Consider the following 57,671-nt stretch of genomic DNA (forward strand, 5'->3'; position numbering starts at 1 on the left):
GAGGGCAAAAAACCACCACCTGTGGGGAACCGCAAGGGCCCCTCTTTCGCTTTTTGTTGTTCCCGACAGGCTCGGCCGGTGTGGGTTGGGCGCCCCCCCCCCCCCCCCCCCCCCCGCCCCCCGCTCGCGTGCGAGGGGTCCCGCGTCAGCCGAAGACGCCCAGCGCGCCGAGCGCGCAGCCGCCGCCCGCCAGGAAGAAGACCGGGGTGAGCACCTTCAGCTCCACCCAGCTCCCGGCCCGGAAGCGCATGAACTTCGGCGGTCCCATCGGGTACCAGCGGCGGCGGCCGATCGGGATCGGCCACAGGATCGGGCAGCCGGAGACGGTCAGCGCGTCACCGACGCAGTGCACGAGCGAGCCGAGCACGATGGGCAGCCCGATCCACAGGTAGTGCTGGCCGGGGTCGGTGAACAGCCAGTCCTTGCCGTTGCCCGGATTGTCGAGCACGTCGGCGAGCACCCAGGCGCTGGTGGCGCCGAGCAGCCACACCAGCACGTCACTGGACATCCGGGCCTGCCGCCACAGCAGTCCCTCGACGGCGAGCACCATGTGTATGAACAAGATGACCAGCACCACCCAGCGCCCGCCGTAGACCGCGCCGGCCGAGAAGCCGCCGCCGACCAGGACCGCCCAGAGCCAGGTGTGGGTGAGGGTGCGGTGGCCGCCCGCCCGTCGCGGGTCGCCCTGCATCCGGGTCGCCTTGTAGACGGCGTGCGCCAGGTGCTCGATGATCTTGCACAGCACGCGGGAGATCGGGCCGAACGCGCGCGAGATCGTCGCCGCCTGATGGTCCAGGTCGGGGGCGAGCGCGGCACCAGCACAGATCAGCGCACCGACGACGAGCGTCGGCCAGGGCATGGCATGATCCACACCCGCCGCGACCGCTCCGACGGCCAGCCAGGCCGCCGCTCCCGAGAGTGAGTGCGCAGGTCCCATCATGGTGGTGCTCAGCCCCCTACAAGGCCGCCCGCAGGCGGAGTTGACGCATCGTTGACGGCACACCATATCGTTGATGATCACCGCGGCCCGCTCCGGTTCAGCCGCGCGCCGCCGGTACAGGCAAGATGGTGGGGTGACCCTTATCGATCAGATGCCTCCCGCCCCGGACCCCGATGCCCTCTTCGAAGCGTTTTCGACGTGGGCCGAGGGTCAGGGGATCACTCTCTATCCGGCGCAGGAGGAGGCGCTCATCGAGGTGGTCTCTGGTGCGAACGTGATCCTTTCCACCCCCACCGGATCGGGAAAGAGCCTGGTCGCGGCCGGTGCGCACTTTGCCGCGCTGGCCCAGGACGAGGTCACCTTCTACACCGCGCCGATCAAGGCGCTGGTGTCGGAGAAGTTCTTCGACCTGTGCAAGCTGTTCGGCACCGAGAACGTCGGGATGCTGACCGGTGACGCCTCGGTCAACCCGGACGCGCCGGTGATCTGCTGTACCGCCGAGGTCCTCGCCTCCATCGCGCTGCGCGACGGCAAGAGCGCCGACGTCGGCCAGGTCGTGATGGACGAGTTCCACTTCTACGCGGAGCCGGACCGGGGCTGGGCCTGGCAGATCCCGATCCTCGAACTGCCCCAGGCGCAGTTCCTGCTCATGTCGGCGACGCTGGGTGACGTCTCCCGCTTCGAGGAGGACCTGACCCGCCGGACCGGCCGCCCCACGGCGGTCGTGCGCTCGGCGACCCGGCCGGTGCCGCTGTCGTACGAGTATGTGACGACGCCTTTGACGGAGACGCTGACCGAACTGCTGGAGACCCGGCAGTCCCCGGTCTACATCGTGCACTTCACGCAGGCGGCGGCCGTCGAGCGGGCCCAGGCGCTGATGAGCATCAACATGTGCACCAAGGCCGAGAAGGACGCCATCTCCGATCTGATCGGGCACTTCCGCTTCACCACCACCTTCGGCCGCAACCTCGCGCGCTTCGCCAAGCACGGCATCGGCGTCCACCACGCGGGGATGCTGCCCAAGTACCGGCGGCTGGTGGAGAAGCTCGCCCAGGCGGGTCTGCTGAAGGTCATCTGTGGCACCGACACCCTCGGGGTCGGCGTCAACGTGCCGATTCGCACCGTGCTGTTCACCGCGCTCACCAAGTACGACGGCACGCGGGTGCGGACGCTGCGGGCGCGGGAGTTCCACCAGATCGCGGGGCGCGCCGGGCGGGCCGGTTTCGACACCGCCGGGTTCGTGGTGGCGCAGGCTCCCGAGCACGTCATCGAGAACAAGAAGGCGCTCGCCAAGGCCGGGGACGACCCGAAGAAGATCCGCAAGGTGGTCCGCAAGAAGCCGCCCGAGGGCTTCGTCAACTGGTCGGATCTCACCTTCGAGAAGCTGATCGCCGCCGAGCCGGAGCCGCTGACCTCCCGCTTCCGCGTCACCCACACCATGCTGCTGTCGGTGATCGCCCGGCCCGGCAACGCCTTCGACGCGATGCGGCACCTGCTGGAGGACAACCACGAGGACCGGCGCCACCAGTTGCGGCACATCCGCCGGGCCATCGCCATCTACCGCTCGCTGGTCGACGGCGGTGTGGTCGAACGCCTCCCCGAGCCGGACGCCGAGGGCCGCATCATCCGGCTGACCGTCGAACTCCAGCAGGACTTCGCCCTCAACCAGCCGCTGTCCACCTTCGCCCTGGCCTCCTTCGAACTGCTCGACAAGGACTCCCCCTCCTACGCCCTGGACATGGTCTCGGTGGTGGAGTCCACCCTCGACGACCCGCGGCAGATCCTGGCGGCCCAGCAGAACAAGGCCCGTGGCGAGGCCGTCGCCGAGATGAAGATGGACGGTGTCGAGTACGAGGAGCGGATGGAGCGTCTTCAGGACGTCTCCTATCCCAAGCCCCTCGAAGAGCTGCTGTCGCACGCCTACGGCATCTACCGCCAGAGCCACCCGTGGGTCGGCGACCACCCGCTGTCGCCCAAGTCCATCGTCCGTGACATGTACGAACGCGCCATGACCTTCGGCGAGTTCACCTCCTACTACGAGCTGGCCCGCACCGAGGGCATCGTGCTGCGCTACCTGGCCGGCGCGTACAAGGCGCTGGAGCACACGGTGCCCGACGACCTGAAGTCGGAGGACTTCCAGGATCTGACGGCGTGGCTGGGCGAGTTGGTGCGCCAGGTCGACTCCAGCCTGCTGGACGAGTGGGAGCAGCTCGCCAATCCGGAGGTGGAGACGGCCGAGCAGGCGGCGGAGCGGGCCGACCAGGTCAAGCCGGTCACCGCCAACTCCCGCGCCTTCCGGGTGCTGGTGCGCAACGCGATGTTCCGCCGGGTCGAGCTGGCGGCGCTGGAGAAGTACCACCAGCTCGGCGAGTTGGACGCCGAGGCCGGGTGGGACGCCGACACCTGGGCGGAGGCGATGGACGCGTACTGGGACGAGTACGACGACCTCGGCACCGGTCCCGACGCGCGCGGCCCGAAGCTGTTGCAGATCGAGGAGCAGCCGGAGCACGGCTTGTGGCGGGTCCGGCAGACCTTCGCCGACCCCAACGGCGACCACGGCTGGGGGATCTCCGCCGAGGTCGACCTCGCGGCCTCCGACGAAGAGGGCCGCGCGGTGATCCGGCTGACCGACGTCGGCGAGCTGTGATCCGGTGCACGACGAAGGGGACGCGATGACGAACCCGGCCGAGAGGCTGGTGGATCTGCTCGACCTGGAGCGGATCGAGCAGGACATCTTCCGCGGGCAGAGTCCGCAGGAGCGGTTGCAGCGGGTTTTCGGCGGCCAGGTGGCCGGACAGGCGCTGGTCGCCGCGGGCCGCACCACCGACGGCGGGCGGCCGGTGCACTCGTTGCACGCGTACTTCCTGCGGCCGGGCCGGCCCGGCGTGCCCATCGTGTACCAGGTCGAACGGGTCCGTGACGGCCGTTCCTTCACCACCCGGCGGGTGGTGGCGATCCAACAGGGCCGGACGATCTTCAACCTGACCGCCTCCTTCCATCAGCCGGAACCGGGATTCGAGCACCAACTGCCGATGCCCGAGGTGCCCGAGCCCGACGACCTGCCGGGACTCGGCGATGAGCTGCGTGCGCATCTGGACGTGCTCCCCGAGGCGCTGGAGCGGATGACCCGCCGCCAGCCCTTCGAGATCCGCTATGTGGAGCGGCTGCGCTGGACGCCCGAGGAGATCGAGGGCGCCGAGCCGCGCAGCGCGGTGTGGATGCGCGCGGTCGGGCAGCTCGGCGACGACCCGCTCGTGCACACCTGCGCTCTCACCTACGCCAGCGACATGATGCTGCTGGACGCCGTACGTGTGCCGATCGAACCGCTGTGGGGACCGCGGGGGTTCGACATGGCGTCCCTCGACCACGCCATGTGGTTCCACCGGCCGTTCCGCGCCGACGAGTGGTTCCTGTACCAGCAGGAGTCACCTGTCGCGACGGGTGCCCGCGGTCTGGCGCGGGGGCAGATCTTCGACCGGCGGGGACGTCTGCTGGTCTCGGTGATGCAGGAAGGGCTGTTCCGCAAGATCGGCGGCTGACCCGCGTCCGCGCAGCAGCCCCAGCAGCCCGCGTCGCGGGCGCCTGCCCTCCCCCACCGGCCTGCACGGCGGCCGGGCGGCGCCCCGCTTCCGGTGCGGCGCCGCGTGCCGGGCCCGCTCGGGCGCGGGCCTCCCTCCCGTGTGCGGCCCGCCTGGCTCACTCGGCTCCGGCTCTGCCTCTGGCTCTGGCTCTGGCTCCGGAAGTCGTTCAGGCTGCCGCGGCGCCCGCTCCACAGGCGGGAGCGCGAGCGGCGGACGGTCGGCTGGGGCGAACGCCGGGTGCGGTGCGGGCTGGTCGGTCCGGGCGCGGCCCAGCGCGTCCGCGAGGGCGACCAGGGCCAGCGCGATCTCGTCCGGATGGTCGGCGGTCGTGAGGCTTCTCGTCAGCTCGGGTGAGGCGAGCGGTCCCGGGCGGCCCGGTGGCAGCGCCGCACGGATTCCGCGCAGCCGGGCCCGGTCGAAGGGGTCGGGCACGGCGTCGTCGGTCACCTCGGGACCGAGCAGCGCGGCCCAGACGGCGGCCTCGTCCCAGGCGTCATGGCAGTCCCGTACGAGCTGGGCGACCCGGCGGGACCGCCAGCCGAGGGCCCGCTGATCCTGCCCGGCGTCCAGCGCGTCACGCAGTCCCGCGGGCAGCCGCCCCTTCAGCATCGCGGGGCTCGCGGCGGCGAACTCCCTCAGCTCATGGCCGAGATACACCCACACCAGCGCCCGGTACCGGTTGACGTACCAGCGCACCGGGCGGATCAGCCCGAGCCTCGCCAGCCGTACGAGGCGGTCCCGGCTGATCCCGATCATCGCCGCGCCCTCGGTGCTGGTCACCAGTCGGAGCCGGTCGAGCAGCGCCTGTGGATGGCCTTCCGCGTCCCGCAGCCGGGTCACCTCGTCCACGGGCACCCGCCACTGGCCGCTGCCGCGCGAGACCGTGCGGATCTCGCCGAGTTGGAGCGCCAGCTCGAAGAGCGTGAAGTCCAGGCCCAGCTCCTCCCGCGCCCGGTTCAGCGTCAGCGTCTCCGGCGCCGCCCGCCCGCCTCCCGGCCCGCCGCCGGGCGTCCACGCCACCTGCCGCGTCTCGACGGTCGCCGTACCCGCGCTCGTCGCCGCTGCCGTCCCGGCCCTCGCTCCGGCCCTTGTCCCGGCCGCTCCGGCTCTCGCCCCGGAAGCCGCCGAGGCACCCGTCCCCGGCATCGAGGCGGGCACCGTCCCCGTCGTCGCCTTCGCGTTCTTCTTCGGCGTTGTCGTCGCTGTCGTCGTTGTCGTCGTTGTCTTGGCCGTCTTCGTCGTCTTCACTGTCGTCACTCCCCCGCGAACTTCGATCACTGACAGTGACGAATCTATCGCGTACGGACGACAGCCCGTTCGAAGCCTGTGGATAACTTCGGGACGCCCCGGCTCAGGAAGGTGCCGCGCCCGGTTGCCGGGGAGCCACCCCGAGGTGTTCGCCGACGCGGTGGACGAGCAGCGTCATCTCGTAGGCGACCTGGCCGACATCGGCCTCCATGCCGCTGAGCACGGACAGGCAACTGCCGTCGCCCGCCGCGGTGACGAAGAGGAAGCCGTCGTCGAATTCGACCATCGTCTGGCGCACGCCGCCGACGGCGAACTGCCGCCCCGCGCCCTTGGCCAGGCTGTGGAAGCCCGAGGACACGGCGGCCAGGTGTTCCGCGGTCGGCCGGTCGAGATCGCCGCTGGCGCCCGTGACCAACCCGTCGTTGGAGAGCACGAGCGCGTGCTTCACGTGCGGCACCCGCTTCGTCAGGTCGTCGAGCAGCCACGCGAGCGGTTTGCCCACCGTCATTGCCTACCTCCCGTCTCCGCTGCGGTACGAGCCTGTCCTGCCGGGCCCGCTTCGGCAACCCCCTCTCGGGACGGACGGCGCCCGACCGGAGCCGTGAAAGGAGGCGACCGGCGGAAATCAGCCGCCGCGTGGCGCGTACATGATGACACCCACTCCGACCAGGCAGATGACCGCTCCGACGATGTCGAATCGGTCGGGACGGTAGCCGTCGAGAGCCATCGCCCACAGGAGAGATCCGGCCACGAAGACCCCGCCGTAGGCCGCCAGGATCCGGCCGAAGTCGGCGTTGGGCTGGAGTGTGGCGACGAAGCCGTAGAGGCCGAGCGCGACGATTCCGGCTCCCGCCCAGCCGACGCCGCGGTGTTCGCGCACCGCCTGCCAGATCAACCAGGCACCGCCGATCTCCAGGACGGCGGCGAGCAAGAAGAGCCCGATGGAGCGGAACGTGATCATGCGACCATGATGCATGGCCAGTTTCGAGAGCGGGCGCCGCCAGGTCAGGGAGTTCTTCGCCGCGAAGGCCGTGGGGTGGGAGAAGCGGTTCCCCGACGACACCCCCGTCTACGCGGCGGCGGTCGGCGAGTTGGGGCTGCGGCCGGGCGGCCGGGCACTGGACGCGGGCTGCGGTACGGCGCGGGCGCTGCCGCTGCTGAGGGCCGTCGTCGGTGCGGCGGGCACGGTGGTCGGTGTCGATCTGACCCCGGAGATGCTGCGGGAGGCCGTCGCCCTCGGCCGGGACCGGGACGGAGCGCTGATCGAGGCGGCCGGCGAGGAGCTTCCGTTGCGGGACGCGGCCTTCGACGCCGTCTTCGCCGCCGGACTCGTGCACCATCTGCCGGACCCGGCGGCCGGACTGCGCGAATTGGCCCGGGTGACCAGGTCCGGCGGCCGGTTGGCGCTCTTCCATCCGATCGGCCGCGCCGCCCTCGCCGCCCGCCGCGGGCACGAACTGCGCGCCGACGACGTACGCGCCGAGCCGCAACTGCGTCCTCTGCTGGCCGCGACCGGCTGGGAGCTGGCATCGCTGGACGACTCCGCGGAGCGGTACCTGGCGGTGGCCGTCCGACACGCCTGACCCTGCTCGGGGCGGCCCCGCACACATCGGCCCCACGCACATCGGCGGCGTCCAGGACCGCGGCCAGCGCGTCGGCGTGCTCCGCCAGCGAGTAGCCGAAGTCCGCGGGGCGGTCGCTGACGCCGAAGCCGGGCAGGTCGACGAAGAGCGGACGGCGGTTCACGAGCGCGGGATGCGCAGATATGTGCGCGGTGTACGCGCCCGACGCCGCTCCCAGTCCGTGCGCATGGAGGCGGGCCGGCCCGTCGCCCGCCGCCTCCGTCCACCGCACGTACGCACCATGTGGTCCGCAGTCCGTCTGTCGCACCGCTGGCTCACCATCGCCCGCGCCACCAGCCGCGCCGAACTGGCCTGGCTGCGAACGACGTTGACCGCGCACGACGCGAAGAGCTGACCGCGCGGCCGGAACGGGCCGCCTCCGGGCGATCACCAGGTGCGGACCGTCGGGAAACCGGCCGTCCGGCGCCGTACCGCCCGAGCGGATTTCCGGCCATCGCGACCTCTCGACGCGGAGGTTACTCGCTGGTTAAGGTGCGCGGACGAGAGACGGCGGGCGAGGCGAGAGGGAACGACGGATGACCGCGGCCGAGAGCCCGGAGGACGACGACGCGCTGTTCGTGCTGACGGCCGCGATGCTGACGCCGGGGCAGTTCCCGGGCGTCCTGGGGGACGACTATCCGGCCGCTTGCGCCGAGTTGGGGCTCGAGCCGCTGGCCGACGGCTACGGCCTGGTCTTCGGGCAGGACGGCGGCGGGGCGCGCTGGACCGTGGCGACGACGGACACCGCCACGGTGGCCTGCGCGCTGGCGGCCTGGGACTGCGGACTCGAGTACGACCTGGCGCCCGACGAGAACAGCCTGGCCGCCTCGCTGCCGGGCTGGCCGCTGCCGGTCGCCGTCGCCGTACCCGGCATCCCCGCCCCGCACGACCCGCCGGACGAGGAGGGCGGGCGTGTCCCGCTCTCCCCGCCCGACACCTCCGTCTGGGGTCCGCCGCAACGGCGCCTCGGGGCCGACGAGATCGCGGTCCGCTGGTTCGAGTGGCGCGACCAACTCGACGTACCGGCGGAAGCGGCTCAGGAGGCGGCCGAGGACGCGGCGGCGGACGCCAGCACGGCTACGGATACGAACGCATGCACGGTCACCGACGCAGGAACAGCCGTCGGCACCGGGACGGAAGCCGAGCCTCACAACCCGGCCGGCCCCCCGCCCGCCGCGCCGGCCATCTCGCACACCGGCATCCGCCACGTCCTCGAAAGCGCGGAGGAGTACGTACGCAATCCGCCGCCACCCGGCCGCGTACGGGCCGCATATGGTGCGGTGCGGGCGGACGGACCCGGCTGGAGCCTGGTGGGCAGGACCGACGACATCGCCTTCGTGCTGTTGGACGACGCGCCCGGCGAGGTGCTGCCGGTCGGCCGCGGCGCCGCCCTGCCGCCGTTGCTGGAAGCCCTCAGCAAGCTGGCCGCGGCCCCGTCCTGACCGCGAAGCCGCGCGAAGAGCCGCGAACGCCCATCAGGACACGCGGGAACCCGCAAGGACGCGCAAGCTCTGCAAAGCCCTGCAAGGCACCCCTGGGGCCCGGAAGCGCAAACCGCCGCATATTGCTGCCGAAAACCGCTGTCAGCCCGCTCTGACGTCCGCCACCACCGCGTCCACCGCCTTGCGCGCGGCGACCAGCACCGGGTCCCACACGGGTGAGAACGGCGGCGCGTAGCCGAGGTCCAGCGCGACCATGTCCTCGACCGTCATCCGCGCGGTGAGCGCGACGGCCCCGACGTCGACCCGCTTGGCGGCGCCTTCGCGGCCGACGATCTGGAGGCCGAGCAGCCGCCCGGTGCCGCGTTCCGCGAGCATCTTGACGGTCATCGGGTCGGCGTCCGGGTAGTAGCCGGCCCTGCTGGTGGACTCGATGACGGCGGTCACGTAGTGGAGTCCGGCGCGGCGCGCCTGGGACTCCTTGAGGCCGGTGCGGGCGATCTCGACGTCGCAGACCTTGCTGACGGCGGTGCCGACGACCCCGGGGAAGGTGGCGTAGCCGCCGCCGATGTTGGTGCCGATGATGCGGCCGTGCTTGTTGGCGTGGGTGCCGAGGGCGATGTGCTGGAGGTCGCCGGAGACGAGGTTGAGGACTTCCACGCAGTCGCCGCCCGCCCAGACCCGCTCCTGGCCGCGTACGCGCATGGCCAGGTCGGTCAGCAGGCCGCCGTGCGCGCCCAGCGGCAGGCCCGCGTCTCGGGCGAGCGCGGTGCCGGGGCGTACGCCGATGCCCAGGATCACGATGTCGGCGGGGTATTCGGCGTCGTCGGTGGCGACCGCGCGGGCCCGGCCGTCGGCGCCGGTGAGCACCGCGCGGACGGCCGCGCCGGAGACGACGCGGACGCCGAGTCCCTCCATCGCGTCGCGCACCAGGCGTCCCATGTCGGGGTCGAGGGTGCTCATCGGCTGCTCGGCGCGGTCGACGAGGGTCACGTCGAGGCCGTGCTTCAGCAGGGCCTCGGCCATCTCGACGCCGATGTAGCCGCCGCCGACCACCACGGCGCGGCGTACGCCGACCCCGTCGAGGCTGGCCAGGACGCGCTCGCCGTCGTCCAGGGTCTGCACGCCGTGCACGCCGGGCGCGTCGATGCCGGGGACGGGCGGCCGTACGGGTTCCGCGCCGGTGGCGACGACGAGGTGGTCGTAGCCGGTCCACTCCTCGCGGCCGTCGGCGTCCCGCGCCCGCACCCGGCCGGCGGCGAGGTCGATGTCGACCACCTCGGTGCCCATCCGCAGGTCGATGTCGCGCTCGCGGTGCTCCTCGGCGGTACGCGCGACCAGCGCGTCGGGGCCCGCGGTGTCGCCGCCGATCCAGTACGGGATGCCGCAGGCGGAGTACGAGGTGTGCCGTCCGCGTTCGAACGCGACGATCTCCAGGTCGTCCGCCGCTCTGCGGCGGCGGGCCTGGGACGCGGCCGACATCCCGGCGGCGTCACCGCCGATGACCACCAGACGCTCCGTCATCTTCCGTGGGTCCCCTTCCGCTTACGGTCCGCCGGAGTCCGAGGCCGGGGTCCGGGTCCGATCCGTACGGTTCTACGACCGGTCGGCCGGGTACGTCACCCGCCCGTCTCGGGAACCCTACGCGGCGGCGCGGCGGGACCCGGGAACGCAACCCCGTCAGACCTCTTTACGTCCATGACATGTCCCAGTAATCTCACGACCGTTCTCGCAGCAACTTGTTGCAGCAACTTGCGCAATTTATCCGGCCGTTTGTTCCGTGGCGCGCGGACGTACGGCTTCCTCCACCGGCCGCCCTCGCGGCCCCGTCCGAGGAGCACGACGTGACCGTCGCTTCGCGCCACAGATATCGACCAGGTCCGCTGACAGCCGTGGTGGCTGTCGTCTTGGGACTCCTGGCGACCCTGCTCCCCTCCCTGTCCACCGGTTCCGCGCACGCCGCCTCGGCGGCGGGCTCGAACACCGCAACCGTCTACTACTCCACCGCGACGACCAACTGGTCGTCGTACAACCTGCACTGGGCGCCCGACGGCGGGACCTGGACGACCGTGCCCGGCGTCGCCATGCAGAGCGCCTGCACCGGCTGGGTGAAGAAGACCGTCGACCTCGGCGCGGCCACCGGCTGGCAGGCGACCTTCAACAACGGCCAGGGCACCTGGGACAACAACGGCGGCAAGAACTACGCCCTGGGCACCGGCACCATCACCGTCAACAACGGCGCCATCGCCCACAGCGACCCGTGCGCGAGCGGCGGGGACCCGGGCGGCGGCGAGACGGGCAGCCCGTCCGGCACCTCGGCCACCGTCTTCTACTCCACCGCGACCGTCGGCTGGACCACCGTCAATCTGCACTACGCGCCCACCGGCGGCGCGTGGACGACCGTGCCGGGCATCGGCATGGAGGCGGCCTGCACCGGCTGGGTGAAGAAGACCGTCGACCTCGGCACGGCCGCGGGGCTCGCCGCCACCTTCAACAACGGCAACGGCACCTGGGACAACAACAACGGCGCCAACTACGCGCTGTCCAAGGGCGTCAGCACCGTCAAGGACACCAAGGTCACGGCCAACGCGGCCGATCCCTGCGCGGCCGTCGTCCCCGACACGACGCCGCCGACCGTCCCCGGCACGGTGAAGGCGACCGCGACCGACACCTCGATCGTGGTGACCTGGAATCCGTCGACCGACGACACCGGGGTCACGGGCTACCGGGTCACCAGGACCGGCGGCACCAAGGGCACGATCGTCACCAGTGTCGGCTCGACCGTCTTCTCCGAGTCCGGCCTGGAGGCGGACACCGCCTACACGTACACCGTCCAGGCGCTGGACGCGGCGGGCAACATCTCCGCCGCCTCCGCTCCGGCTCGGGCGACCACCGGCCACGCGCCGCCGCCCGCGACTCCGGGCACACCGATCGGCACGGACCCGCGCAAGGACCCGATCTACTTCGTGCTCACCGCGCGCTTCTACGACGGCGACACGAGCAACGACCGCGGCGGCAACCAGCACGTGGCGTCGGGGAACGCGGCCAACAACGACCCGATGTTCCGAGGTGACTTCAAGGGCCTGGTGCAGAAGCTCGACTACATCAAGGCGCTCGGTTTCTCGGCGATCTGGATCACGCCCGTGGTGCTCAACCGCAGCGACTACGACTACCACGGTTACCACGGCTGGGACTTCTACCGGGTCGACCCGCGCCTGGAATCGGCCGGGGCGTCGTATCAGGATCTGATCAACGCGGCTCACGCCAAGGGGATCAAGATCTACCAGGACGTGGTCTACAACCACAGTTCCCGGTGGGGCGCCAAGGGGCTGTTCGTGCCGACGGTCTACGGCGTCAGGGACTCGCAGTGGTCGTGGTACTACGACGAGAAGGAGCAGGGCTTCGAGTACGACGGTCTGACGATCGATCCCAAGACCGGCAAGTCGTACTACAACGGCGATCTGTGGTCCACGGCCGAGCCGTCCGGCAATACGTGCCTGAACTGGGGCAAGCCAACGGGGCAGAAGAGCCCCGAGGGCTACACGATCTACAACTGCCAGTGGCCGAACCCCACGTCGAAGATGTTCCCCGCGTCGCTCTACCACCAGTGCTGGATCGGCAACTGGGAGGGCGAGGACTCGCGTTCCTGCTGGCTCGCCGACGACCTCGCGGACTTCAACACCGAGAACGCGCAGGTGCAGAACTATCTGATCGGCGCGTACAACAAGTACATCGACATGGGGGTGGACGGCTTCCGCGTGGACACCGCCGTGCACATTCCGCGCGTCACCTGGAACCGGCGTTTCCTGCCCGCGATCCAGCAGCGCGAGGTCCAGGACTGGGGTCCCGACAAGGCGCGGAACTTCTTCGTCTTCGGTGAGGTCGGCGCTTTCGTCAACGACAAGTGGAACCGCGGATCGGTCAACCACTCGGCGCAGTTCTACACGTGGAAGGAGCGAAAGGAGTACAGCGCGGACGACGCCACCGCGTCGATCGAGCAGTACAACTACGAGGAGCAGCTCGGCACCGGAAACCAGCCGACGTCCGCGAACGCCTTCCTGGAAGGGAACGCTTATCACACCCCGGACCACAGCAAATTCTCCGGGATGAACATCATCGACATGCGCATGCACATGAATTTCGGTGACGCGCACAACGCCTTCAACAACGGCAAGGACTCGGACGACTCGACGAACGACGCCACGTACAACGTCGTCTATGTCGACAGCCACGACTACGGTCCCAACAAGTCGTCGGTGCGCTACACCGGCGGACAGGACGCGTGGGCCGAGAACATGGCGCTGATGTGGACCTTCCGCGGCATTCCGACGCTCTACTACGGGTCGGAGATCCAGTTCCAGGCCGGGAAGACGATCGACTGCGGGCCGAGTTGCCCGCTGGCGACGACGGGGCGCGCGTACTACGGCGACCATGTGGCGGGCACGGTGACGGCCTCGGAGTTCGGGAAGGTCGACAGTGCCTCGGGGGCGGTGGCCACCACCTTGGCGCAGCCTCTGGTCAAACACCTCCAACGGCTGAATCTGATCCGGCGCGCCATTCCGGCGTTGCAGATGGGCCAGTACAGCACCGAGGGGGTGAACGGCGGCGGCATGTCGTTCAAGCGCCGTTACACCGACACCGCGTCGGGCGTCGACAGCTTCGCGCTGGTGACGGTGACGGACGCGGCGTCCTTCAGCGGCGTCCCCAACGGCCGTTACGTGGACGCCGTCTCGGGTGACGTGCGGACCGTGACGGACGGGACGCTGGCCGTCGCGGCGCCCGGCAAGGGCGACATGCGGGTGTACGTGCTCGACCTGGGCGGCAAGAACGCGGCGCCCGGCAAGATCGGTACGGACGGCCCGTACCTGAAGTAGCCCGACCGGCCCGGACGGCGGCGGAGGGTCCCTCCGCCGCCGTCCGGGTTCACGGGATCAGCCCCCGGCCCCCCGGCCGGGCTCACGGGACTAGCCCTCCGCCGCCAGCCGGGCCCTCGCCTCCATCAAGGCGAAGCCCAGCAGATTCAGCCCGCGCCAGGTGGCCGGGTCCGCGGCGCGCTCGTCGTCGGCGGCCAGTCCGATGCCCCAGACCCGGTCCATCGGGCTGGCCTCGACCAGGACGCGGCCCCCAGTGCCGAGCAGGTAGGCCAGCAGGTCGGGGTGCTGCCGAAATTTGTGGACATTGCCTTCGATGACCAGGCCGAAGCGCTCCGCTTCCCACACGGCCTGGTCGAAGCCGCGGACGGTGCGGCCGACGCTCTTGGCGGTCTTCGGGTGGCCCGCCGCGACAGCCCGCCGCTCGGCGTCGGGGTCGTCGAAGAGCCGGGCCTTGCCCGCCATCATCCAGTGCTCGGCGGTCGCGTAGGTGACGCCGTCGACGGTGAAGGGCGCGGGCCACCACTGGCTGAGGCAGCCGGCACCGACGCTTCCGTCGCGCTGCGGGCGGTGGCCCCAGAAGTACAGATACTTCAGCCGGTCCCCGGTGTGGTCGAGCAGGTCCTGGGTGGACCGGATGTCCGTCGCCATCGTCTGATCAGGCCCTCTCGTGCCGCGGCGACACGGGAACGGGACGTGTTCGCCCGGCTTCGGTGCCCTGGTCGCAGCGGCACACTATCGGGGGTCGTACCAGGTCAGCGACCTATTTGCCGACGGCTCACGCGCCGCAGCCGACGCCGCTGCGAGGAGTCGAGGGAGAAGTAGGCGATCGCGGGCACGCCCACGATGACCAGGACGACAGCCCAGAAGGGGATCCAGATCCACAGGAACAGACCCAACGCCACGCCACCGATGACGATCTTCGCGCGATTCGACATTTCCCCGCCTCCGTTCACGGCGGCAAGCGCCGCGCCCTCACCGCTTCTACCCAGGAGAACGCGCCGCGGACAACCGTGGTTCCCCCCGCGTCCCGAGGGCCGTATCCCTGTAACCGTAACGCCGGGACGCGGGGGGAACCAGGCCGGGCGTCAGCCCAGCCGGGCGGCCGGGGCCACGGAGGGCGCCGGAGCGGCGGTCAGCGCGGCCTTGCCGCGGGGCGCCGCGCCCGCACGGGTCGACAGCGCGCCGGAACCGCCGACCAGCGGCAGCCTCAGCACGGAGTGCGACAGGTCGACCGTGACCTTGGGGGTCGTGTCGGGCGGCAGGATGAGGCCGCCGTCGGTGCCCGCGACGATCAGCGCGAGCCGGTGCCCCGCCGGTACGACGTGGTCGGTGGCCGCGAGCTGGACGGTCATCGTGTACGGCTTGCCCGGGGTGAGCGGCACGCCGTGGGAGAGCGACGCGTAGTGCCCGAGGTCGGCCCAGCCGCGGCTGAAGACCGTGTGGTCGACGGCCGTGGTGTCGGCGGCGGTGTCGAGGTAGCAGGCGCTGTCGCCCGCGGTGCTCTCCCCGTAGCAGGAGCGGGTGGCCAGGGTGGTGATGCCCTCGCCGTTGCCGAGGAAGTCACGGATGGTGGCCGGCCCGAGGTCGACCAGGACCGCCGACAGGTGCGCGCTGGTGGTGGACGAGGTGGCGGTCACGGTGAAGGTGCCGCCGCCGGACAGCCGCAGGTCCTTGGCGAGCGTCCCGGTGGTGAAGACGGTCTTGGCCGCGGTCGCGGTGTCGGCCGCCGCCGCCCAGTCCTCCTCCCACAGATTCGGGTCGTCGGTGAACGACTCGGTGCTGCCGGGCCCGGCGTGCCGGGTGCCGAGCGTGCCCAGGCCGTCGGTGGCCGTCTGGCTCAGGCTGAGCGAGGTGGTGCGGGTCGTGGCGGGCGGCCACACGCGGTCGGTGGTCCAGTGGTCGACGGTGCGCTCGATGTCGGCCATCGGCTGCCGCTGGATGCCGTTGTCGACGCCCAGCAGATAGTGGTCGAACCAGCGCCGGAGGGTGGGGACCCAGTCGGTGCGCCGGTAGTCGAAGGGGTCGACGTGGCCGGTCTGCGACAGCCACACCTTGCGCTCGACGCCGTGCGCGGCGAGCGCCTGCCACCACTGGCCGAAGTGCTTGGTGCGGACGTTGAGGTCCTGCATGCCCTGCACGGCGAAGACGCTGGCCCGTACCTTGCCCGCGTCCTTCACGTAGTCCCGCGCGGTCCAGAACGGCGTCCAGTCCCCGCTGCGCGGCGAGCCGTCGATGATCTTCTGCTGGGCGGCGGCGCAGTTGGCGTGCGCGCTGTCGCTCTCGACGTAGTCCGACAGCCACTCGGGGCCGTCCTGGAGCGCCGCGCCCTGGTGGAAGTAGTAGTCGTACCAGGAGGAGATGGAGCTGATCGGCACGATGGTCTTCAGGCCGCGCACCCCGGTGGCGGCGACGCCGTTGGCGATGGTGCCGTCCCAGCTCTTGCCGATCATGCCGACATTGCCATTGGTCCAGCCCGCCGAGACCGCGTGGCCGCCGGAGCGGGCGCTGTAGCCGCGGGCGCGGCCGTTGAGCCAGTCGACGACGGCCTTCGCGGACCGCACGTCGGAGGGGCCGCCGACGTCCACGCAGCCGTCTGAGCGGTCGGTGCCCGCGAGGTCGACCAGGACGGTCGCGTAGCCGCGGGGCACGAAGTAGTTGTCGTAGAACAGCGGGGCCTGGACGATGTTCCCGTTGGCGTCATAGGTCTTGAGCTGGCTCTCGTTGCCGCGTCCGCAGCAGGAGTAGTACGGGCTCGCGTCCATGATCACGGGGACCTTGCGCCCGGCGGCGGCGGGCTCCGAGGGGCGGACGATGTCCACCGCGACCCGGTCGGTGCGGCCGTCGCCGTCACCGTCGAGACCGGTGTCCACCCAGACGGCCTCGCGGATCGCGTTGGCGTAGGAGTAGTCGGGTTGGCTGAGACCGTGCCGTACGGTTCCGCCTCCTGCGCCGCCGGGGGTACCGGCGTACGCGGAGGACGGAGCGGTGAGTACGGCGGCCAGGGCGGCGAGTACCGCCACCACCACGGATATCCACTGGAAGCGGGCAGCCCGCGTGAGGGAGAGCACGCCAGAGGCTAGCGCCTGACCAGGCCACGTCAACAGGGGGCGTACGCAAGGTCCTGGGACGGCTGAGGCGGCAGGGGGGTGTGCGGAGGTGCTGGCCCCGCCGCCTCAACGGTCGTACGTCGTCGGCTACTTGTTGCCGGTCAGGCCCGCCCTGCGCAGGGCGTCGGCCATCGCGCCGCCGGGCGCGGGCTGTTGACCGCCGCCGCGGCGTGCGCCGCCCTGGCCCTGGCCGCCGCCCTGTCGGTTCTGGCCCTGGCCGCCGCCCTGCCGGGGCGGTCCGCTGCGGCGCTCGCCGCCGCCACCGGCCCCGCCGCCGCGCTGTTGGCGCCCGGCGCCCGGCTCGTCGTCCAGGCGCAGCGTCAGCGAGATCCGCTTGCGCGGCAGGTCGACGTCCAGCACCTTCACGCGGACGATGTCACCGGGCTTGACGACCTCGCGCGGGTCGGACACGAAGGTGTCGGAGAGCGCGGAGACATGGACCAGGCCGTCCTGGTGGACGCCGACGTCCACGAAGGCGCCGAAGGCGGCGACATTGGTGACGACGCCTTCGAGGATCATCCCCGGCCTGAGGTCCTTCATCTCCTCGACGCCGTCCTTGAAGGTGGCGGTCTTGAAGGCCGGACGCGGGTCGCGGCCCGGCTTCTCCAGCTCGGCGAGGATGTCGGTGACGGTCGGCAGACCGAAGGAGTCGTCGACGAAGTCCTGCGGGCGCAGCGTCCGCAGCACCGGGCCGTTGCCGATCAGCGACTTGATGTCGGTCTTCGCGGTGCCGCTGATCCGCCGCACCACCGGATACGACTCGGGGTGCACGCTGGAGGCGTCCAGCGGGTCGTCGCCGTCCACGATCCGCAGGAAGCCCGCGCACTGCTCGTACGCCTTCGGGCCGAGCCGCGCGACCCCCTTGAGGTCCTTGCGGGTACGGAAGGGGCCGTTGGCGTCGCGGTGGGCGACGATGTTGCCCGCCAGGCCCTCGGTGATGCCCGAGACGCGGCGCAGCAGCGGTACGGACGCGGTGTTGACGTCCACGCCGACGCCGTTGACGCAGTCCTCGACGACCGCGTCCAGGGAGCGGGAGAGCTTCAGCTCCGACAGGTCGTGCTGGTACTGGCCGACGCCGATCGAGCGCGGGTCGATCTTCACCAGTTCGGCGAGCGGGTCCTGGAGGCGGCGGGCGATGGAGACGGCGCCGCGCAGGGACACGTCGAGCTCGGGGAGTTCGGCGGAGGCGTAGGCCGAGGCGGAGTAGACCGAGGCGCCCGCCTCGGAGACGACGGCCTTGGTGAGCTTCAGATCGGGGTGCAGCTTGATCAGGTCGGCGGCGAGCTTGTCGGTCTCGCGGGAGGCCGTGCCGTTGCCGATCGCGATCAGGTCGACGCGGTGGGCCTTCGCGAGCCGGGCGAGGGTGGCCAGCGACTCGTCCCACTTGTTGCGCGGCACGTGCGGGTAGATCGTGTCGGTGGCGACCACCTTGCCGGTGTCGTCGACCACGGCGACCTTGACGCCCGTGCGCAGGCCGGGGTCCAGGCCCATGGTGGCGCGGGTGCCCGCGGGCGCGGCGAGCAGCAGGTCGCGGAGATTCGCGGCGAAGACCCGTACCGCCTCGTCCTCGGCCTCCTGGCGGAGCTGGACGCGCAGGTCGATCCCGAGGCGGACCAGGAAGCGGGTGCGCCAGGCCCAGCGCACGGTGTCGCCGAGCCATTTGTCGGCGGGGCGTCCGCGGTCGGCGATGTCGAAGTTCTGCGCGATCCGCCGCTCGAAGCTGGACGGTCCCTCGGTGGGCTCCTCCGGCTCCAGGGTGAGGTCGAGGATCTCCTCCTTCTCGCCGCGGAGCATGGCCAGCACGCGGTGCGAGGGGAGCTTGGTGAAGGGCTCGGCGAAGTCGAAGTAGTCGGAGAATTTGGCGCCCGGCTCCTCCTTGCCCTCGCGCACCTTCGCGACGAGCCTGCCGCGCGTCCACATCCGGGTGCGCAGCTCGCCGACCAGGTCGGCGTCCTCGGAGAAGCGCTCGGTGAGGATGGAGCGCGCGCCCTCGAGCGCCGCCGCCGGGTCCTCCACGCCCTTGTCGGAGGAGACGTATTTCGCGGCCTCGGCCTGCGGGTCGGTCTCCGGATCGGCCAGCAGCAGGTCGGCCAGCGGTTCCAGACCCGCCTCACGGGCGATCTGGGCCTTGGTGCGGCGCTTGGGCTTGAAGGGCAGGTAGATGTCCTCCAGGCGCGCCTTGGAGTCGGCGGCCATGATCTGCGCCTTCAGCGCGTCGTCCAGCTTGCCCTGGGACTCGATGGACTCCAGGACGGCCGCGCGCCGTTCGTCCAGCTCGCGCAGGTAGCGCAACCGCTCCTCGAGAGCGCGCAGTTGCGCGTCGTCCAGGGTGCCGGTGGCTTCCTTGCGGTACCGCGCGATGAACGGCACGGTCGCTCCGCCGTCGAGCAGTTCGACGGCGGAGCGCACCTGCCCTTCGCGTACGCCCAGTTCCTCGGCGATCCTGCGCTCGACCGATCCGTTACCGCTGATGATCTCGCTCCTCGTGTGCTCGGCTGTTCACTGCATGTTAGACGTCACCCGCCCGCGACCGGCCGCGGGCGGCGGGAACGATGCGCGGTTCCGGCTCGTTGTGCGGGTGCGGTGAGGCTGTTGACAGTGGCCCCCGCACCAGGCCCTGTCCCCGCCGAATCAGCTCACCGCAGCCGCTTTTCGAACCAGTGGTCCGCGTATGGGCTCGTGTTGTAGCGGGCGATCTCCCTGTAGCCGTGCTTGGCGTACAGCGCACGGGCCTCCACCAGGTCCTTGCGCGTGTCCAGGCGGATCGTGTCCGCGTGGAAGGTGCCGCGGGCGAGGGTTTCCGCGGCGCCGATGAGCAGGCCCGCGACGCCCTGGCCGCGGGCTTCGGGGCCGACATACATCCGGGTCAGCTCCATGGTGTGCGCGTCGAGGACGCGCAGGCCCACACAGCCGACCGGTACGCCGCGGGCAGGAGCGCCGGCGAGCCGGACGGCGAGGAATTCTCCGGTGGGTGGCACGAGATCGTCGCTGGGCTCCTCCGCGAGCACGGCGGAGACCTCGGCGTCGTCCGTCGGACGGCCGTAAAAGCGGCTGACCAGCTCGGTGTAGTAGCGGCGCAACAGCGTCGCCGCCTCGGGGCCGGTGATGGGTACAGGCGCGACCGCCCAGTCGGTCGCGTGCGTGTTGTTCGTCGTCACGCCGGACATCCTGGCAGCGCGTAGGTGGGGTTATCCCCAGGTTTTTCCGGGGTCTGCCACCCCGGGGAACCGGGTGATGGCGCCATGGTCGGGGATCAGTGGCAGTCCATAGCGTCGAGGTGTGGCCGGTCAGGCCAGACACCGGACGTCGAACCGGCCATCGCCGGACCCCGAGGAGCGCCCATGGCTACAGCGACCAGCACGATCATCGACGCGCCGGGACGGCGGTCCGACGGGACGGCGGGCCCGGACGCGGACTCCGCCGGTACGGGGACGGACTCCGGTACGGGGGCGGACTCCGGTACGGGGGCGGGACCAGGATCGGGATCGGGATCGGGATCGGGCAGTGATTTCGCTCCGCTGCTGCGCGAGGTGAAGGCGGCCGGGCTGCTGCGGCGGCGCGTGGACCACTACGCGAAGTCGATCGCGCTGAATCTCGTGGCCGTCGCCGCGGTGTGGTCGGCGGTGGTGCTGGTCGGCGGGACGGGTTCGTGGTGGGTGGTGGCGCTCGCGCTGCCCGCGGCGGTGCTGGGGGCGCGTACCGCGTTCATCGGGCACGACGCCGGGCACCACCAGATCGCCGAGAGCCGTCGTACGAACCGGCTGATCGGGCTCGTCCACGGCAATCTGCTGCTGGGCATGGGCGCGGGCTGGTGGACCGACAAGCACAATCGGCACCACGCCAATCCGAACCATGTGGGCAAGGATCCGGACGTCGAGGTCGGCGCGCTGGTGTGGACGCAGGCGCAGGCGGTCGAGCGGGAGGGCTTCGCGCGCTTCCTGACCCGTCATCAGGCGCGGCTGTTCTTCCCGATGCTGCTGCTGGAGGGGCTGGCCCTGAAGGTGGCGAGTCTCCAGGAGCTGAAGCGGCAGGAGCCGCGGCAACGGCTGGTCGAGGGCTCGCTGCTGGTGGCCCACCTGGCGGGTTACGCGGCGCTGCTGCTGTTCGCGATGCCGGTGTGGCAGGCGGTCGTGTTCGCCCTCGTGCACCACGCGCTGTTCGGGCTCCACCTGGGCTGTGCCTTCGCGCCCAACCACAAGGGCATGGAGATGCCCGAGGAGGGCTCGCGCTGGGGTCATCTGCGCCGTCAGGTGCTCACCTCCCGCAATGTGCGCGGCAATCCGCTCACCGACTGGTTCCTCGGCGGCCTCAACTACCAGGTCGAACACCACCTCTTCCCCAGCCTCCCCCGCCCGCACCTGCGCCTCGCCCAGCCGCTGGTGCGCGCCCACTGCCGCCGTCTGTCCATCCCCTACACCGAGACCGGCCTGATCGACTCCTACGTCCAGGCCCTGTCCCACATGCACTCCGTGGGCGCCCCCCTGCGCTCCCCCGCCGTCTGAACTTCCCACCGCCGCCCCCCTTCCGCACCCCCGGCGGCTCAGCCGTCACGGTCGTAGACCGTGACGGCCACCCCGCGTTCCACGAGCCGCGCGGTCACCAGCGGCTCGACCCGCGCCCACCGCCCGCCTGCCAGACCGCAGCCGATCCTCGGCATGTGCACGGAGGCGCCCAGCTCCAACGCCCGGTCGCCGAGCGCCGCGAGGGCGGCGTCGATCGCCTCGTACCGCACCGGCACACCCTTGCTGCCGGTGCGCATGCCGCGCTGGCCGATCAGGTTGGCCACCCACACATAGCTGCCGACCCGCACCAACTGGAGTGCGCCGAGGCCGAAGTCGTTGCGCGCCCGCTCGCGGTGCCAGCGCCGATAGGCGGCCTCGGGCTCCGGCCAGCGGCGCGACACGGCGACGACGAAGCCCTTGCCCCAGCCGCCCAGGTCGTTGCAGACATGCGCGATGACTTTGACGCCCTTGCCCTGTGGTGCGGTGGCGTCTCCCCGCACATACGTGATCTCCCCCATGCCGCCACGGTAAGCGCGACCACTGACAACGCGCCCGCGCTTAAAGCGACGACGGGTGGTGGGTGGTGTGGAGCCAGGCGGTGAACAGCGGGGTGAGGTCGTGGGGGGTGAGGCGTTGGCAGAAGGCGGTGAAGTCGGCGGTGGTGGCGTTGCCGTGGCGGCGGGCGGCGGGCCAGGTGCGGAGGAGGGTGGCGAAGGCGGTCGGGCCGAGGGCTTCGCGGAGTTGGTAGAGGACGAGGGCGCCGCCGCCGTACACGGGGGCGTCGGAGATGCGGTCGGGGCCGGGCGGCGCGCCGGGCGGGAAGGCGCTGTTGGCGGGGTCGGCCAGGGCCGCTGCGGCGCTCCGCTCGACGGTGCGCCCGCCCTCGTGCTCCTGCCACAGCCACTCGGCGTAGGTCGCGAAGCCCTCGTTGAGCCACATGTCCTGCCAGGCGGCGGGCGTGACGGAGTCGCCGAACCACTGGTGGGACAGTTCGTGGACGAGGGTGTCCAGCGGCACGGCGGGGTCGCCCGGCTCGCCGTCGCCGGGGAAGACCGGCTTCGTCTGGGCCTCCAGCGCGTACCCGACCCGCCCGCTCGGCAGGTGGTCGACGATCGCGCCGACGGACGAGAAGGGATAGGGCCCGAACAGCCCGCTCTCCCAGTCCACGATCTCCGGGATACGGCGCAGTGCCGCCGCCGTCGTCGGGTCGTCGGAGCGCGGGTCGACTGCCACGTAGACCGGCACCCCGCCACCGGTACGGGACCGCGTGATGTCGAAGTGCCCGATGGCGACGGTGGCCAGATACGTCGCCATCGGCTCCTTGGCGCGCCAGTGGAACGCGGTCTCGCCGCCGCGGTCGGCGCTGTCGACCAGTTCGCCGTTGGACACGGCGGTGAGACCGTGGGGGACGGTGACGGTGATGTCGTAGGCGGCCTTGTCCGAGGGGTGGTTGTTCGAAGGGAACCAGGCCATGGCACCGACCGGTTCACCCAGGGCGAGCGCGCCGTCGTCGGTACGGAACCAGCCCTCGTGCGAGCCGTCCGGGTCGGTGAGGGTCGGCGGGACGCCTTCGTACGTCACGGTCGTCTCGAAGCGCGCGCCGTCTCGCAGCGGCGTCGCGGGCGTGACCCTCAGCTCGCTGTCCGCGCGGTCCACGGCGGCGCTCCGCCCGTCGACGGTCACGCGGGTGACGGTGAGCCCCGACAGGTCGAGGTCGAAGCGCGCGAGCGGCTGGGTGGCGGTGGCGGTGACGACCGCCGTGCCGCGCAGCTTTCCTGAGCCGGGGTCGTACGCGAGGTCGAGGCCGTAGTGCGTGACGTCGTATCCGCCGTTGCCCGCCCGCGGGAAGAGCCGGTCGCCGACGCCGGGCGCCCCGACGTCGGCGGAGCCCGAGGCGTGGCCCGTACGGTCGGGGGCCGTGCGGTCGGCGGCCGTGCGGTCGGGGGCCGCCGTGCCGCCGCCGGAGCACGACAGGCAGCACGCCAAGGAGCACGCGAGCAGGATCGGCAGGGCCGCGCGCGGCGGCGGGAACAGGCGCACGCGGGCCAGCGTACGAGGCTCGGGGCCGGGCGGAGGCGTCCGCCGTACGGCGTGCGGGGACTTTCACAGCGCTGGTGCGACAGCGATACTGTCCAGGTGCCCCAGACCGCTCTCACCATCGACGAGCTGGCCGCCCGCGCCGGGGTGACGGTGCGCACCGTCCGCTTCTACAGCGCCCGCGGCCTGCTCCCGCCGCCCGACATCGGTCCGCGCCGGGTGGGCCGATACGGCGCCGCGCACCTGTCCCGGCTGGCGCTGATCGAGGAGTTGCGGCACCAGGGCCTCACCCTGGCGGCGATCGAGCGCTATCTCCAGCAGCTCCCCGCCGACATCAGCGCCCACGACCTGGCGATCCACCGCGCCCTGGTGGCGTCCTGGCTGCCGGAGGGCAGCCAGGAGATCGACCGGGAGCGGCTCGAACGCCGCGCGGGGCGCCCGCTGGACGACGCGGACCTGGACCGGCTCGCGGCCATGAACGTGCTGGAGCGCACCGACGACCCCGACGCCTTCCGGGTGGATCCGGGCATCCTGCACCTGGGGGTGCGGCTGCTGGACGTGCCCTTCCCCGTGGAGACGGTCCTGGCCGCGCGCGAGGTGATGCTGGAGCACGCGCGGGCCGCCGCCCACGAGCTGGGCCGGATCTTCCTGGACGAGGTGGGGGAGCCGGACCGCCCGGAGCGGATGCGGTCGCTGTCGGCCCAGATGCAGCCGCTGGTCGTACAGGCGCTGGTCACCGCCTTTCAGCGGTCGCTGAAGGAGGAGCTGCGGGCCTGGCCGGTGCCCTCGCCGAAGCCGGACCCCGAGCAGAACCCGCAGCGTTCCCCGTAGCGCCTGAGCGCCTGCACCTCAGCGCCCGTCCGTGAACGTCTCCCCGCTCTCGGCCTTCGCCACCAGCAGCGCGGGCGGTGCGAAACGCTCGCCATAGGTGTCGGCCAGTTCGCGCGCGCGGGCGGTGAAGCCCGCGACGCCGCCCTCGTAGCCGTTGATGTACTGAAGGACGCCGCCGGTCCAGGCGGGGAAGCCGATGCCGAGGATGGAGCCGATGTTGGCGTCGGCGACCGAGGTGAGGACGCCTTCTTCGAGCAGCCGGACCGTGTCCAGCGACTCCGCGAAGAGCATCCGCTCCTGCATGTCGCGCATCGGGATCTCGATGCCGGGTTTACCGAAATGCTCCGCAAGACCGGGCCACAGCCGGGTACGGCGGCCGTCCGCGTAGTCGTAGAAGCCCGCGCCGCCGCTGCGCCCGGTCCGCTCGAACTCGTCCACCATGCGGTCGATGACCCGCTCGGCCGGGTGCTCCTGCCACTGGCCGCCCTCCGCCTCGATCGCGGTACGCGTCTCGCGGCGGATCTTGCGCGGCAGGGTGAGCGTCAGCTCGTCGAGGAGCGACAGCACCTTGGCGGGGTAGCCCGCCTGGGCCGCGGCCTGTTCGACGGAGGCCGCCGCGACGCCCTCGCCGACCATGGCGACGCCCTCGTTGATGAAGTGGCCGATGACGCGGGAGGTGAAGAAGCCGCGCGAGTCGTTGACGACGATCGGCGTCTTGCGGATCTGCCGCACCAGGTCGAAGGCGCGGGCCAGCGCCTCGTCGCCGGTCCGCTCGCCCTTGATGATCTCCACCAGCGGCATCTTGTCGACCGGCGAGAAGAAGTGCAGGCCGATGAAGTCGTCCTGCCGCCGCACGCCTTCGGCGAGCGCCGAGATGGGCAGCGTGGAGGTGTTGGAGCAGAGCAGCGCGTCGGGCGCCACGATGTGCTCGATCTCCTGGAAGACCTTGTGCTTGAGCGTGGCGTCCTCGAAGACCGCCTCGATGACGGCGTCACAGCCCGCAAGGTCCGCCGGGTCGGCGGTCGGGGTGATCCGGGCGAGCAGCGCGTCCCGCTTGTGCGGGGTGGTGCGGCCCTTGGCCAGCGCCTTGTCGAGCAGCGTCACGGAGTACGCCTTGCCGCGCTCGGCGGCCTCCGCGGTGACGTCCTTGAGGACGACGTCGATTCCGGCGCGCGCGCAGGAGTACGCGATGCCCGCGCCCATCATGCCCGCGCCGAGGACGGCGACCTTGGTGACCGGCCGGGCCGGGAAGCCCTCGGGGCGGCTGGCGCCGGAGTTGACGGCCTGCATGTCGAAGAAGAACGCCTGGATCATGTTCTTCGAGGTCCGGCCGCAGGCCAGCTCGGTGAAGTAGCGGGCCTCGATGAGGGTGGCGGTGTCGATGTCGACCTGCGAGCCCTCGACGGCGGCGGACAGGATCGCCAGCGGCGCCGGGTAGGGCGCGCCCGCGAGCTGCTTGCGCAGATTGGCGGGGAAGGCCGGCAGATTCGCCGCGAAGGCGGGACTCTTCGGGGTGCCGCCGGGGATCTTGTAGCCGGGGGTGTCCCAGGGCTGCCGGGCGTCGGGATGGGCCAGGACGTACGCCCGTGCGCTCGCCAGCATGGCGTCCCGGTCGGTGGCGACCTCGTGGATGAGACCGGCCTCCAGAGCGCGCTGCGGCGCGTACTGCCGGCCCTGGAGCAGGACCTTCAGCAGCGCGTCGGCGATGCCGAGCAGCCGGACGGTGCGGACGACTCCGCCCCCGCCGGGCAGCAGGCCGAGCGTCACCTCGGGCAGGCCGATCTTGGTGCCGGGCGCGTCGAGTGCGATGCGGTGGTGGCAGGCCAGCGCGATCTCGTAACCGCCGCCGAGCGCCGCACCGTTGATGGCCGCGACGACCGGCTTGCCGAGGGTTTCCAGGCGGCGCAGGCGGCGCTTGATGCGCAGCGATCCGGCGAGGACGTCGGCCGCGTTCTCCGGGGTGGCGCGGATCAGGTCGCGCAGGTCGCCGCCCGCGAAGAAGGTCTTCTTCGCGGAGGTGACGATGATGCCGCGCACGCCGTCGAGTTCGGCTTCGAGGCGGTCGAGGGTGGCGTCGAGGGAATCGGCGAAGGCCGCGTTCATGGTGTTCGCGGACTGCGCGGGGTCGTCCAGGACCAGGGTGACGATGCCGTCGGTGTCCTGCTCCCAGCGGATGGTGGTGGACTCGCTCATGGTCTTCGGGCTCCGTTGGATCCGTGAGGGGGCACGTGAGGGGGCAGGGGTCAGAGACGTTCGACGACGGTGGCGACGCCCATGCCGCCGCCGACGCAGAGGGTGGCGAGCCCGTACCGCTGGTCGCGGCGCTCCAGTTCGTCGATGAGGGTGCCGAGGATCATCGCGCCGGTCGCGCCGAGCGGGTGGCCGAGCGCGATGGCGCCGCCGTTGACGTTGACCTTGTCGATGCTGACGCCCATGTCGGAGGCGAAGCGCAGCACGACGGCGGCGAATGCCTCGTTCATCTCGATCAGGTCGATGTCGTCGATGGTCAGCCCGGCCTTGGCGAGGGCCTTGCGGGAGGCGGGGGCGGGGCCGGTCAGCATGATGGTCGGCTCGGAGCCGGAGACGGCGGCCGAGACGATCCGGGCGCGGGGGGTGAGGCCGTAGCGCTCGCCGATCTCGCGGTTGCCGATGGCGACGAGCGCGGCGCCGTCCACGATGCCGGAGGAGTTGCCCGCGTGGTGGACGTGGTCGATGGCCTCGACCCAGTGGTACTTCTGGAGCGCGACGGCGTCGAAGCCGCCCAGGTCGCCGATGTCGGCGAAGGACGGCTTGAGCTTGGCGAGCGTCTCGGGGGTGGTGCCGGGGCGGATGAACTCGTCGTGGTCCAGGACGGTGAGGCCGTTGCGGTCGAGCACGGGCACGACGGAGCGGGCGAAGTAGCCCTGCTTCCACGCCTCCGCGGCGCGTTCCTGGGAGAGCGCGGCGAAGGAGTCCACGTCGTGCCTGGTCCAGCCGCCGAGGGTGGCGATCAGGTCGGCGCCGACGCCCTGCGGCACGAAGCCGGTCTCGTACGAGGTCATGGGGTCCATGGCCCAGGCGCCGCCGTCCGAGCCCATCGCGACGCGCGACATGGACTCGACGCCGCCCGCGAGGATCAGGTCCTCCCAGCCGGAACGCACCTTGGCCGCCGCCAGGTTGACCGCTTCGAGCCCGGAGGCGCAGAAGCGGTTCTCCTGGACGCCCGCGACGGTGTCGGGCAGGCCCGCGGCGATGGCCGCGATCCGCGCGATGTCCGAGCCCTGATCGCCGATCGGGCTGACGACGCCGAGCACGATGTCGTCGACGGCGGCCGGGTCCAGGGTCGGGAAGCGGCGCCGCAGTTCGTGGATGAGGCCGACGACGAGGTCGATCGGCTTGGTGCCGTGCAGGGATCCGTTCGCCTTTCCGCGCCCGCGCGGGGTGCGTACGGCGTCGTAGACGTAGGCCTCGGTGCTCAACGTCGTGCCTTTCTGGAGGGTGGGGCGGGGTGTCCTGGTCCGGCGCGGTGTCCGGGAGGTGCTGCCGTAGGGGTCTCAGTCCAGCAGTGCGGGGGCGTCCCAGTCGCGGGCGACCTCCGCGGTGTGCGCGCCGGGCGGCGCGGGCGGCCGGCGCAGGGTGCCCGGTGTCGCGGACAGCCGCGGCGCGGGCGCGGGCTGCACGGTCCCGGCCGCCTCGGTGAAGGTGCCGCGGGCGGCCAGGTGCGGGTGGTGCGGGGCCTCACCCAACGAGAGTACGGGCGCCACGCACGCGTCCGTCCCGTCGAAGACGCGTGTCCACTCGTCGCGGGTGCGGGTGCGGAAGCGGGCCGCGAGGGCGGCGCGCAGATCGTGCCAGCGGCCGGGTTCCGTGCGCAGGGCCGCGTCCCGCGGCGCAAGTTCCAGCAGCCGGACGAATTCGTCGTAGAAGCGCTGTTCCAGGGCGCCGACCGCCATGTACCGGCCGTCGGAGGTCTCGTAGACGCCGTAGAAGGGGGTGCCGCCGTCCAGGAGGTTGGCGCCGCGCCTGTCCTGCCAGCGGCCGGTGGCGAGGATGGCGTGGATCATCGTGGTGAGGTGCGCGACGCCGTCGACGATCGCGGCGTCCACGACCTGTCCCTCGCCGTGCGCGCGGGCGTGGTGGAGGGCGGCGAGGACGCCGGTGACCAGGTAGAGGGAGCCGCCCGCGTAGTCGCCGAGGAGGTTGGCAGGCGCGACCGGCAGTCCGTCGGCCGGTCCCGTCATGCCGAGCGCGCCGGTCACGGCGAGGTAGGCGATGTCGTGTCCCGCGGTGTCGGCGAGCGGGCCGCTCTGGCCCCAGCCGGTCATCCGGCCGTAGACGAGCCGCGGATTGCGGGCCAGGCACGCGTCGGGGCCGACGCCCAGCCGCTCGGCGACGCCCGGCCGGTAGCCCTCGATGAGGATGTCGGCGCGCGCGGCCAGGTCGAGCACGGTCGCGGGTCCCCGGTCCGCCTTGAGGTCGACCAGCACCGAGCGCTTGTTGCGGTTGGTGAGGTCGTGCTCGGGCGCGACGCCGAGACCCGCGCCGCCCGGCCGGTCCACCCGTACGACATCGGCGCCGAGGTCGGCGAGGAGCATCGCGGCGAACGGTCCCGGACCGATCCCGGCCAGTTCGACGACACGCACGCCCGCCAGCGGGCCGTCGGGCGCCGCGCCCCGGTTTGACAATTCTGATGTCACATCAATGATGCTAGGAACGTGTTCCAGTCTTGGCAAGAGCTGACTGAGCGCTCGCTCAGCCGGTTCACTCGCCTTCGGTTCCGTCTCCGGTCCCGCCTTCGGTCCCGCCGTCGGCGGTCGCCGTCGCGTGCGGCGTCACAGGTGGCAGTGGCCGCCGGAGCCGCGTCCGCTCTCCCGGGGCAGGTCGAGCGTGGGGTTGCGGTCGAAGAAGCCGGTCGGTCTCAGCGTGAAACCGCAGGTGTCCACCGGCATCACCGGCCAGTCCTCCAGGCGCGGCAGATGCGTCGGCCCGAAGGAGTGCCACAGCGTGAGGTCGGTGTCCTCCAGCGCCTCGCCCGGCCGCGACCACTGCCCGACACCGGCCCCGCCCCGGTGCTGGTTGGGGTAGTCGCCGTCCGGATAGTGCCGCTCGGGGCGGTAGCGGGTCACCCACAGGTGCTTGGTGGCGTACGTGACGCGCTCCGCGACCGGTGAGCCGGGCTGCGCGAGCAGCGTCGGTCCCGCGTCGGGCAGCAGGGTGTACGCGACCGGGCGGCCCATCCGGTTGAGCGAGCCGGGGTTGCTGATCCGCCAGCGCCGCCCGGCCGCCGGGTCGGCGACCCGGCCCGCGTCACCGCTGTCGGCCACCACGGTGGCGCGCGTGGTGAAGGCGTTGCCGTTCGGATTGTCCGGGCCCATCGGCAGCCGTACGACGTCCACTTCCTCGACCGTGTTGGCCGGGCCGTCCACCGCCACGTCGAGCCGGGCGCAGAACAGATGCTGGTGGTACGGCGCGAGCAGCCCCGGCGCGATCTCGGTGGCGTGCTGCGAGCTCTCCCCCGGCACGGCGGCCGACGTCTGCACGAGCCCGGTGGCCTTGGCCTCGAAGGCGATCGTGCCGTCCTGGTGGAGATACCAGTAGAAGCCGTAGTCGTAGTTGCCGAGGGTGGCGATGTACGAGATCACCAGGCGGCGCGAACGGCGGCTGTCCACCGCGAAGTTGTCGAAGATATTGGTGTGCTTCCACAGCAGCCCCGCGTCCTCCTCGTGGACGCAGATCGCGTTGCTCAGCGTCTCGGGGCGGCCGAGGTCGTCGGCCAGCACGGCGTCCACGTACGCGATCTCGCCGAGGCAGTCGCAGCCCAGGCGCAGCGCGTTGGCGTTGCGGCCGAGCAGGTACTCGCCCGCGTCCAGGTAGCAGACCCAGTTGCGGGCCGCGTCGGGCTCCGCGTACGGCACGGCCATCTCGGCGATCGAGGCGCGGTGCAGGACGAGCCGGTCGCGGTCGCCGTCGCGGTGGGTGATCCGGTGCAGCACCAGGCCCTCGCGGGCGTTGAAGTCCAGCCGCAGCCGCCAGTTCTGCCAGCTCAGCACCGGGCCTTCGAGCGTGAAGGACGGCCCCTCCGGCTGGCCGATCTCCAGCGGGCGCAGGTCGGTGCGGGCCGGTCCGTTGAACTCGGCCTCGTAGCGCCCGCATTGGGTGGGCGTGGGGACGGCGCCGGTGTCGATGAGGCGTACGACGCGCCGCTCGATCAGGTCGACCTCCGCGACCAGGCCGCCGACCGGGTGGGCGAACGGGTTGTCGCTCTCGTCGCAGCGCAGGAAGGTCAGCGAGCGCAGCATGCGGCGGCCGGTCTCGGAGGCGATGCCGAAGTTGCCCGCGGCCAGCGGCGCCGCGATCACCAGCGAGGTGTCGGTGACGCCGCGCTCGGCCATCGCCGCGCGCCAGGCGGGGTCGGCCTTGACGATCTCGTCGCAGGTCTCGTACTCCTCGAACAGCAGCGGCGGTTGGCCGTCGGCGGCCGGGTCCAGGTCGCGGTGGGCGAGCAGCAGGCGCGAGGTGACGTCGACCAGGGCCTCGGCGGCGCGGCCGGTGGCGGAGTCGAGCAGCGTGACACGTACCCGGCGGGTGAAGGCGTCGCCGTCGCGGTGGGCGAGCGCGGCGTGCCGGTCGGGCTCGTCGGGCAGGACGAGCGGGAAGCGGGTGGCGTCGGACACCAGGCCCTCCGCCTCCAGTACGGCGCGGGCCGTGTCGATCTCGTCGGCGGTCAGCGGGTCGAGCGGATGCGGAGTGGTGGTGGCGGCCGACGCGGACATGGGGCCTCCTGACGGCGGAACAGGAACGCTGCGGGGACGGGGAGTTCGGGACATGGGTCCGGAAAAAACGGGCGGCCCGCCGCACCCTGTGGGGTGTGGCGGGCCGTCGCGGTGAGACCTGGCGAGATGGTCAGGAGGACGCTTGCGCGGCGGCCTTCTCCAGTTGGAACGCCTCGTTGCCCTGGCCGATCCTGGCGTGCACCTCGGGCCGCTTGGCGCGCAGTATCAGACCGTAGACCAGTCCGATGGCGGCGGCCAGAGCGATGATGCCGGGCAGCAGCCAGCGCAGCCCGTGGCCGGGGTTGGCACCCAGCAGCACCGAGAAGTCCTTCACCGAGTAGACGGCGATGGTCAGCAGCCCGAGAGCGGCGACGGCCGAGGTGACCAGCCGCCATGCCTGCACACCGGCGGCGCCGCGCTTGACGAAGAAGGCGATGACGGCGATGGCCGCGGTGGCCATCAGCAGCACGATGCCGAGCGCGCCGACGTTGCCCGCCCAGGTGAACATGCGCAGCACGGGGGCCGTCGGGTCCGGGCCGAACTTCGGGTCGAACTTCCCGTTGTCGGTGGCGGCGAAGGCCACGACGACGGCCAGCGCGACGATCGACTGGAGGAAGGAGCCGACGGCGGGGGCGCCGCTGGACTTCGAGGTACGGCCGACCGCCGAGGGCAGCAGACCGTCGCGGCCCATCGCGAACGCGTAGCGGGCGACGACGTTGTGGAAGCTCAGCATCGAGGCGAAGATGCCGGTGATGAAGAAGATGTTCAGGGTGTCGGTGAACGCGGTGCCCAGCCGGGCCTGGTTCAGCGAGAAGATCAGGTTCGGACCCTGCTCCTGAGCGGCGCCCACGACGTGGTCGGGGCCGGTGCCGACGGTGATCGCCCAGGCGCTGAAGGCGAAGAAGAGAGTGGCGAAGCCGATCGCGGTGAACATCACCTTGGACACGACGCGTTGGGCGTCGCTGGTCTCCTCGGCGTAGACCGGGGCCTGTTCGAAGCCGACGAAGCCGGCGATGGTGAAGCACAGGGCGGTGCCCAGACCCGCGCCGCTGAGCGTGCTGGGGTCGAAGGCGTGCACCGAGACGCCCTGCGGGCCGGGGTCGGACAGGAAGCTGATGTCGAAGACGACGGTCAGCAGCGTCTCGACCAGCAGCAGCACACCGAGCGTCTTGGCGTTCAGGTCGATCTTCAGCGCGCCGAAGATCGCGGTGATCGCGACTCCGCCGAGCGCCGGGATCCACCAGGCCACGTTGTGGTTCCAGTGCTGGGCGATCTGGCTGGAGATCTCGTAGCCGAAGATCCCGTAGAGACCGACCTGCATGATGCTGTACGCGAACAGGGCGACGTACGAGGCGCAGGCGCCCATGGTGCCGCCCAGGCCCCTGGATATGTACGCGTACAGCGCGCCCGCGTTGTGCACATGGCGGCTCATCTCGGCGTAGCCGAAGCTGAAGAGGATCAGCACGAGGCCGACGATGACGAACAGCAGCGGCACCCCGACGACACCCATGGTGGCGAAGGTGGTCGGCACCACACCGGCCACCACCATCAGGGGCGCGGTCGCGGCGAGGACCGAGAGCAGGAGGGCCGGTGCGCCGATCCGGTCCGCGCGCAGTGCGCGTTGCTCGCCCTTGAACGTGCTGATCTCGCTTGTACTGCCCGTCAGCATGCTGCGGTGTCCTTCCGGTGGTCCGTGGTTCGGGTCTTACTGGATCGGTCTTCGAGCGTGGTTCTTCGTGCGTGGTTCCAACTGCGTGTCCTGCTGGGTGAGTACGACCGTGGGGGCCTAGGCGGAACCGAAGCCGAGCGCGTAGTTGCGCGCCGCGCGGAACGCCTTCTTCGGGTCGCGGTCGGGATACGACCACGGGGTGCGTGTCGCCTCCGACCCGATCCGGTTGAACAGGGCGGCGGCTTCCACCGTGTCGCCCGCGTGGAATTTGCCGTACGCAAGGTAGTTCAGGTCGAGCAGCAACCGCGAGTGGTCGTAGCCCTGCCATTCGAGCCACCAGTCGAAGGCCATGCGCACGCTCTGCCGGGCGCGCGGACTGACCCAGTACGGAAGGCCGTTGGGGACGTCGGGCAGCACATCGGCCGACGCGAGCACCCGGTAGCGCTCCACCAGCGCGACCAACGGCAGTACGGCCAGCGGTGATCCGCGTCCCGCCTCGTCCGCGGCCCACTCGGCGAATTCGTACACCTCGTGGAACGGGTCCTCGCCGTCGGTCTTCTGACGCTCCGCCAGGCACTGCGTCATCAGGTGGTGGGCGTGGTGGTGGCCGCGGTGCCGGCCGCGCGCCTGGTCGAAGGCGCGCACCTGCTCGTCGTCGGTGCCGGTGCGGCGGGCGAGCACCAGCAGGGCGAGCCACGGCGACGGGTCGCGCGGGGTCATCCGGGCCGCGCGCAGGCAGAGTTCGCGCGCCGACTCGGCGCTCTGCTTGCCCGCGACCGCGCGGAAGACGGCCGCGAACGCGGCCAGCGCGGCGGCGTCCGTGCTCTCGGGCTCGGCGAGTTGCCACTCGCCCGCCCATGCGGCGGCGCTCTTGCCCTCGCCGAGGACGACCAGCCGATGTCCTCGGCGGTCCCAGTTGTCTCCGGTACGGCTCAGCAGGTCACGGGTCTCCGCCCAGCGGCCGTGGGCCAGGGCAGCACGAGCCGCGACCAGCTCCTCGTCACCGAGAGCGGGGTCGAAAGCCACGTCGTCCTTGCCACGCGAGAAGCGGAAGGGTGGCGGCGGTGGGGTCATCCGCGGGCAGCCCTCCACGGCGTGCGTAACGTCATGTGATCACGCACAGCCAACCGGTCGGCACGGGGTGGCATCAAGTCCGGACCTGTTGTCTCGCTGTAGTCCCGTATGGTGACGGGGGTTTGGGACACGGATCGGGATGGATGCGCTGGTTCGGCTGCGCGATCGGCCGGACACCTGATATTCGAGAGGCCGATCAAGGTGTGTCGGCATCGCGCGGTGGGGACCAGGTGACATGGACGGCGGGAGCGTGAGCGGTGCGGACGCGGGGGAACGACAGAGTGCGGCAGCCTCCACCCACCCGCTCGCCTATGTACGGCGAAGACACGGGTGGAGCTACCAGGACCTGGCACGGGTCATAGCCGACAACGCGCGGATCCTCGGGGTGCCGATGGCGGCCCGCCGCGAGAAGGTCTGGCGCTGGGAGCACTGGGGGGTCGTGCCGGAGGCCGACAGCCAGCGCGCGCTGGCCCGCGCGCTCGGAATCCCCTCCAGGGAACTGGAGTTGAGGCCCTGGCCGCGCTGGCTCCCGGCGCACGGCGGCATGCCGGACGGGCTGCCGTGGACGGTCGAGGGCAGTTTCACCGCGCTCACCGCGCTGCTCGACAACGGCGCGAGCGACCCGCGCGGGTTCCCCATCGCGGACGAGCAGGCGCTGCTCGACGCCATCGCGGACTGGGACGCGGCGGGCGCGGAGGGCACGACGGGCGCCGCCGGTTCCGCGGGCTCGGGCGGCGCGGCGGGCGCGATGGGTTCCATGGGTTCACGTGCCGTGGACAAGAAGGCGGGTTCGCCCTCGGCCGCGGCGGGACGTGGGTCGCCCTCGCCCGCGGCGGGACGCGGGTCGGCGTCGGCCGCCATGGCCGAGCGGTGGGACGAACCGGTGCCCGGCACCCGCTCGGGACGCGTGCCGCGACAGGCGAACGCCGCGGCCGCGTTCCGCGACGACGCCGTCGACAAAGCGGTGGCCGCGGCCGTCGTGGACGGTCCGGTGATCGACTGGCTCGAAGCCGGGGTGCTGGGGCTGCGCAAGCTCGACGACCGGCTCGGCGGCGCGGCCGTACGGCACCGGGTCGAGGCCGATCTGCGCATGGTGCGCGGCCTGTTGCACCGGGGGCAGCACGAACGGGCCCACGGGGCAAGGCTGTTGCGGGTCGCCGCCGACCTGGCGCAGCTCGGCGGCTGGGCGGCCACCGACACCGGCCGGCTCGGGGCGGCGCAGCGGCACTATCTGACCGGTCTGCGGCTCGCCCACAGCGCGGGCGACCGCCCGCTGGCCGTCGCGCTGTGGGGCGGCCTCGCGCTGCACGCGGTGATCGCGGGTCAGCCGCGGGACGCGGTGGCCGCGGCGGAGGCGGGGGTACGGGCGGCGGGCGGCACTCCCCCGGCCGTCCGGGCGCTGGCCGCCAGCAGGCTGAGCCGGGCGCACGCCGCGGTCGGCGCCGACGGCGCCTCACGGCGCGCGGTCTCCGAGGCGGAGCGCCAACTGGACCTGGCGGAGCGGGAGTCGGGTCCGTCATGGCTCTACTGGTTCGACGCGGCCGAACTGGCCGCGCAGACCGGTCAGTCGCTGCTCGACCTGGGCCACGCGCACGAGGCCAGGCCCCTGTTGGAGCAGGCGCTGGCGATGCAGGACGCCTCGTACGTACGCGACCGCTGCCTGTACTCGGCGCGCGCCGCCACCGCCCGCGCCCTGACCGGTGACCTGGAGGGCGCGCGCACGCTGGGCCGCGAGGCGGCCCGGCTGTCCCGGCACTGCGGCTCCCCGCGCATCGCGGACACGCTGGACGCGCTGAAGGTCCGGCTCGACGCCACGAGGTGACCTCTTCCCCCGGTGCGCGGTCCCGCCTTCGCGGACCGCGCACCGGGGCCGAACGTGCGGGCTGCTCCGGGGGACGGTGCCGCGGGCCGGTGCTCCCGGCACTCACGGCCGGTGCGCAACGTCACCACGGATTGGCCGAGACGCCTACGGGAGGCGGTGCGAGACGCCGGTTCGGACCCCGGCCCGCGGGGCGTGTACGTCATGGCGGCCGGTCGTGACGTACAACCGGCCGCACAAGTACCCAACGATGACTGATTCGCGGACGCGGTCCCGTACGTACCGTCTTGACCTGCGAGAACACGGCGCCACTCGGCGCCGGACAACGTAGGGAGACACCAGCCATGAGCGACACCCTGTACCTGGTCCAGCGCTACATCGCCGCCTGGAACGAGACCGACCCGGCCGCCCGGCGCCGCCTGATCGACGAGGTCTTCGCCGCCGACGGCCGCTACACCGACCCGCTGGCCGACGTCACCGGGCGGGACGCCTTCGACGCGGTGGTCGGCGCCGTGCAGGCGCAGTTCCCCGGCTTCGTGTTCACCCTGGGCCCGGTCGACGCGCACCACCACATCGCCCGCTTCACGTGGGAGCTGGGCCCGGCGGGCGGCGAGTCGCTGGTGGTCGGCTTCGACGTGGCCGCGATCGGCGAGGACGGCCTGGTGCACAGCGTCCAGGGCTTCCTCGACAAGGTCCCGGCCGGCGCCTGAGCACCGCTCCACGGGTACGGGCGGGGCCCCCGCCCGTACCCCGCCCGTACCCCGTACCCCGTCACCACTGAGCCGCACCCGTACCCCGTCATCGCCCCGGACATCCGTCCCCCTGCGACAGGAGTTCCGTCATGGCCTCGGCCACCACCGCCGCGTCCCCGCCCGCGAGCCGCGACGGCTCGCCGGTCAGCAAGCGGCCAGACCTCGGCCTGCTGCTCCTGCTGGCCGCGACCTTCATGATCGCGCTCGACATCTTCATCGTGAATGTGGCGATCCCTTCCGTGCAGAGCGACCTGCACGCGGGCACCGCGTCGATCCAGTGGGTGGTGGCGGGCTTCGGCCTGGCCGTGGCCACCGGGCTGATCACGGCGGGCCGGCTCGGTGACGTCTTCGGCCGCAGACGGATGTTCACTGTCGGGCTCGCGCTGTTCACCGCCACCTCGGCGGCGTGCGGATTCGCGCCCACCGCAGGGACGCTGGTGGCGGCGCGGGTCCTCCAGGGCCTGTCGGCCGCGCTGATGAGCCCGCAGGTGCTGTCGATTCTCCAGACCGCCTACACCGGCAAGGCGCAGGCCCGCGCCTTCAGCATGTACGGGCTGACGATGGGCGTCGGCGCGGTCTTCGGGCAGCTCATCGGCGGTCTGCTGATTAAGGCCGACGTGCTCGGCCTCGGCTGGCGGGCCTGCTTCCTGATCAACCTCCCGGTCGGGCTGCTCGCCCTGGCGCTGGTGCCGCGCGCCCTGGCCGAGTCGAGGGCGCCGCAACGGCCCCGGCTGGACCTCACCGGCGTGGCGCTGTCCACCGCCGCTGTCGTCGCGCTCGTGCTGCCGCTGATCCAGGGGCGTGCGGCGGGCTGGCCGCTGTGGACCTGGCTGTGCCTGGCCGCGTCCGCCGTGCTCGTCACCGTCTTCGTCCGCCACCAGGACCGGCTCGGCCGCCGCGGCGGCGACCCGGTGCTGAACACGGACCTGTTCCGGCAGCGCGGTTTCGGACCCGGCTCCCTCGCGCAGTTCGTCTTCTGGAGCGGGCAGGGCTCGTTCTTCCTGATCCTCGCCCTGTACCTCCAGGCGGGCCGCGGTCTGAACGCCCTGCACTCGGGCACGGTCTTCCTGGCGATCGGCGGCGGCTACCTGCTGACCTCGACGAACGCGCACCGCATCGCGGCCAGGCTCGGCGGCCGTACGGTCCCGGCCGGGGCTCTGGCGATGGCCGCGGGGCTCGGTCTGCTGTGGGAGGCGGCGCACCGCTCCGGGACCACCGGCAGCCTGTGGGAGCTGGTGCCGGGGCTCATCATGGACGGCGTCGGGATGGGCATGGTGATCGCCCCGCTCACCCACGACGCGCTGGCCACCGTCCCGCCCCGGCTCGTCGGCTCGGCCTCCGGCGTGGTGGCCACCACGCAGCAGATCGGCGGCGCGCTCGGCATCGCCCTGATCGGCATCATCTTCTACGGCGCGGTCGGCGACGGCGCGCCCGGCGGTTACCCGCACGCCTTCCGGATGGGGCTGGTGTTCCTGCTCGGCCTCGAACTGGCGCTGGCGGTCCTGAGCTTCGCCGTCCGGCGGCGCGAGGCGGCTCGGTGAGCCCAGCCCTCGGACGGCACGGGCAAGGGGCGACCACCTGGGTGGTCGCCCCTTACCCGTCGTCAGATCGTCAGATCGACATGTCGTCAGATCCGGCGGAGCCGCACCACGGGAATATCCCGGTCGGTCTTCTTCTGGTAGTCGGCATACGGCGCGTACACATCGAGCAGGTGCGGCCACACCCGGGCCTTGTCCTGCGGCGACAGCGTCTCGGCGCGGGCGGCGAAGCGCTCGCCGAGCACCCGCAGGTGGACCTCGGGGTTGTCGCGGACGCTCAGGTACCACAGGGGGTGCTCGGGGGCGCCGCCCTTGGAGGCGACGATCAGGTAGTCGTCGCCGTCCCGGCCGTAGATCAGTACGGTACGCAGCCACGCGCCGCTGCGACGGCCCTGGTAGTCGAGGAGCAGGCAGGGCGAGCCGTTGAGGTCGGTGCCCTCGGTGCCGTTGGACTCCTCGTAGCGGCGGGCCTGGTCGGCCACCCACTTCTCGGGGCTGACCTTCACCGCGGCGGGGTCGTAAGACGTCATGCGTGTGTGCCTTCCAGAGGGTTCGATTAGCACCCAGCGTAGGGCGGGCGCGCCGCAAACAGGGCGTACGGAGCGGTCACAGGCCCGGCGCGCCCCAGACGGGGAACCAGCGCGACAGGTCGTCCTCCAGCCGGAGGTCATTGGTGACCAGGGCTCTGACCTGGAGTTCCAGCGCGTTGTCCCGCTTCTCGCCGGGCAGCGGGGCGAAGGGGTAGAAGGAGCCGCGCTTGTAGAGGTAGACCAGCGCCACCGAGCGGCCCGCGGGGTCCTTGAAACCGAGCAGCGAGCAGAGCAGTTGCGGGCCGAAGCCGCGTTCCTCCAGGGCGGAGTTGATCGCGTGCAGATCGGTGACGAGGTCGGTCATCTCGGCGGGGTCCTTGCGGGCCAGCAGCCAGGTGTAGCCGTACGAGTCCTGGCTGGCCTCCGCGCCGACCAGGGCCCGCAGGTCCTGCTGGATCTCGGCGAAGGCGCCGCCCTCGACGGCCGCGAAGCAGACCGAGCCGAGGCCGGTGGGCCGCAGCTCGCTCGCCGCTTCGAGGGTGATGGCGGCCGAGGTGAGGCCGAAGAGCTGATCGAGGTCGGGCTTGACCGGCTTGCTGCGGCCGAGGATGACGTCCAGCAGACCCATCAGTGGCGGTCCAGTTCGAGAGTGATGCGGCTGAGCTGCTCCAGCCGCTGCTCAAGGGAGGGGTGGGTGGACAGCAGCTTCGAGAAGGCGGAGCCTCCGCCCTTCGCGCTCAGCGCGGGCGCGAAGTAGAAGGCGTTGAAGGGCTCCGCCTTGCGGAGGTCCTTGGTGGGGATCGCGCCGATCTGCCCGGTGACCTTGGTCAGTGCGGAGGCCAGCGAGGAGGGGCGGCCGGTGAGCAGCGCGGCGCTGCGGTCGGCGGACAGCTCGCGGTAGCGCGACAGCATCCGGGTGAGCAGGAAGCTGATGGCGTAGACGACCGCGCTGACCAGCGGGATCGCCACGGCGAGCACGGCGGTGCCGGGGTCGCGCGCCCGGCGGAAGCCGCCGTAGAGGCCGATCCGGGTGATGACACCGGCGAGGATGCCGAGGAAGGAGGCGATCGTCATGACCGCGACGTCCTTGTGGGCGACGTGGGACAACTCGTGGGCGATGACGCCCTCCAGCTCGTCCGGCTCCAGGCGGCGCAGCAGCCCGGTCGTGGCGCACACCGTGGTGTTCTTCTTGTTGCGACCGGTGGCGAACGCGTTCGGCACGTCGGAATCGGCGATGGCGACCTTGGGCTTGGGCATGTCGGCGAGCGCGCAGATGCGGTCCACGACGCCGTGCAGCTCCGGCGCCTGTTCGGGCGTGACCTCCTTGGCGCCCATGCTGAAGGCGGCGATGCGGTCGCTGAACCAGAACTGCGCGATGAAGAGAACTCCGGCGATCACGAGGATCAGCGGCCAGGATCCGCGCAGCAGCGCCAGCAGCGCGCCGACGAAGACGACATAGAGCAGACCGATCAGGAACATCGTGACCACCATGCGCGTGGTCAGCCCCCGGTCGGGCGCGAAGCGGTTGCGGTCCATGGCCCCTCCCGAGACATGCGGGGCGCGGACCACTGGCGGCGGTCCGTCGTACCTCGTTGTCGAGTGTGCACCTGTTCAACGACTACGACGAGCCCGTCGGTTCCGCTCAGGCCCTCACATCGAGCACCAATTTGCCGAAGGTTTGCCGGGCCCGCAGCTCCTCATGGGCCCTGACCGCCTCGGACAGCGGATAGACCCCGCCGAGCCGGGGCACGAGGCGGCCCGCCGCGGTCATTTCCAGCAGCTCGGCCATCGGCTCGCGGTACATCCCCGGACGGCCGAGGCAGTGCGTCAGCCAGAAGCCGACGACCGCGCGGGAGCGGGCCATGAGCTGTGCGGCCTGGACCGGTGTCGGGGGCGTCCTGGAGGCCAGACCGTACGTGACGAGGCGGCCGAACGGCGCGAGCGCGGCGAGCGAGGCGTCGAAGACCGGGCCCCCGGTCATCTCCAGCACGATGTCGACCTTCTTGCCGCCGTTCGCCTCGACGAGACGGTCCTTCAGGTTCTCGGGGCCGGAGTCGACGGCGACGTCGGCGCCGAGTTCAAGCGCGAGGTCCCGCTTGTCCTCGGACGAGGCGGTGGCGATCACCCGGCCCGCGCCGAAGGTCTTGGCGAGCTGGACGGCGAGCGAGCCCGTACCGCCGGCCGCCGCGTGCACCACGACGCTCTCGCCCTCGGCCAGGCGTCCGGAGGTGCGCAGCAGGTGCCAGGCGGTGAGGCCCTGGACGACCAGGGCGAGCGCCTGCCCGTCGGTGACCTCGTCGGGCACGTCGTGGGCCAGGTACTCCTGGACGACGGCCTTCTGGGCGTAGCCGCCGTTGTCGGTGAGGGCGACGACCCGGCGGCCCTCCGCGGTGCGGCCGACCACCTCGGCGCCGGGGACCATCGGCAGCGTGGAGCGCGAGAGGTAGGAGTCCTCGACGGTGTGCGTGTCGGCGTAGTTGATCCCGGCGGAGTCGACGTCCACGAGGAGCTGGCCCGGGCCTGCCACGGGGTCGGGCAGCTCGGTCTCCCGCAGCACCTCGGGACCGCCGAATTCGGTGATCTGGATCGCGCGCACGTCGGCTCCTCAGCGTGGTGGGGCGCACCCTGCGGGTGCTTTCCTGGCGTCCGCCGGTGTGTCCCGGTGTCCGCTCCACCGATATTACCGACTGGTTGGTATGTCGCACACCGCTTGGGCACACCGCTTGGGCACGCCGCAACGCGTTCCGTCGCGCACTGCACCACGGCCCCGGCGCCCCCGCCGGTCCGCTCAGGCGGCGGGCACCGGCACGGGCGGCGGCGGGCCGACGTACCGCGCGGACGGCCGGATGATCTTGCTGTCCTCGGCCTGCTCCAGGATGTTGGCGCTCCAGCCGACGACGCGGGCGGCGGCGAAGGTGGGTGTGAACATCTCGCGCGGCAGCCCGCAGAGCTCCATCACGACGCCCGCGAAGAACTCGACGTTGATGTGCAGCTCGCGGCCGGGCTTCAGCTCGGCGAGCAGCGCCTCCGCGCGGGCCTCCACCTGCACCGCGAAGTCCACCAGGTCGCCGCCGAAGCTCTGCGCGATGCCCTTGAGCATCCGCGAGCGCGGGTCCTCGGTGCGGTACACGGGGTGGCCGAAGCCCATGATCCGCTCGCCCGCCCCGATGTGCTCCCGCAGCCAGCCGTCGATCCGGTCGGGCGTGCCGATCGCGTCGAGTGTGTCGAGCGCGCGGCTGGGCGCGCCGCCGTGCAGCGGCCCGGACAGCGCGCCGATCGCGCCCACCAGACACGCGGCCAGGTCCGCCCCCGTCGAGGCGATCACGCGGGCGGTGAACGTCGAGGCGTTGAAGCCGTGGTCGACGGTCGAGATCAGATAGCGCTCGACGGCTCGGGCGCGTACCGGCTCCGGCTCCTCGCCGGTCAGCATGTAGAGGTAATTCGCCGCGCACGGCAGGTCGTCGCGCGGCTCGACCGGCTCCAGGCCCTGGGCGAGCCGGTGCAGCGCGGTGAGCAGGGTGGGCACCACCGCGCAGGCGGCCAGCGCGTCGGCGCGGCGGCGGTCGGGCGTGAGGTCGTACAGCGGGCGGAATCCGGCCGAGGCGCCGGTCAGCGACAGTGCGGTGCGCAGCCCCGCGAGCGGTCCCGACAGCGCGCTGGCGCGGGCGATGGCCGGGAGCGCGTCCGCCACGTCGGCGGGCAGGTGCCGCAGGGCGGCGGTCCGCGCGGTGAACGCGGCACGCTCGGCCGCGTCGGGCAGCGCGCCGTGGAACATCAGGTGCCAGACGTCCTCGAAGCCGCGGCTCTCGGCCAGCTCCACGGCGGAGAACTCGCGGTAGTGGTAGAAGCCTTCGAGCCCGCGGACGTCGCCGATGGATGTGTCGGTGACGATCACGCCCTTGAGACCGCGGGGTACGTCGATCGGGGCGTTCTGCTCGGTGGTCGGCATCGTGTCCTCCTTGGGTATTGACTCGACTCTCCATGATTGATTTAAACTCTGTCAATGTTGATTGAATCAATGTGAATGAGCTGAGCACTATGGATACGGTGAGCCCATGACGGATCAACCGGCGGACCGGATCAGCACCCGGGAGGCCGCCCGGCGGCTCGGCGTGAAGCCGGAGACGCTGTACGCGTATGTCAGCCGCGGCCTGCTCGCCAGCCGACGGGCCGAGGGTGGCAGGGGCAGCACCTTCGACCCGGACGAGGTCGAGGCCCTGGCCCGGCGCGCACGGCCCGCGGCGGCCGGTGCCGACGGACCCTCGGACAGCGGGGGCGGCGGGGGCGGAAACAGTGCCTGGGTCCGTATCCGTACCGGCGTCACTTTGATCGAGGACGACGGCCTCTACTTCCGCGGGGTCGACGCGACCGGGCTGGCCACGGCGTACGGCTTCGAGGAGGTCGCCGAGTGGCTGTGGACCGGGGTGCTGCGGCGCGGGGTCCGCTTCACCGCGCCCGAGCCGCTGTTGAAGGCGGCCCGCAGCGCGGGCGACGCGCTGCCCGCGGGCTGCGGTCCGATGGACCGGTTGCGGGTCGCGGTCATCGCGGCGGCCACCGCGGATCCGCTGCGCTTCGATCTGTCGGAGGAGGCCGTGCTGGGCACGGCGCGCAGCCTGATCCCGACCCTGGTCGGCGCGCTGCCGCCGCTCGGCCGGCCGCATTCGGGAGAGGGCGGGCTGGCCTGGCGGCTGTGGTCGCGGCTGACCGAGCGGCCCGCCGACGAGGCGTCGCTGCGGGTGCTGGACGCGGCGCTCGCGCTGCTCGTCGACCACGACCTGGCCGCCTCGACGCTGGCCGCGCGGGTCGCCGCCTCGGCCCGCGCGCACCCCTACGCCGTGGTGTCCGCCGGACTCGGCGCGCTGGACGGGCCGCTGCACGGACAGGCCAGCGCCCTGGCCCACCGGACGCTCGCCGAGGTGCTGGAGCGCGGCGGCGCGGGTCCCGTCGTCGCCGAGCAACTGCGCGCCGGTCAGCGGATCCCCGGCCTCGGGCACCGCCTCTACCAGGGCGAGGACCCGCGCGCCCGGCTGCTCTTCCACCTGCTCGGGCAGGTGCCCGCCGCCTCCGACGCCCTGGCCGCGGCCCGCGACCTGGCGGCGACGGCCGCTCGCCACACCCCGCTGCACCCCAACGTCGACCTGGCCCTCGCGGTGCTCTCGGTCTCCGCCGCGATGCCCGCGGAGGCGGGCGAGACGGTCTTCTCCGTGGCGCGCACGGCGGGCTGGATCGCGCACGCCCTGGAGGAGTACCAGGAGCGCCCGCTGCGGATGCGCCCCAGCGGCACCTACCAGGGACCACCGCCGCCCCAGCCGCTGCCGTGACGGCGCGCGGTCGCCTCCCACGGGCGGATGACCGCCGACGCTGCCCTCAGCGGAGACCCGGGCCTCGGCCGGAGCCTGGGCCGGAGCCGGAGTCCGGGCCGGGGCCGGGAACCGTCGTCAGACGCCGGTCAGACGGGGGATGCGGCCGACCAGTTCGGCCCACTCCGTGTCCTTCTGGCCCGGCACCATGCGGCCCGCGGACCGCCACTGGTCGGCGAGTTCCGCGAAGACCGGTGCCTCCGTGCTCTGCAGAACCGTTCCGGCACGGGAATAGCGCCATGGCTGGTGACCGTCGCCCGCGCCGTCGGCGCCGTCGTCCTGCGGAATCCACTGCGTTGCTGCCATAGCCCGACCAACGACTCCGACGGGTCGGACGCCACTGCACACCCCGCCCGCACCACTCGTATGAGTGAACTCTCCGGGGTCCGCGGCACCCGCGGCGACGGCAGGAATTTCCGGCGGGCGCCGCCCGTTGTGGGGGCATGAGCACTGTGGAGCTGACCAAGGAGAATTTCGACGAGGTCGTGTCGTCGCACGATTTCGTCCTCATCGACTTCTGGGCCGCCTGGTGCGGGCCGTGCCGGATGTTCGCACCGGTCTACGACAAGTCGTCCGAGAAGCACCAGGACCTGGTCTTCGCGAAGGTCGACACGGAGGCGCAGCCCGAGCTGGCCGCGGCCTTCCAGATCCAGTCGATCCCGACCCTGATGATCGTCCGTGACAAGGTCGCGGTCTTCGCGCAGCCGGGAGCGCTGCCCGAGCCCGCCCTGGAGGACGTCATCGCGCAGGCCCGCGCCCTCGACATGGACGAGGTGCGCAAGTCGGTCGAGGAGGCCCAGCAGAGCTCCTGACGGGCCCGCCCGCCACCGACGCGACAGCGAGGGACATCCGGGGCCGCGCCCCCGGCCCGCGGCGAGCAGGATTCGCCGCCGGGCCGGAGCGCGGCCCTTGCGCTGCCGTGTCGTCGGCCCGCCGGGGTAACGCGGCCGGGCCCGTGCGCGACACCGTCCGCGGGCCCGCCCTCCAGGGCATTGTCAGTGGTCGCGTCTAGGCTCCGATGGTGGGTACAGCCATCGCCGCCGTCGCGCGGATCGCCGCCGTGCCCGACCCGGTGGGGTCGGGCGGGCGGCTGTGCGCGCTCGGGGAGGACGGGACGGCGGTCGGGAAGGTCGATGTCGTACGGGACCTGGCCGCTGAGGTCGCGCGGCGGGAGGCCGAGCAGGCACCGCGCTGGGTCTGGGCGGCGACCGACGAGGTGTATCCGTGGCTGCTCGACCGGGGGTCGGTGCGCACCGCGCGCTGCCATGACGTGAAGCTCGTCGAGTCGCTGCTGCTCGGGCAGGAGGGCAGGCACCGCAGGCCCCGGTCTCTGGGGGCGGCGTGGGCGCGGCTGCACGGGCTGCCCGAGCCCGAGGACGCCCCGGAGCCCGGCGCGGACGACCAGCCGGTGCTGTTCGCCGCCGACCGGCGTCATCTCCCGCGGGATCTCGACCCGTTGGCCGCGCTGGTCGAGGTGCACGCGGCGCAGCAGCGGCGGATCGCCGCGAGCGAGCACCCCGACCGGATCCGGCTGCTGTGCGCGGCGGAGTCCGCGGGCGCGCTCGCCGCGGTCGAGATGGGCCGGGACGGGCTGCCGTGGAGCGCCGAGGTGCACGACGAACTGCTGACCGGGCTGCTCGGCCCGCGCCCCGCGGGTGGCGCACGGCCCGCGCTGCTGGGCGAGTTGGCCGCCCGTATCCAGGACGCGCTCGGACGTCCGGTCAACCCCGACTCCCCCGCCCAGATGCTGCCCGCCTTCGCCCGCGTCGGCGTGCATCTGACGTCGACCCGCTCGCACGAGCTGCGCGAGGTCGGGCATCCGGCGGCCGGGCTGCTGCTGCGCTACAAGGAACTGTCCCGGATTCACGCCGCGCACGGCTGGGCCTGGCGCGAGAGCTGGGTGCGCGACGGCCGCTTCCGCGCCGAATACGTGGTGGGCGGCGTGGTGTCGGGCCGGTGGGCGACGCGTGGCGGCGGCGCCCTTCAGATCCCGCGGCTGCTGCGCTCCGCCGTCGTCGCCGACCCCGGGCACCGACTGGTGGTCGCCGACGCCGGGCAGCTGGAGCCGCGGGTGCTGGCCGCGATGTCCGGTGACGCCGGGCTCGCGGCGGCTGCCGCGGAGGGCGATCTGTACGCGGCGCTGGCGCGGAACGCCTTCGGCGGCGACCGGCCGCGCGCCAAGATCGCGCTGCTCGCCGCGATGTACGGGCAGACCAGCGGCGAGGCGGGTCAGCTTCTCGCGGTGATGCGCCGCCGTTTCCCCGCCGCCCTCGCCCTGGTGGAGGCCGCGGCCAGGACGGGCGAGGCGGGCGGGATCGTACGGTCGCGGCTGGGCCGTACGTCGCCCGCACCGTCCGCCGACCGGTTCCTCGACGAGAGCGCCGACCCCGGCGACGGCGCGTCCCCCGACCGCCGCGCGGCCCGGTCCTGGGGCCGCTTCACGCGCAATTTCCTCATCCAGGCCAGCGCCTCCGACTGGGCCTTGGCCATGCTGGCCTCGCTGCGCCGTCGGCTGACCACGATCGGGCCGGAGCCCCAACTGGTCTTCTTCCAGCACGACGAGGTGATCGTGCACGCCCCGACCGAGCTCGCGCCCGCCGTCGAGGCGGCGGTGACGGCGGCCGGTGACGAGGCCCGCCGCCTGGTCTTCGGCTCCGCCCCGGTGCCGTTCCCGCTGGAGACGCACGCGGTGGCGTGCTACGCGGACGCCAAGTAGCCCGGCGGCAGGGTCACTTGTCGGCCGCCGCGTCGGATTCCGCCGTCGCGGCGGCGGAATCCGCGTCGTCCACCAGCTTGCGCATACGGGCGAGTTCGGAGTCCGAGGGCGCGGAGGAGTGGCTGCCCGCGGATGCGCCCGCCGACACGGCGGCCGAGGTGTCCGCCGACGACGCCGGTGCGGACGTACGGCCGGAGTGTCCGCAGCCGGTCACCAGCGCCCCGGCGATCGCGCAGGCGGCCAGCACGGCACCGGCCCGCGTACGGCCGCCCTTTCGCGAAGCGGCGCCGCTCACTTCGTGGCGCCCTTCGCCGTGAAGTCCTGTGTCCCGCACCAGGTGCGGACGGCGTCCAGGTCCGTGCTGCGCCGGTTGAGGGTCGGCACCAGCGACTTGCGGAAGGTCAGCTTGTCCTTGAGATACGTGGCCACCGCCGTGTCACCGGCCGTGTTCGCGTTGTCGACCCGCTTCTGGAGCCGGGCGACGGAACCGCGTTCCGTGGCAGGGCCGTTGAGCCGGGCGAGCGCGCGGTCGATACGGGCGTCGATCTTCGGCACCCGCTTGCACAGGGCGCGGGCGCCGTCCCCGGTCGGGGCCTTGTGGACCTTCGGTGTCCTGGACCCGGCGGACGGGTCAGTCGACGGTGCGGCGGACGGGTCCGTCGACGGTGCGGCGGACGGGTCGGCCGCCGGTGCCGAGGACGGGTCGGCAGACGGTGCGGCCGACGGGCTCGTGGCGTCCGCGACGGCGGTGCCGGCCGCGGCGAGCAGGGCGGCGAGCGCGGCGGCTGTCGCCACGGCGGTGCGAGTGGGGCGCATGGGTTCCTCCCTGAGGGTTTCGGCACCGGTCGCGGTGCCCGTCAGAGCCGGAGGTTAGGAACCGTCTTTGTGGAAACCTTGTGACCGCGCGACAGGCCCGCGACGACCGGCCGGACCGCGACTAGACCTACGGCCGCTCCCCCGTCGACGCGCCCGCCAGCCAGTCCCGGCCGCCGGGCAGCGGGCGCTCCGACGCGCCGAGCGGCAGCACCACGGTGAAGCGCGCGCCGGGACCGCCCGGCCGGTCGCCGACGGTGATCCGCCCGCCGTGCAGGGCGATCTGCTGCCCGACCAGGGCGAGGCCGAGCCCGGAGCCAGGGCTGTCGGGGCGGCGGCGGAAGCGCTGGAAGATCTCCCGCCGGGCGGCGGGCGGCACTCCGGGCCCGTGGTCGTCCACGGTCAGTACGACAGAGGGGCCCGCCGGGTCGGCCCCCGGTGCGAGCGTCACCTCGATCAGCGCCCCGCCTCCGCTCCCCGTACCGCCGCCGCGCCCGTCCCCGTCCCGACTCGCGCCGTGCACCGCCGCGTTGACCAGCAGATTGTCGACCGCCGAGCGCAGCCCCTGCGGCCAGCCGTACACGCGCAGGCCCGGCCGCGCGGTCAACTCCACGCGTACGTCGGGACGTTCGCGCCGCAGGTCGGCCACGGCGGCGTCCAGCACGTCGGCGAGGTCGACCGGCACGAAGGCGTCGGCCTCGACCAGGTCGCCCTGGGCGAGGGCGCGCAGCATCACCAACAGGCCGAGCAGCCTGGTGTGTTCGCCGCGCAGGTCGGCGATGATCTCGGCGCGTTCCGCGGGATCGGGCTCGGGGCGGCCGTCCAGGACGTCGAGGTTGATGCGCATGCTCATCAGGGGGTTGCGCAATTCGTGGGAGGCGGCGGCGGAGAAGGAACGCGCGGTGGCCAGCGCCTCGGCCGTACGGGCGGCCTGTTCGTCGTAGCGCGCGAGGACGGTCTGGAGCGTGCGGGCGAGTTCGTCGACCTCGGTGACGCGGGTCGGCGTGTGGTCGAGGCGGGCGGCGCTGGTGCGCGGGTCGATGCCCCCGGCGCGGCGCTGGAGCCGCCGCAGCGGGAGCGCCGCGCGGGTGACGGCGAGCCAGGCGGCGGCGCCCGCGACCGGCGCGGTGAGCAGCGCGACGGTGACGATCCTGCGGCGCACCCGGCTGATCTGCTCCTGGCCCGCGGTGTCCGGCGAGAACAGCCACAGGGTGCCGGTCGCGGCGGGTCGCACGACGGACAGCGGTACGGCGAGCACCCGCCAACTGCTGCCGTCCGCACGGAAGGTGACGGGCCGTACGGCGTCCGCCGCGGCGGGCAGCGGCCGGCCGTCGGCGGGCTGCGGGCCTTCGGTGACGGTGCCCTCGGTGCCGGTCACGCGGATGCCGACGTCGAGCGCGGCGGCGAACAGCTTGCGCTGACGGGCCTGTTCGACCTCGGCCGACCGGTCGTTCGCCATGGCCCGCAGCAGATTGCGGGCGTCGGTGCGGACGGCGGCGGCCCGGTCCCGCAGGTGCGCGTCGGCCTGCGCGTGGACGTCGTGGCCGACCAGCCGGACCATGATCCAGCCGGAGGCGAGGACGAGCAGCGGTACGAGGACGGTGATCGCCAGCGCGATCCGGGTGGACAGCCTCACGACGCGCCGTCCCGTACCCCGGCTCGCCGCTGTTCGCGTCCGTCGGCCCGCAGGACGAATCCCACGCCCCGCACGGTGTGCAGGATGCGGGGCCTGCCGCCCGCCTCCAGCTTCTTGCGCAGATAGCTGACGAAGGTGTCGACGGCGTCGGTGCGGACCTCGAAGTCGTATCCCCAGACCCGGTCGAGGAGTTGGTCGCGGGTGAGCACGAGACCGGCGTTGCGGGCGAGGAACTCCAGGAGTTCGAACTCCCTGCGGGTCAGCTCCAGCGCCCGGCCCTCGCGGGCGGCGGTGCGGGCGGCCGGGTCGAGGACGAGGCCGCAGGCGCGGACCTGGCCGTCGGGGCGCGGCGGCCGGCGGCGCAGCAGGGCGTGCAGCCGCAGGACGAGTTCTTCGAGTGCGAAGGGTTTGACGAGGTAGTCGTCGGCGCCCGCCTGGAGTCCCGCGACCCGGTCGGCGACCTCGTCGAGCGCGGAGAGCACCAGCACCGGCAGGTCGTCGCCGCCGGCCCGCAGGGTCCGGCAGACCTCGATGCCGTCCACGTCGGGCATCGATATGTCCAGGACGAGGATGTCGGGCGGGGTACGGCTCAGCAGGTCGAGCGCGGCGGCGCCGCCGTCGGCCTCGGTGACGGCGAAGCCGCGCAGCCGCAGGGCGCGGCCGAGTGAGCGGCGGATCGCCGCGTCGTCGTCCACGACCATGACGCGGCCGGGACCGGGCCCTGAACCGGGGTCGGGCTCGGAACCGGGGCCGCCGCTCGCCTCCGGGCCGTCCGTGTGCGGCATCGGATCTGTCATCGGAACATGCCTCCGCTCCCCGGCCGTCGCATGGTGCATCGCGGGAACCATGCCTACACGGCCGGGGAGCGGAGAGCCATCGGGGGGTGGCGCCCCCGCCGTCGCGGCGGGGGTGCCACCCGGGTCACTCGGGCGGTGTCACCCGCCGTACTGCGCGAAGGTGCGGGTGAAGTCCCACGCCTGCTGGGAGACGCCGGAGCAGGTGTCGTCGTTCGGGTAGCCGCCGGGGCAGGGCCGGTCCCGGTTGGCGGACCAGAAGGTCAGCCGGGCCAGGTGGTGCTGCTGGGCGTAGGCGAGGATCGTGCGGAAGTCGGCGACGGTGACGGTCTCGCTGTTGTCGGTGATGCCGTTCATCGACGAGATGCCGCTGTGCCGGTACGCCTGGTCGTCGGTGTAGCCGTACGCGTTCTTGAGGGCGTTCTTCAGGCCGTCGGTGGCCTTGGTGGTGAGGTTGCCCATGTTCTGGCCCGCGCCGCCGAAGTCGAACGGCATGATCGTCCAACTGTCGACGGTCAGCCCGGAGGCGGCGGCCTTGTTGATCAGGCCGGTGTCGGGGCCGCTCTGCCCGGTGCCGATGGTGACGTACTCGACGATGCCGGGGTTGTTGGCCTTGATGGTCTTGAGCGCGTCGACCGTGCGCTGCTGGACGGTGCCGTTGCTGTAGGCGCTGGCCTCGATGTCGATGTCGATGGCCTTGAGGCCGTAGGCGTTGATGACCTTCTGGTAGGCGCCCGCGAGCGCGCTCGCGCTGGTGCAGGACTCTTCCAGCTTGTTGCCGCTGTAGCCGCCGAAGGACGGGACGACGTCGCCGCCCGCCGCCCTGATCTTGTTGATGGTGTTCTGGTCGACGCCGCCGGTCAGCGCCCGGCCGCCGTCCCACTGCGGGTTGCAGGTGCCGTTGCTGAGCACGAAGGCGAGCGTGAACCACTTGACGCCGGTCGCGTTCATGATCGTCGTCGGGTCCGGCGGGTTGCCCCAGCCGTTGTAGAGGTACGGCGCGACGGCCTGGACGCCGGTGCCGCCGGACGGCGGCGGGGTGGTCGGCGGGGTGCCGCCGCCGGTGGGCAGCGTCCACTTCTGGTTGGCGGAGCCCGCGCAGTCCCAGATCTGGAGCCGGGTGCCGTTGGCGGAGCTGGGGCCCGTCGCGTCCAGACAGCGGCCTGAACCGGCGTTGACCAGCGTGCCGTTGCTCGACGTCCACTTCTGGGCGTTGGTGCCGTTGCAGTCGTAGAGCTGGATCTGGGTGCCGTTGGCGGTGCCCGCGGCGGTCACGTCCATGCACTTGCCGAGGGCGCGCAGGGTGCCGTCGGAGGAGACGGTCCACGCCTGGGCGGCGCTGCCGTTGCAGTCGTAGAGCTGCACGGCGGCCCCGTTGGCGTTGCTGCCCGAGGCCACGTCGACGCACTTGCCGCCGTAGCCGGTGACGGCGCCGGTGGCGTCGGCGCCGGACGCCTGGCTGATCCCGAGGGCGGTCAGGGCTCCCGCGGCGAGCGCGGCGGTGGCCAGGAGTGTGGTGGTCTTTCGCATCTGCCGGATCCCTCTCATCAGCCGGTCACGGTCCACTTCTGGTTGGCGGTGCCCGCGCAGTCCCAGATCTGGAGCCGGGTGCCGTTGGCGGAGCTGTTGCCGGAGGCGTCCAGGCATCTGTTGGAGGCCGGGTTGACGATGTCGTGGGCGGCGCTCACGGTCCACTTCTGCGCGTTGGTGCCGTTGCAGTCGTAGAGCTGGATCGGGGTGCCGTTCGCGGTCCCGGCCGCGGTGATGTCCATGCACTTGCCGAGGGCGCGGATGGTGCCGTCGGAGCCGACCGTCCAGGACTGCGCGGCCGAGCCGTTGCAGTCGTAGAGCTGCACGGCGGCGCCGTTGGCGCTGCTGCCCGAGGCCACGTCGACGCACTTGCCGCCGAGGCCGGTGATGGCGTGTCCCGTGCCGGTGCCCGGTCCCGAGCTGTCGCTGGTGGTGACGTGCACGTAGTCCACGACGAGCTGCTGCGGGAAAGTGGTGCCGGAGTTGGGGTCGCCGGGCCAGTAGCCGCCGACCGCGAGGTTGAGCAGCAGGTAGAAGGGGTGGTCGAACACCCAGCGGTTGCCGCCGAGGTCGGCGGACGTACGGGTCTGGTAGACGTTGCCGTCCACGGACCACTTGATGGAGTTCGGCGCCCAGTCGATGGCGAAGGTGTGGAAGGCGTCGGAGAAGCTCTGTCCGCCGGGGAGGGTGTATCCGGCGCCGATGCCGGCCGAACCGGAGTAGCCGGGGCCGTGGATGGTGCCGTGCACGCTGCCGGGCTCGAAGCCGACGTTCTCCATGATGTCGATCTCGCCGCTGTTGGGCCAGCCGACCGAGCCGATGTCGTTGCCGAGCATCCAGAAGGCGGGCCACATGCCCTGGCCGCGCGGCAGCTTCATCCGGGTCTCGAAGTGGCCGTACGTCTGGGTGAACTTCTGCGGGGTGGACAGCCGCGCGGAGGTGTACTGGCAGGACCCGTACCAGCACTGGTAGTTGGCCGGATTCTCCTTGCGGGCGGTGATGACGAGGTTGCCCTGGCCGTCGAGCGCCGCGTTGTGGGTACCGCTGGTGTAGTACTGGCGCTCGTGGTTGTTGACGTTGTCACCGGTCTCGTAGCCCCACTTGGAGCTGTCGACCGCGCTTCCCGCGGGGCCGTTGAAGTCGTCGGTGAAGGTGGCGGTGGCCGCCACCGAGGCGGTGGCGAGCCTGCTCGCGGTGGCTTGCGGGGACGCGGTCTGTTGCAGCCAGCCGCACAGCAGCAGTCCTGCGGCGGCCAGCAGCGCGAGGGGGCGTATGCGTCGGGTGGGGGGTGATGCCGACATTGCCGGACTCCTCGGTCGGGTCGTCAGAAAACGGTTTTGGGCATGCTCCTGACAGACAGTGAGGTGCGGGGCACCCTGGGAGACTTCCCTTACGTCTTAGTTCAGGACGTGATTTAAATGGCGGGACTGAGGGGAGTCAAGGCTTCCGGCAAAGGTACGTACCTTAAAGTTCGCGGCGCTTGACGAGCACGGCGAGCACGACCACGCCGGGGATGAGCGGCAGCCAGGTGGTGACCAGGCGATAGCCGAGCACGGCGGAGGTCGCGGCGACCGCGGAGGCCCCGGCCGTGACCAGCGCGAGGGCGAGCGCCGCGTCCAGCGAGCCGAGCCCCGCCGGGGTCGGCAGCCAGCCCGCCGCGGTGCTCGCGAAGAAGTACGCCACCAGGATGCCGCTGACCGGCACCGGGGCGTGGACCGCCTTGACCACGGCGACGACCACCGACGCGTGCATGGCGGGGAAGGCCAGCGAGCCACCCCACAGGCACGCCACGCGCGCCCGGTCGCGGTGCAGGGTCCGTACGTCGTCGGCCACCGACGCCAGGAAGCAGCGGGCCCGGTCGCGCGCGCGGCCCGCGTACCGCGAGGCCACGAACGCCAGCACGACCAGCACCAGCGCGACCGCGCCGATCACCATGGGGTCGGCGGGCAGCACGAATCCGTCGGGGGCCAGCCGGTGCACTTGCAGAGCGTCGGGGAAGAGCGCGAGCAGGACGAGCAGCAGCGTCACCCGGCCGATGGCGGCGGCCGAGGCGCGGACGGCGAGCGCCGCGAGCGACCGTGTCGGCGTCATGCCGTGCCGCACCAGGAAGCGCAGATTGACGGCGTTGCCGCCGACGCCCGCGGGCAGGACGTGGTTGGCCGCCGAGGCCGCGAACTGCGCGGCCAGCAGCCGGCCGGGCGGCAGCGACATGACGACCGCGCCCTGCTGGGCGACGGCCGAGCAGACCCACGTCATGCACGCGGCGAAGACCGCGACGGTCATCCACTCGGCGTCCGCCTGGCCCAGCCGCCCGGCGCTGTCGCCGATCATCGGCCACTTGCTGACGGCGAGCGCCGCGACCGCGGCCACCGGCAGCAGCATGGCGGCGGACCGCACCGAATTGCGCTGCCAGAGCGCACCCTCGTCACGGGCGATGGACACGGTGACTCCTCGTCGCATGCGGTACGACGGCCGGGGCCGCCGGGGGACGGTGCGCGTAGCAGTGCGGGAAGTGGGACGGTTTGTCCAGACTAGGTGCCTTCCGGGGCGGCGTCGTACCGGCACAGGGCCACCCGGGTCAATCGTCGGACCCGCGCGCCGCGACGGCGAGGGTCCGTCAAGGGCCCCTTGTCCCGGCTGCCTTGGGGGTCCGGCCACGCCTGGAGTCTGCCCGCGTACGGTGAACGGCGCGCAGACCGTGACTGTCGCCATGTCCCCGGTCGGGTGACTCTCCACCGCCGCGGGATTAGCTCCGGAGAGTGCCGCGCATGGGCGCGGCGGACGGCGCGGAAGCCGAGGTCACCGGCGGGTTCCCGCCATGGCGCCGCGGCGGTCGTCGGACCGGTCGCCGGGGCGCGCGCTCAGCGGGTCGGCTCCGACCGGCCACCGGAGCGCCCACCGGGGCGCGGTCACCAGGTCAGGAACGCCTCGTAGGCGGGCGCGAGGGTGTCGGTGAGGGTCCGGCCGCGGACGCTGACCGCCGGACGGCCCAGTTCGGCGACGGCCGGTGCCGGGGCGGCGGCGCGGCGGTCGGGGAGGTCGCCGCAGTCCCAGAAGCCGCCGTCGGGGGCCGGGCCGTCGTCCGGGGCCGGGTCGTCGTCGAGGGGTACGGGCGGCGGGCCGTTGCGTACGGCGTCCAGGACGGCGCGGCGGTCCCGGCCGCGCCAGGTGGTGAGCAGGAACGGTTCGTCGTCGATGGCGGCGCCGAGCGCGGCGAGTACGGCGGTGAGGTGGGCGCAGGGCAGCGCCCAGTCCGGGCAGTCGCACTCCAGGACCGGCTCGCCGTCCCCGGCCGGGAGCAGCGGCAGCCCGGCCCTGGCGAAGAGGGCGTCGGCGTCCGGCGGCAGCTCGCCGTCCAGGAGTTGCTCACGCGCGTCGGAGTCGGCGACGAGGGCCCGCTCGGCCCGTCGCCACTCGGCGTCGGTCAGCACCGGCAGTTCGATCCGTACCGTCCACGGCGTCGGCGCGCCGTCCCGTACCCGGGCGGTGACCAGCCCCGGCTCCACCGCGAGTCCGGTGACGCGCCCCGACGCCGGGCCGCGCGCGTACCCGAGCCCCGCGAGCCGGGCGTCCAGCCGTGCGGCCCACGTACGGCCGCCGCTTCCCGCCCCGGTCATCCGCTCACCCCCGCTACGGTCCCCGCCGCGCCCGTACCCCCACCGGGGCCCACGGCGTCCGCCGGGACGCCGCACTCGCACCGACCGCAGAGGCGCGTCACTCGCTCACCGCCTCTTCCTCCGACAGCCGCAGGGCGTCGCGCAGTTCGGCCGTGGTCAGCTCCGCGAGCCAGTTCGCCGCCGCGGTGTCGCCCGCGCCGACAGCGCCGACGGCGGCGTCCGCGAGGGTGCGCTTGGCCTCGATCATCGCGTCGACGCGCTCCTCGACGGTGCCCGCGCAGACGAAGGTGCGCACCTGGACGTCGCGGGGCTGGCCGATCCGGAAGGCGCGGTCGGTGGCCTGGTCCTCGACGGCCGGATTCCACCAGCGGTCGATGTGCACGACCTGGCTGGCCGCGGTGAGGTTGAGGCCGGTGCCGCCCGCCTTGAGGGAGAGCAGGAAGACGGCGGGGCCGTCCGTCTCCTGAAAGCGGGCCACCATGTCCTCGCGGGCCCGCGCCGGGTCGCCGCCGTGCAGGAACAGCACCTCGGTGCCGAGCCGCCTGGCCAGGTGCGGGCGCAACAGGGCGCCGAAGGCCGCGTATTGGGTGAAGCACAGCGTCTTGTCGCCCGCGGCGAGCGCGGTCTCCAACGTTTCCTCCAGACGGGCGAGTTTGCCGGAACGGCCGTCCAGAGACGAGCCGTCGCCGAGGAAGTGGGCGGGGTGGTTGCAGACCTGCTTCAGCTTGCCGAGGGCGGCCAGTACGTGGGCGCGGCGGCGCAGTCCGCGGGTCTCGTCCATGCGCGCGAGCATGTCGGCGACGACCGCGCGGTAGAGCGCGGCCTGCTCCGCGGTCAGATTGCACACCACCTTGATGTGCTGCTTCGCGGGCAGTTCGCGGGCGATGGCCGGATCGGACTTGAGCCGCCGCAGCACGAACGGCCCGGTGCGGCGGCGCAGTTCGGCCGCCACGGCCGCGTCGCCGTCGCGCTCGACGGGAATCGCGTACCGCTCCTTGAAAGCGCCCGCCGTACCGAACAGGCCGGGGTTCACCAGGTCGAGCAGCGCGTGCAGTTCGGCGAGGCGGTTCTCGACGGGGGTGCCGGTGAGGGCGATCCGGTGCCGGGCGGGCAGGGCGCGCAGCGCCCGGTACTGGTGCGTGGCGCTGTTCTTGACGCTCTGCGCCTCGTCCACGACCAGCCGCCGCCAGGTGACGGCGGCCAGCGCCTCGTGGTCGCGCTGCACCAGCCCGTAAGTGGTGATCACCAGGTCGGCGCCTCTTACCGCCGCGGCCAGTTCCGTACCGGTCAGCCGCCCCGCTCCGTGGTGCACGTACACCCGCAGCTCGGGTGCGAAGGCGGCGGTCTCGCGCCGCCAGTTGCCGACCAGCGACATCGGGCAGACGACGAGCGTCGGGCCGTACGCGCTCTGGTCGCGCCGGTCCGGGTCGCCGTCCCGGTCGCGGTCCCGGTCACCCTCCCGCTCGCCGTCCCGCTCGCGTTCCACGGCGAGCAGCGCGAGGGTCTGGGCGGTCTTGCCCAGGCCCATGTCGTCGGCGAGCACGGCGCCGAGGCCGAGCCGGGACAGGAACGCGAGCCAGTCCAGGCCGCGTTGCTGGTACGGACGCAGGGTCGCGGTGAAGTCGGCGGGTACGGCGACCGGTTCCGGGCGGTGCTCCGCGCTGCCGCGCAGCAGTGCGCCGAGGCCGCTGAGCCGGTCGGCGGGGTCGTCGGCGGTGACCGCGGTGACGGGCAGCCCCGCCTCGGCCGCGGTCGGGTCGAGGGCGATCCGCAGGGCCTGTCCCGTGGTCATGGTGCCGCTGCCCGCGCGTTCCAGGAAGGCCAGCACGGCGGCGATCCGCTCCGGGTCGACCTCGGTCCACTGGCCGCGCAGGCGTACCAGCGGCTGCCGGGCGGCGGCGAGCGCGGTGAGTTCCTTGTCGGTCAGCGCCTGGTCGCCGAGGGCCACCCGCCAGCGGAAGGCCACGATCGCGTCCCGGTCGGCGATGCTCGACGTCTCGACGGTGCCGGGCTGCGCCTCCCGTACGGTCAGCGCCATGCCCAGCGCGGGCTTGCGCTGCCACCACGACGGGACCAGCACCCCGAAGCCCGCCTCCGTCAGCGCCGGGGCCGCCTCCCGCAGAAATTCCAGCGCCCCGGCCCGGTCGAGCCGCAGCCCGGAGGGGCGCTCACCGGCCAGCGCGGCGCGCAGCGCCTGATACGTGCGGGCGGCGCGGGTCAGCGCGGCGAGCACCGTCTGCGGCGGGTCGTCGGCGTACCGCGTCAGCGCGGCCTGCGCGGGGCCGCGCGTCCACACCTCGGCGGCCTCGACGGTGAGCGACGGCTCGTCGACGGCCTGGACGAGGAAGTCGAGACTCCAGCCGTCGTCCTCCGCCCCGTCGCCCGGGCCCGCGCCGAGGTCGCCGCCGCGCGGTTCCGTCAGCCGGAAGCAGAGCCGCAGCGGCTGGTCGTCCGCGGCGGCCGACGCGTGCCAGGCGGCCAGCCGCTCCCCCAGCCGGGCCGTCTCGACCGGGTCGGCCGCGCGCATCCGGCCGTCCGCCGCGCCGAGCGCCACCGCCCACGCCTCGGCCGCTCCGGCCGCCTTCCCGCCCTTCACCAGCGGCCCCGCGTCCTCCAGCGCCGCCCGCGCCTCGCTGTCCACCAGCACGGCCATGACGTCCGTGACGAGCCCGGCCGCCGACCGCACGCCGTCGGCCGCGCCCAGGGTCAGCGTCGGCGGGACGGCCGCGGTCAGCCGGGCCAGCTCCTGGTGGCCCGCGGCGTCGGGCGCCGGGCGCCACCGGGCGTGCGGGACGCCGTCCTCGCGGACGAGTTCGGGCAGCAGCCTGCCCCGGCCGACCAGCCGCCACGCCAGGTCGTGGGCGGCGACCAGCCACCGCACGGAGGCGCC

Annotated in this window: 46 protein-coding genes (1 of these 46 running past the window's edge); 13 read left to right on the forward strand and 33 right to left on the reverse strand. The window is 72.5% G+C overall.

All coding sequences use genetic code 11. From position 1 onward, the window contains the following. Positions 1-145: 145 nt before the first annotated feature. Positions 146-940 (reverse strand): metal-dependent hydrolase, encoded by a 795-nt coding sequence (locus ACZ4EF_RS08240; RefSeq protein WP_355346630.1) that lies wholly within the window; start codon positions 938-940, stop codon positions 146-148. 133 nt (positions 941-1,073) lie between these two features. On the opposite strand from ACZ4EF_RS08240, the gene ACZ4EF_RS08245 reads away from it, so the two are divergent. Together ACZ4EF_RS08245 and ACZ4EF_RS08250 are read left to right on the forward strand one after the other, a co-directional pair. Then, positions 1,074-3,587: a DEAD/DEAH box helicase gene (locus ACZ4EF_RS08245; protein WP_467503412.1), complete on the forward strand. Its 2,514-nt coding sequence runs from the start codon at positions 1,074-1,076 to the stop codon at positions 3,585-3,587. A 25-nt stretch (positions 3,588-3,612) separates the two neighbouring features. Continuing rightward, entirely contained in the window at positions 3,613-4,479 is an 867-nt protein-coding gene (locus ACZ4EF_RS08250) for an acyl-CoA thioesterase (RefSeq protein ID WP_402711378.1), read from the forward strand. Here ACZ4EF_RS08250 and ACZ4EF_RS08255 read toward each other — a convergent pair. The 3 genes from ACZ4EF_RS08255 to ACZ4EF_RS08265 all read right to left on the reverse strand — a co-directional run bounded on the left by ACZ4EF_RS08255 (position 4,366) and on the right by ACZ4EF_RS08265 (position 6,730). After that, positions 4,366-5,769: a DUF6397 family protein gene (locus ACZ4EF_RS08255; protein WP_467503414.1), complete on the reverse strand. Its 1,404-nt coding sequence runs from the start codon at positions 5,767-5,769 to the stop codon at positions 4,366-4,368. The two genes, ACZ4EF_RS08250 and ACZ4EF_RS08255, sit on opposite strands and share 114 nt — an antisense overlap. Before the next feature lie 103 nt (positions 5,770-5,872). Beyond that, positions 5,873-6,277, reverse strand: coding sequence for a roadblock/LC7 domain-containing protein (locus ACZ4EF_RS08260; RefSeq protein ID WP_188284368.1), 405 nt, complete (start codon positions 6,275-6,277; stop codon positions 5,873-5,875). Positions 6,278-6,394: 117 nt separating this feature from the next. Further along, the gene (locus ACZ4EF_RS08265; protein ID WP_355346642.1) at positions 6,395-6,730 is read right to left on the reverse strand and encodes a YnfA family protein; all 336 of its coding nucleotides are present in this window, start codon (positions 6,728-6,730) and stop codon (positions 6,395-6,397) included. Positions 6,731-6,743: 13 nt separating this feature from the next. Here ACZ4EF_RS08265 and ACZ4EF_RS08270 point away from each other — a divergent pair, with 13 nt between their 5' ends. Both ACZ4EF_RS08270 and ACZ4EF_RS08275 read left to right on the forward strand, forming a co-directional pair. After that, positions 6,744-7,352 carry a class I SAM-dependent methyltransferase gene (locus ACZ4EF_RS08270; RefSeq protein WP_401718602.1) on the forward strand — a complete coding sequence of 203 codons (609 nt, stop codon included), beginning with the start codon at positions 6,744-6,746 and terminating at the stop codon, positions 7,350-7,352. A gap of 575 nt (positions 7,353-7,927) precedes the next feature. Next, the gene (locus tag ACZ4EF_RS08275; protein WP_467503417.1) at positions 7,928-8,833 is read left to right on the forward strand and encodes a hypothetical protein; all 906 of its coding nucleotides are present in this window, start codon (positions 7,928-7,930) and stop codon (positions 8,831-8,833) included. Between the two features lie 141 nt (positions 8,834-8,974). On the opposite strand, the gene ACZ4EF_RS08280 is transcribed toward ACZ4EF_RS08275, so the two are convergent. Continuing rightward, a complete protein-coding gene (locus tag ACZ4EF_RS08280) occupies positions 8,975-10,354 on the reverse strand; it encodes an FAD-dependent oxidoreductase (RefSeq protein WP_467503419.1) in 1,380 nt (459 codons plus the stop codon). A gap of 359 nt (positions 10,355-10,713) precedes the next feature. On the opposite strand from ACZ4EF_RS08280, the gene ACZ4EF_RS08285 reads away from it, so the two are divergent. Continuing rightward, on the forward strand, positions 10,714-13,704 hold the full coding sequence (locus ACZ4EF_RS08285) for a carbohydrate binding domain-containing protein (protein ID WP_391163276.1): 2,991 nt from the start codon (positions 10,714-10,716) through the stop codon (positions 13,702-13,704). Between the two features lie 90 nt (positions 13,705-13,794). Here ACZ4EF_RS08285 and ACZ4EF_RS08290 read toward each other — a convergent pair whose 3' ends face one another. The 5 genes from ACZ4EF_RS08290 to ACZ4EF_RS08310 form a co-directional block, all read right to left on the reverse strand. Continuing rightward, the gene (locus tag ACZ4EF_RS08290) at positions 13,795-14,352 is read right to left on the reverse strand and encodes an NADAR family protein (RefSeq protein WP_355346657.1); all 558 of its coding nucleotides are present in this window, start codon (positions 14,350-14,352) and stop codon (positions 13,795-13,797) included. A 104-nt stretch (positions 14,353-14,456) separates the two neighbouring features. Further along, positions 14,457-14,639, reverse strand: coding sequence for a hypothetical protein (locus ACZ4EF_RS08295; RefSeq protein ID WP_188284361.1), 183 nt, complete (start codon positions 14,637-14,639; stop codon positions 14,457-14,459). 150 nt (positions 14,640-14,789) lie between these two features. Further along, a complete protein-coding gene (locus tag ACZ4EF_RS08300) occupies positions 14,790-16,772 on the reverse strand; it encodes a Xaa-Pro dipeptidyl-peptidase (protein ID WP_467503421.1) in 1,983 nt (660 codons plus the stop codon). 126 nt (positions 16,773-16,898) lie between these two features. Further along, positions 16,899-19,283, reverse strand: coding sequence for a Tex family protein (locus tag ACZ4EF_RS08305; protein ID WP_467503685.1), 2,385 nt, complete (start codon positions 19,281-19,283; stop codon positions 16,899-16,901). A gap of 164 nt (positions 19,284-19,447) precedes the next feature. Continuing rightward, positions 19,448-19,969 (reverse strand): GNAT family N-acetyltransferase, encoded by a 522-nt coding sequence (locus ACZ4EF_RS08310; RefSeq protein WP_355346665.1) that lies wholly within the window; start codon positions 19,967-19,969, stop codon positions 19,448-19,450. A 183-nt stretch (positions 19,970-20,152) separates the two neighbouring features. Here ACZ4EF_RS08310 and ACZ4EF_RS08315 point away from each other — a divergent pair, with 183 nt between their 5' ends. Then, positions 20,153-21,313, forward strand: coding sequence for a fatty acid desaturase family protein (locus ACZ4EF_RS08315; RefSeq protein WP_467503423.1), 1,161 nt, complete (start codon positions 20,153-20,155; stop codon positions 21,311-21,313). 38 nt (positions 21,314-21,351) lie between these two features. On the opposite strand, the gene ACZ4EF_RS08320 is transcribed toward ACZ4EF_RS08315, so the two are convergent. Next, positions 21,352-21,831: a macro domain-containing protein gene (locus tag ACZ4EF_RS08320; protein ID WP_391045717.1), complete on the reverse strand. Its 480-nt coding sequence runs from the start codon at positions 21,829-21,831 to the stop codon at positions 21,352-21,354. 40 nt (positions 21,832-21,871) lie between these two features. Continuing rightward, the gene (locus ACZ4EF_RS08325) at positions 21,872-23,353 is read right to left on the reverse strand and encodes a M1 family metallopeptidase (protein WP_467503425.1); all 1,482 of its coding nucleotides are present in this window, start codon (positions 23,351-23,353) and stop codon (positions 21,872-21,874) included. A gap of 96 nt (positions 23,354-23,449) precedes the next feature. Between ACZ4EF_RS08325 and ACZ4EF_RS08330 the strand changes: the two genes are divergently transcribed. Continuing rightward, positions 23,450-24,181 (forward strand): MerR family transcriptional regulator, encoded by a 732-nt coding sequence (locus ACZ4EF_RS08330; protein WP_401308191.1) that lies wholly within the window; start codon positions 23,450-23,452, stop codon positions 24,179-24,181. Positions 24,182-24,199: 18 nt separating this feature from the next. On the opposite strand, the gene ACZ4EF_RS08335 is transcribed toward ACZ4EF_RS08330, so the two are convergent. The 6 genes from ACZ4EF_RS08335 to ACZ4EF_RS08360 all read right to left on the reverse strand — a co-directional run bounded on the left by ACZ4EF_RS08335 (position 24,200) and on the right by ACZ4EF_RS08360 (position 33,676). Further along, positions 24,200-26,374 carry a 3-hydroxyacyl-CoA dehydrogenase NAD-binding domain-containing protein gene (locus ACZ4EF_RS08335; RefSeq protein WP_467503427.1) on the reverse strand — a complete coding sequence of 725 codons (2,175 nt, stop codon included), beginning with the start codon at positions 26,372-26,374 and terminating at the stop codon, positions 24,200-24,202. A gap of 50 nt (positions 26,375-26,424) precedes the next feature. Next, positions 26,425-27,639, reverse strand: a complete 1,215-nt coding sequence (locus ACZ4EF_RS08340) for an acetyl-CoA C-acetyltransferase (protein WP_355346683.1) — start codon at positions 27,637-27,639, stop codon at positions 26,425-26,427. A 75-nt stretch (positions 27,640-27,714) separates the two neighbouring features. Continuing rightward, a complete protein-coding gene (locus ACZ4EF_RS08345; protein WP_467503429.1) occupies positions 27,715-28,857 on the reverse strand; it encodes a CaiB/BaiF CoA transferase family protein in 1,143 nt (380 codons plus the stop codon). Between the two features lie 135 nt (positions 28,858-28,992). Then, positions 28,993-30,933: a primary-amine oxidase gene (locus ACZ4EF_RS08350; protein ID WP_401856495.1), complete on the reverse strand. Its 1,941-nt coding sequence runs from the start codon at positions 30,931-30,933 to the stop codon at positions 28,993-28,995. Positions 30,934-31,063: 130 nt separating this feature from the next. After that, a complete protein-coding gene (locus ACZ4EF_RS08355) occupies positions 31,064-32,602 on the reverse strand; it encodes an APC family permease (protein ID WP_355346692.1) in 1,539 nt (512 codons plus the stop codon). A gap of 117 nt (positions 32,603-32,719) precedes the next feature. After that, positions 32,720-33,676 carry a hypothetical protein gene (locus ACZ4EF_RS08360; protein WP_355346695.1) on the reverse strand — a complete coding sequence of 319 codons (957 nt, stop codon included), beginning with the start codon at positions 33,674-33,676 and terminating at the stop codon, positions 32,720-32,722. A 250-nt stretch (positions 33,677-33,926) separates the two neighbouring features. Between ACZ4EF_RS08360 and ACZ4EF_RS08365 the strand changes: the two genes are divergently transcribed. The 3 genes from ACZ4EF_RS08365 to ACZ4EF_RS08375 all read left to right on the forward strand — a co-directional run bounded on the left by ACZ4EF_RS08365 (position 33,927) and on the right by ACZ4EF_RS08375 (position 37,788). Then, the gene (locus tag ACZ4EF_RS08365) at positions 33,927-35,498 is read left to right on the forward strand and encodes a hypothetical protein (RefSeq protein ID WP_402711391.1); all 1,572 of its coding nucleotides are present in this window, start codon (positions 33,927-33,929) and stop codon (positions 35,496-35,498) included. A gap of 341 nt (positions 35,499-35,839) precedes the next feature. Beyond that, positions 35,840-36,205, forward strand: a complete 366-nt coding sequence (locus tag ACZ4EF_RS08370) for a nuclear transport factor 2 family protein (protein ID WP_355346701.1) — start codon at positions 35,840-35,842, stop codon at positions 36,203-36,205. Between the two features lie 131 nt (positions 36,206-36,336). Further along, positions 36,337-37,788, forward strand: a complete 1,452-nt coding sequence (locus tag ACZ4EF_RS08375; protein ID WP_467503432.1) for an MFS transporter — start codon at positions 36,337-36,339, stop codon at positions 37,786-37,788. Between the two features lie 86 nt (positions 37,789-37,874). Here the strand turns inward: ACZ4EF_RS08375 and ACZ4EF_RS08380 are convergent, their stop codons facing one another. The 5 genes from ACZ4EF_RS08380 to ACZ4EF_RS08400 all read right to left on the reverse strand — a co-directional run bounded on the left by ACZ4EF_RS08380 (position 37,875) and on the right by ACZ4EF_RS08400 (position 42,264). Next, positions 37,875-38,315: a nitroreductase family deazaflavin-dependent oxidoreductase gene (locus tag ACZ4EF_RS08380; RefSeq protein WP_391045731.1), complete on the reverse strand. Its 441-nt coding sequence runs from the start codon at positions 38,313-38,315 to the stop codon at positions 37,875-37,877. Between the two features lie 76 nt (positions 38,316-38,391). Then, complete coding sequence (gene pspAB, locus ACZ4EF_RS08385; protein WP_355346710.1) at positions 38,392-38,943, reverse strand: PspA-associated protein PspAB; 552 nt, start codon at positions 38,941-38,943, stop codon at positions 38,392-38,394. Next, complete coding sequence (gene htpX, locus ACZ4EF_RS08390) at positions 38,943-39,851, reverse strand: zinc metalloprotease HtpX (protein ID WP_355346713.1); 909 nt, start codon at positions 39,849-39,851, stop codon at positions 38,943-38,945. Before htpX ends, pspAB begins: the two co-directional genes overlap by 1 nt. 106 nt (positions 39,852-39,957) lie before the next feature. Next, positions 39,958-40,911: a quinone oxidoreductase family protein gene (locus ACZ4EF_RS08395; protein ID WP_391045734.1), complete on the reverse strand. Its 954-nt coding sequence runs from the start codon at positions 40,909-40,911 to the stop codon at positions 39,958-39,960. A 192-nt stretch (positions 40,912-41,103) separates the two neighbouring features. Continuing rightward, the gene (locus ACZ4EF_RS08400) at positions 41,104-42,264 is read right to left on the reverse strand and encodes a citrate synthase/methylcitrate synthase (RefSeq protein WP_467503435.1); all 1,161 of its coding nucleotides are present in this window, start codon (positions 42,262-42,264) and stop codon (positions 41,104-41,106) included. A gap of 106 nt (positions 42,265-42,370) precedes the next feature. Here ACZ4EF_RS08400 and ACZ4EF_RS08405 point away from each other — a divergent pair, with 106 nt between their 5' ends. After that, positions 42,371-43,636: a citrate/2-methylcitrate synthase gene (locus ACZ4EF_RS08405; protein WP_467503437.1), complete on the forward strand. Its 1,266-nt coding sequence runs from the start codon at positions 42,371-42,373 to the stop codon at positions 43,634-43,636. A 117-nt stretch (positions 43,637-43,753) separates the two neighbouring features. Here the strand turns inward: ACZ4EF_RS08405 and ACZ4EF_RS08410 are convergent, their stop codons facing one another. Then, a complete protein-coding gene (locus ACZ4EF_RS08410) occupies positions 43,754-43,981 on the reverse strand; it encodes a hypothetical protein (RefSeq protein ID WP_355346725.1) in 228 nt (75 codons plus the stop codon). 137 nt (positions 43,982-44,118) lie between these two features. Here ACZ4EF_RS08410 and trxA point away from each other — a divergent pair, with 137 nt between their 5' ends. After that, entirely contained in the window at positions 44,119-44,487 is a 369-nt protein-coding gene (gene trxA / locus ACZ4EF_RS08415; RefSeq protein ID WP_355346728.1) for a thioredoxin, read from the forward strand. Between the two features lie 206 nt (positions 44,488-44,693). After that, entirely contained in the window at positions 44,694-46,391 is a 1,698-nt protein-coding gene (locus tag ACZ4EF_RS08420; RefSeq protein ID WP_467503439.1) for a bifunctional 3'-5' exonuclease/DNA polymerase, read from the forward strand. Between the two features lie 13 nt (positions 46,392-46,404). Here ACZ4EF_RS08420 and ACZ4EF_RS08425 read toward each other — a convergent pair whose 3' ends face one another. The 9 genes from ACZ4EF_RS08425 to ACZ4EF_RS08465 all read right to left on the reverse strand — a co-directional run. After that, positions 46,405-46,686, reverse strand: coding sequence for a hypothetical protein (locus ACZ4EF_RS08425; RefSeq protein ID WP_467503441.1), 282 nt, complete (start codon positions 46,684-46,686; stop codon positions 46,405-46,407). After that, entirely contained in the window at positions 46,683-47,207 is a 525-nt protein-coding gene (locus ACZ4EF_RS08430) for a hypothetical protein (protein ID WP_467503443.1), read from the reverse strand. The genes ACZ4EF_RS08425 and ACZ4EF_RS08430 overlap by 4 nt, the downstream gene beginning before the upstream one ends. 127 nt (positions 47,208-47,334) lie before the next feature. Beyond that, on the reverse strand, positions 47,335-48,840 hold the full coding sequence (locus ACZ4EF_RS08435) for a sensor histidine kinase (protein ID WP_467503445.1): 1,506 nt from the start codon (positions 48,838-48,840) through the stop codon (positions 47,335-47,337). Then, positions 48,837-49,541 carry a response regulator transcription factor gene (locus ACZ4EF_RS08440; RefSeq protein ID WP_467503687.1) on the reverse strand — a complete coding sequence of 235 codons (705 nt, stop codon included), beginning with the start codon at positions 49,539-49,541 and terminating at the stop codon, positions 48,837-48,839. Before ACZ4EF_RS08440 ends, ACZ4EF_RS08435 begins: the two co-directional genes overlap by 4 nt. Before the next feature lie 234 nt (positions 49,542-49,775). Continuing rightward, positions 49,776-51,164 (reverse strand): ricin-type beta-trefoil lectin domain protein, encoded by a 1,389-nt coding sequence (locus ACZ4EF_RS08445; RefSeq protein ID WP_355346743.1) that lies wholly within the window; start codon positions 51,162-51,164, stop codon positions 49,776-49,778. Positions 51,165-51,181: 17 nt separating this feature from the next. Continuing rightward, complete coding sequence (locus ACZ4EF_RS08450; protein ID WP_467503447.1) at positions 51,182-52,465, reverse strand: RICIN domain-containing protein; 1,284 nt, start codon at positions 52,463-52,465, stop codon at positions 51,182-51,184. Between the two features lie 163 nt (positions 52,466-52,628). Continuing rightward, complete coding sequence (locus tag ACZ4EF_RS08455; protein ID WP_467503449.1) at positions 52,629-53,606, reverse strand: lysylphosphatidylglycerol synthase domain-containing protein; 978 nt, start codon at positions 53,604-53,606, stop codon at positions 52,629-52,631. 467 nt (positions 53,607-54,073) lie between these two features. Continuing rightward, positions 54,074-54,781, reverse strand: a complete 708-nt coding sequence (locus ACZ4EF_RS08460; RefSeq protein ID WP_467503451.1) for an SWIM zinc finger family protein — start codon at positions 54,779-54,781, stop codon at positions 54,074-54,076. Positions 54,782-54,878: 97 nt separating this feature from the next. Then, positions 54,879-57,671, reverse strand: partial view of an SNF2-related protein gene (locus tag ACZ4EF_RS08465; RefSeq protein ID WP_467503452.1) — the 3' portion only. Its footprint extends 486 nt past the window's final position; the window shows 2,793 of its 3,279 coding nt (coding positions 487-3,279); its start codon lies off the right edge, out of view; its stop codon occupies positions 54,879-54,881.

It is taken from the genome of Streptomyces sp. NPDC025721, from assembly GCF_055558595.1.

Coding starts and splice junctions, on each gene's coding strand:
- ACZ4EF_RS08240 (WP_355346630.1), bottom strand. CDS start 940: ATGATGGGACCTGCGCACTCACTCTCGGGAGCGGCGGCCTGGCTGGCC.
- ACZ4EF_RS08250 (WP_402711378.1), top strand. CDS start 3,613: ATGACGAACCCGGCCGAGAGGCTGGTGGATCTGCTCGACCTGGAGCGG.
- ACZ4EF_RS08260 (WP_188284368.1), bottom strand. CDS start 6,277: ATGACGGTGGGCAAACCGCTCGCGTGGCTGCTCGACGACCTGACGAAG.
- ACZ4EF_RS08265 (WP_355346642.1), bottom strand. CDS start 6,730: ATGATCACGTTCCGCTCCATCGGGCTCTTCTTGCTCGCCGCCGTCCTG.
- ACZ4EF_RS08270 (WP_401718602.1), top strand. CDS start 6,744: ATGGCCAGTTTCGAGAGCGGGCGCCGCCAGGTCAGGGAGTTCTTCGCC.
- ACZ4EF_RS08275 (WP_467503417.1), top strand. CDS start 7,928: ATGACCGCGGCCGAGAGCCCGGAGGACGACGACGCGCTGTTCGTGCTG.
- ACZ4EF_RS08280 (WP_467503419.1), bottom strand. CDS start 10,354: ATGACGGAGCGTCTGGTGGTCATCGGCGGTGACGCCGCCGGGATGTCG.
- ACZ4EF_RS08290 (WP_355346657.1), bottom strand. CDS start 14,352: ATGGCGACGGACATCCGGTCCACCCAGGACCTGCTCGACCACACCGGG.
- ACZ4EF_RS08295 (WP_188284361.1), bottom strand. CDS start 14,639: ATGTCGAATCGCGCGAAGATCGTCATCGGTGGCGTGGCGTTGGGTCTG.
- ACZ4EF_RS08315 (WP_467503423.1), top strand. CDS start 20,153: ATGGCTACAGCGACCAGCACGATCATCGACGCGCCGGGACGGCGGTCC.
- ACZ4EF_RS08320 (WP_391045717.1), bottom strand. CDS start 21,831: ATGGGGGAGATCACGTATGTGCGGGGAGACGCCACCGCACCACAGGGC.
- ACZ4EF_RS08335 (WP_467503427.1), bottom strand. CDS start 26,374: ATGAGCGAGTCCACCACCATCCGCTGGGAGCAGGACACCGACGGCATC.
- ACZ4EF_RS08350 (WP_401856495.1), bottom strand. CDS start 30,933: ATGTCCGCGTCGGCCGCCACCACCACTCCGCATCCGCTCGACCCGCTG.
- ACZ4EF_RS08355 (WP_355346692.1), bottom strand. CDS start 32,602: ATGCTGACGGGCAGTACAAGCGAGATCAGCACGTTCAAGGGCGAGCAA.
- ACZ4EF_RS08360 (WP_355346695.1), bottom strand. CDS start 33,676: ATGACCCCACCGCCGCCACCCTTCCGCTTCTCGCGTGGCAAGGACGAC.
- ACZ4EF_RS08370 (WP_355346701.1), top strand. CDS start 35,840: ATGAGCGACACCCTGTACCTGGTCCAGCGCTACATCGCCGCCTGGAAC.
- ACZ4EF_RS08375 (WP_467503432.1), top strand. CDS start 36,337: ATGGCCTCGGCCACCACCGCCGCGTCCCCGCCCGCGAGCCGCGACGGC.
- ACZ4EF_RS08380 (WP_391045731.1), bottom strand. CDS start 38,315: ATGACGTCTTACGACCCCGCCGCGGTGAAGGTCAGCCCCGAGAAGTGG.
- pspAB (WP_355346710.1), bottom strand. CDS start 38,943: ATGGGTCTGCTGGACGTCATCCTCGGCCGCAGCAAGCCGGTCAAGCCC.
- htpX (WP_355346713.1), bottom strand. CDS start 39,851: ATGGACCGCAACCGCTTCGCGCCCGACCGGGGGCTGACCACGCGCATG.
- ACZ4EF_RS08400 (WP_467503435.1), bottom strand. CDS start 42,264: ATGCCGACCACCGAGCAGAACGCCCCGATCGACGTACCCCGCGGTCTC.
- ACZ4EF_RS08405 (WP_467503437.1), top strand. CDS start 42,371: ATGACGGATCAACCGGCGGACCGGATCAGCACCCGGGAGGCCGCCCGG.
- ACZ4EF_RS08410 (WP_355346725.1), bottom strand. CDS start 43,981: ATGGCAGCAACGCAGTGGATTCCGCAGGACGACGGCGCCGACGGCGCG.
- trxA (WP_355346728.1), top strand. CDS start 44,119: ATGAGCACTGTGGAGCTGACCAAGGAGAATTTCGACGAGGTCGTGTCG.
- ACZ4EF_RS08420 (WP_467503439.1), top strand. CDS start 44,694: ATGGTGGGTACAGCCATCGCCGCCGTCGCGCGGATCGCCGCCGTGCCC.
- ACZ4EF_RS08430 (WP_467503443.1), bottom strand. CDS start 47,207: ATGCGCCCCACTCGCACCGCCGTGGCGACAGCCGCCGCGCTCGCCGCC.
- ACZ4EF_RS08440 (WP_467503687.1), bottom strand. CDS start 49,541: ATGGTCGTGGACGACGACGCGGCGATCCGCCGCTCACTCGGCCGCGCC.
- ACZ4EF_RS08445 (WP_355346743.1), bottom strand. CDS start 51,164: ATGCGAAAGACCACCACACTCCTGGCCACCGCCGCGCTCGCCGCGGGA.
- ACZ4EF_RS08450 (WP_467503447.1), bottom strand. CDS start 52,465: ATGTCGGCATCACCCCCCACCCGACGCATACGCCCCCTCGCGCTGCTG.
- ACZ4EF_RS08460 (WP_467503451.1), bottom strand. CDS start 54,781: ATGACCGGGGCGGGAAGCGGCGGCCGTACGTGGGCCGCACGGCTGGAC.